Below are 55143 nucleotides of genomic sequence, written 5' to 3' on the forward strand. Positions count from 1 at the left end.
TGGAGGCGGCGGGATGAACCCGCGAAAGATGAAGCAGATGATGAAGCAGATGGGCATCGACGTGACGGAGCTCGATGCCGAGGAAGTCGTCATCAAGACGGCCGACGAGGAACTCGTCTTCAGCGACGCGCAGGTCACGCGCATGGACGCGCAGGGCCAGGAGACGTACCAGATCGTCGGCGAGCCCGAGACGCGCGAACTCGGTGCCGGCGACGACGGCAACGACGGCGGCGACGAGTCCGCTGAGGCCGCCGGGGCCGCCGACGCCATCCCGGCCGACGACGTGGCCATCGTGGCCCAGCGCGCCGGCGTCCCCGAGGACGAGGCCCGCGAAGCGCTGGAGGCCGAAGACGGCGACCTCGCCGCGGCCATCGCGCGACTGGAGTGATACTCCTCGTCCACGGCGACCGGGAGTACCTCCGGGCGCCCGGCGACGAGCTTCACACCGACCTCGGGATGCTCACCGTCCCCGAGGACGTGGAGGCCGGCCAGACTCTCGAAACCCACATCGGCGAGGAGTTCCTCGTCCGCGAGCCGCGCGGCCCGGACCTCTTCAACCACTTCGAGCGCACCGGCGCGCCGATGATGCCGCGAGACATCGGCCTCATCGTCGGCCACACGGGCATCGCGGCCGGCGAGCGCGTCCTCGACGCGGGGACCGGCACGGGCGTCCTCTCGGCGTACCTCGGTCGCCTCGGCGTCGACGTGACGACGTTCGAACGCGACGCCGAGTTCGCCGACGTGGCCCGCGAGAACATGCGACTCGCCGGCGTCGAAGAACGCGTCGACGTTCGCACCGGCGACATCACCGACGAGGTCGACGACCTCGCGGACTCGAAGTTCGACGCGCTCACCCTCGACACCGAGAACGCGCCCGAGGTCGTCCGGCACGCGCCCGACCTGCTCGTGACCGGCGGCTACGTCGCCGTCTACTCCCCGTTCGTGGAGGGCACGCGCGCGGCCGTCGAAGCCGCCAGAGAGGTCGGCCTCTCGGACGTGGAGACGTTCGAGACGATTCAGCGCCACATGGACTTCAACGACCGGGGGTCGCGCCCCTCGACCGCCGGCGTCGGCCACACCGGCTACCTCGTGTTCGCCCGCAACGAGTGAGCGAGTCCGACGCGAGCGGGCCACTCTCTTTCGGCCCGCCCGTGTCGCCTCACCCGACGCGGCGAATCACGCGAAACAGCTCTTCTCTGAAGCGTTCGGGGTCGATTGCCTCGCGGAGCGCCGCGGCCGTCTCCCCATCACCGCCGCGGACCTCGCGGGGGTACGCGCCGCCGGTCAGGAGGAACTCGCCGTCGACCGGCGTCACCGCGAGGTAGGCGTCGGCCGCGAGTTCGACCCCGGCGAGCTCGACGGTCGCGGCGTAGCGAACCACGTCGGCCTCGGCTTCGGTCGCGTCGTCGCGCTGGTCGCGGTCGCCACCGCCGCCGACCCGAACCCGGAGCGTCCGCGACTCGACGCGCCGAACGTCCGAGAAGCCGCGGGCTTCGAGGCGCGACCGGAAACCGGCGCTCGCGCGCTTGCCGACCAGTTTCGTCAGCGCCTTCGACGGCGGCGTGTGCGGCCGGATTTCGAGGCGGCTGGCGAACAGAAAACGCCACGGGCCGTCGGCGGCCGCCGGCACGCGCTCGCGGATGGCGGCGTCCTCGTAGACGACCGTCCGGGCGACGACGCTGACGGGGCCGAGTTCGAACGGGCGGTCGGTCGCGTCGTCGACGCGGACCCACCCCTCAAGCGACGGGAAGGTCGGCGGGGCGAGCGCGTCGGCCATACCCCGCGTTACGGACGGAGGGCTGAAAAAGGCGAGTCGCTCAGTGGTCGTCTTCGCGCCACTTGTGGTCGCACTCGACGCAGGTGAAGAAACGCGTCTCGGACTCGTCGGCCGAGCGAATCTGCTTCATCTCGTAGCGCGCCACGTCGTGGCCGCACTTCGGGCAGATGGCCTTCGTCGTCGGGCCGATGTCGGCGTTGTCCACGTCGGACATGTCGACGACCTCGCTGGACTCCTGGCCCTCGGTCGTGACCATCGATTTTTCCTTTTCGCTGTCGCGCGCTTTCTCGTGGCCGTTCGGACAGACCCAGACGCCGTCTTGCGGCGTCATCAGGGACCCGCAGTCGTCGCAAAACTCCATGATAGTACGTCCTACCGCTTGAAGGACTTAAGCGTCAGGATTGCGCCGCGCTCGCGGGGTGAGCGCTGAAAAAGGCCGGCGCGAAGCGAGCGACTGAACCGGGTCGAAACGGGCGACTCAGGCGTCGCCGTCGGACTGCCCCGGTTCGCCGAGCGCCTCGATGGGCATCGCGTTGTTCAGTTCGTAGTACAGGTCCTTCGCGTCGGCGAACTCGGCCGTGAGGCAGTTTCCGACCAACTCACCGAGGTCGGCGTTTCCGTCGGCCATGAGCACCGTCACACCGTCGAGGGAGGTCGCGGCGTCCCGACGAGAGACCGGGTACGAGAGGTCTTCGAGGAGGGATTCGACGCGGCCGAGCGTGATGGTTTCTGTCACGATTATTCATTATACATGCAACGCCTTAGCAGTTGCAGGAGCCGTGCTAGCACGGCTACGGCGGAGGGGAATCGGGGCTGAGTTACCAATTACGCCGTCGAAAAGGAGCTCCCCGCCCGTTTCCTATTCGAAGTCGGGGTCGCGCTTGTCGAGGAAGGCCTCCATCCCCTCGCGCTGGTCGTGGGTGCCGAACAGGCCGCTCCAGACGCGGGCCTCGAAGTCGAGCGCGGCGTCACGCGGCGCGTCGTGAGACATGTTGATGGCGGCTTTCGCGCCCGCGAGGGCGTGTCGCGGCTTCGACGCGAGCTCGGCGGCGAGGTCCTCGACGTGCGATTCGAGCTGGTCGTGGGCAACGACCTCGCCGACGATGCCGTACTCGTGGGCGTCGCTGGCGTCGACGCGCTCGCCGAAGAAGATGAGCCGTCGCGCGACCTCGTCGCCGACGAGCGCGGGCAGGCGGACGTTCCCGCCCCAGCCGGGCGTGATGCCGAGGTCGATTTCGGTCTGCCCGAGGAGCGCGCGCTCGGAGGCGACCCGGAGGTCACACGCCAGCGCGAGTTCCATGCCGCCGCCGAAGGCGTAGCCGTTGATGGCCGCGACGGTCGGCGCGGGGAACTCCTCCAGGCGCGTCGCGATGCGGTGGCCCTGCTCGGCGTAGTTCTGCGCGGCGGGTGTTCCGATGTCCTTCATGTAGCCGATGTCCGCGCCCGCGATGAACGACTTCTCGCCCGCGCCGGTGAGGACGACCACCCGCGCGCCCTCGGCTTCGACCTCGTCGAGCGCGTCTTCGAGCGCGTCGAGCGTGTCCGCGTTGAGCGCGTTCATCTGCTCGGGGCGGTCGATGGTGATGGTCGCCACGTCGCCGTCCCAGTCGAGTCGGAGGGTGTCCCAGCTCATACTCGGGGCGACGCGAGGGACAGGGATAATAATTAACGTTTCGCGGTCGCGCTGAAGAATCCAGAACAACGTTATACCCCCTCCGTCGAATCCACCGATATGACGCTCTCCGACGAGGCGAAAGAACGCCTCGCCGACATCGTCCGGCTCCAGCCGACGAAGAACAAGGAGTTACAGAACCGCTGGGACCTCGAAAGCGGGAGCGAGGTCCACCGCTACCTCGAATCCGAGCTGAAAGACTACTACTACCGCGACGACAACAGCCTCATCCGCGCGACGGCCGAGGCCGCCGAACTCGTCGGTGTCGAACCCGGCGTCGAGGGCGACGACGAGGCCGAATCCGTGCCGAGCGTCATCCGCGTCCCCTCGCTCGAAGCCCGCGTCTTCGAGGTCGTCGCCGGCCCCGACGAGCGCTCCGAGAGCGTCGTCAGCGTCCTCAACAAGCTCCGCGAGGAGTTCGACATCGACCCCGACGTTGACGACGTGCGCCGCGCGCTCCAGAGCCTCCGCCGCAAGGGCGTCATCGAGGTCGTCTACCGGACCGTCCCCACGTTCCGCCTCGCCGTCGAGCGCGACGAGGTCGACGTGGAAGTCGTCTAACCGCCCGCCGCCGTCTCTATTCGCGCCGCTCGAACACCAGCGCGTAGTGGTACGGCGGGATGTCGAGTTCCGCCGTCACCGCGAGGTCGGTCGCCTCTTCGACCATCGCCGCGGTCTCTTCCGGTCCGAGGCGCAGGTCGGTCGGCGGGCCGCGAGGCTCGCCCGCGACGGTCGTCTCCGCTCGGGGGAGCGGCCGCCAGTTGACGACGACGAACCGGCCGCCGTCGGCGAGGACCGACTCGACTTCCGTCAGGAACTCCTCGGGGTCGTCGACCCCGTGGAACGCGTTGGCGAACAGCGCCACGTCGACGAAGTCGGGGAGATGCGTCGATAGCTCGCGGGCGTCGCCGCGGACCGATACCACGTTGTCGATGCGTTGCTGGGCGGCGAGGTGGTCGAGTTCCGCGAGCAGTCCGTCGTCGAGGTCGACCGCGTACACCGCGGCCGGCGCGACGATTCGCGCCGCGGGGAGCGCGAAGTAGCCGTTTCCACAGCCGATTTCGACGACGGCGTCGCCCGCCGACAGGCCGAGGTCCCGAAGCGTCTCGCCCGGCGTCGGCCAGAGCTTGCCCCACCAGTCCCAGTCCGGCAGGCTCGTGTTCTGGAATCGTTCCATATCGCTCGGTCAGCGGGGCTCGAATTTAGGCGTTCTCACTGCCCCGTTCGGCGCGGTCTCTGGCGCGCTCGCGCCGCGCCTCCAGAATCCGGCGGACGCCCTTGCCGGGGCCGCCCTCGATGGGCCAGCCCTGCATCCGCCACGCCGGCGGCTCCGGTTCGAACGACGGACACGAGTGCGCGCACTCGCGCTGGCTCTGATAGCAGTCTTTCGCGGCGCACCGGGGGACGAGCGCCCGGCCGCGCCGGTCGAGTTCGAACTGCCGGCAGTCGGGCCGCATCGTGTCCACGTAGTTCCGCCAGCCGCGGTCGTAGGCGCGCTCGGCGAGGACGAGTCGCCGCCGGGCGTCCGCCGGGTCGGGCGAGAGCGAACTCGGGTGCCACAGCACCTCCGCGGCGTCGCCGTCGACGCCGAGGATGCCGACTTCGACCGGGAGGTCCTCCAGCAGGGCGGGTTCGACCCGCCGACCCGTCACCTCGGTGGCGACCCAGACCTCGTCGGCGAGCGCCCGCGACACGTCGTGGTCGAGTTGGTCGGCGAGCGCGCGGGCGGCGCTGGCGTCGAGGTCCGGCTTGTTCTCGATGGCGACGACGCGCTCGACCCAGTCGGGGTACGGCGCGGTCCGCCGGTACTCGACGCGGTTCCGCGAGCCGCGGCGTTTCTCGACCAGTCCGAGCCCCGCGGCGCGGTGGACCGCGGGCACGACGTGTCGCCACGGAAAGTCGGGTTCGGGGACGGCGTCTCTGTACCACGCCCACTCCGCGGGCGCGTGGCGGACGACGCGCAACAGGTCCGAGTCGAAGCCGTCGGTCGAGAGGGCGCGACGCGCGGCGAACGCCTCGGGGTCGACCTCGACGACGACGGTGTCCCAGCGGCGCTCGCGGGTGCCGAGCTGTCGGGCGACGAACGCGGGGCGCGGGCCGTCGGGGTGCCACGCGCGCTCGGCCCAGCGGCAGACCCGTAGCTCGAAGGCGAACTCGGGGTCGCGGTCGCGGTCGCGGTCGCGGTCACGGTCGGCGGCGTCGCTCACGACCGGGAGTTGCGGCGGGAAGCCGAAGGCGTTTCGGTCGGGTGGCTTCGGCGTCCGGCCCGACGACACAGACGATGCCGCGGGTGTCGCCGCCCGCAACGCCCGCGTCGCCCGCGCCGACTCGCGGCGCTGTCGCTCGCGGGTGTCGCGTCTCGGGCGTCGGCCGAACCGACCGACGCTACTTCAGGTACTTGTGTTCGCCCTCGTTTTTCGCGGCGAGGTCGTCGAGGAACTCGTGGGCGCGCTCGAATATCTCGCGGGGGCCGTCCTGCGTGATGGTGTTGATGGCCTGCTCGTAGTCGCGCCACTGGAGGTCGCGGTGCTCCGTCGAGAGCTCCGCGGACGCCTCGAACGAGCGCGCGATAAAGAGGTGGACCGTCTTGTGAATCGTCGTACCGTTCGCCTCGAAGACGTAGCTGTAGTCCTCGCGGAAGCCGTCGATGAGGCGGAAATCTTGGATTCCAGCCTCCTCTTTGACCTCCCTGATTGCCGTTTGCTGAAGCTCCTCGTCCCCTTCGACCCCGCCCTTCGGGAACTCCCAGTCCCCGGGACGGCTCTTCAGGAGTAAGTACTCCCTCCGGCCGCGGGTGTCGCGGAAGAGAATGGCTCCAGCGCTGACCGCTTCGACTGCCATTACCCGAAATAAACGTGCCACCCTTTAAGAGGGTATCGGAGCCTGTAGCGCGTTCGCACGGTTTTTCACTCGGGATTCGGGGCGTGGGGCCCCGAGTCACCGGTTCGTGTAGATGCGCTTTTACCGTCGGAGCGTGCAACAAGGAGTAGTACCCAGCTATGGCCTTCGTCACAAAACTCACCTTTCAAAGCGGTGATAAGGCGGTCCTCGACCGAGTGGTCGACGACCTCAAGCAGTTCATCGAGCGGAAGGGCGCGGAGTGCCGCGGCCCCCACTCCGACCAGCCGAAACAGGTGAGCGTCCCGCAGTACCGGACGCTCCAGCCCGGCGACCAGTTCTCGTCGTGGTCCTACCCCGTCTACACCCGTCGGCTCGAAATCCACGGCGCGGACCAGATCGCCCGCGAAGTCGGCCTCAAGGAGTTCCCCGACAGCGTCCACCTCGAAATCGAAGTCGAACAGAAAAAGCCGCTCGGCCACCGTCGCTGACGGCGGCCGCGGAACGCGAAAAACGACGCGGGTCCCCGCTTTTCCTCCGGTCTCTGCGGTCGCTCAGGCGTCCGGGCCGAGCAGTTCGACCACGTCGCCGGTGCCGACGTGGTTGGTCGCGTCGAACGACGTGACCTCCAGCCGAACCTTGTCTTCGACGGCCGCGTCGCCGCCGTCTTCGACCCGGATGACCGAGTCGCCGATGCGGACGGTGAGGCCGTCGCCGTTGCGCTCGCTGACGTAGGCCGTGATGACCTCGCCGGGTTCGAACGTCGGCGTCGCGGTGCGGAACGTCCAGCCGGCCAAGAGCTTGTCGAGGCGGCTCATACGCGGCTCACCTCCTCGCTCGTGCGGTCGGAGACGTACTCGCGGCCGTAGCCGGTCCACGCGGCGAACAGGAACACCGCCACGAGGAACCAGCCGTGGAACACGTACGGGAAGACCGACGCGGGGTTCACGAGCATCTCGGCCGTGAACCACGGCGTCGCCTCGCCGCCGACGAGCCCCTGCATGGCCCCGTAGCCGGCGAGCAGGCCGCCGCCCCACGGGAAGATGTAGCCGAGCGCCGAGGTGTTGGCGTCGAGGATGTTGGCGCGGCGGTAGCCGTTGATGTTGAAGCGCTTGCCGAGCGTGGCGATGTAGGGCGCGATGGCGATTTCGGCCGCCGTGTTGATGGTGACTGTCGCGTTGACGAGCGCCGTGCCGACGACCATCGTGGTCTCCGCGCGGCGGACCGTCGTGGCGACGCGGTCGATGACGAGTTCCTGAATCGCGTCGAAGCCGCCGCCGGCGCGCATGATTTCCGCGCCCGCGACGAGCAAGAGCGTCAGGACGATAAGCGGGAAGAAGCCGGCCGCGCCGGAGTAGACGCTCCCGCCGACGCCGACCTGTCCCGCGGGGACGGTCTCGACGACGGCCCCGAGGAGCGGAAGCGCCTCGACCGCCTGCGTGAGACCGTTCTGCGGCGCGCTGAACAGGAGCATGCTCCCGGCCGACACGTCCACGAGGTTCGCCGCGCCGAGCGCGACGTTGAACGCCGCCGCGAGGAGCAGACCCCACGAGACGGCCTCGATGATGTGCCGGCCGCGGACGGCGAGGACGATGACGAGGGCGATGTCGAGCAGGTGGACGAGCCCCCACGGCGACACCGACGCCGAGACCTCGCCGGCCACGTCGACGTGCGGCATCCCGCCCCAGACGCCGGGGATACCGAAGCCGGCGACGAGATACGCCGCGATTGCGAGCGCCGCCGCGACGACGGCGTACTTCACGCGGGACGCGACGACGCCGCCGATGTCGGCGTCCTGCGTGACCGCGGAGACGATGGTGGTGTCGCTGACGGGCGCGAGGTTGTCTCCGAACACCGCGCCGGAGAGAATCGCGCCGAACAGCAACACGGGGTTCGCGCCGAGGAGGAGCCCCGCCGGGAAGACGAGGCTCGTGAAGGCGATTGCGGTGCCGTACCCGGTACCGATACCGGTCGCCAACAGCGCCGCGAGCAGGAATGTCACCGCCGGGAACAGCCCCGGCCCGACGTTCAGGACCGTGGCCGCCCAGACGAGGCCGTCGACGAAGCCGCCGACCTGAATCGTCTCGGCGAACATGCCCGCCCAGAGCCACGCGACGACCGCGGTCGCGGCGACCCGGCGGGTCATGCCGGCGAAGATGACGTCCGCGTAGTCCTTCCAGTCTCCCCGGACGAACAGCAGTCCCACGATGAGTCCTGTCAGCATCCCCGCGACGAGGCCGGTCGTATCGCCGATACCGAGGATACCGCTCTGGAAAATCGCCCACGCGATGAACAGGGCGATGGGCAAGGCACTTACGAGGCGCCCGCCACGGAAACTGAGCTCGATGTCCGGTTCTTCTGGCATCGTTTGTCAGAGATTGACTGGGGGATATAATAGGCACGAATTTCCTCCAACTATTTCTTCCAAAGTTGCGTTTCTCGGCCACGACCTGTCGGGAGCGTTTATCATCGCCGGGAAAAAAGAGTCCAGACATGAGCAACCGAGCGACGATGGACGACCTCGTCTCGCTTCGCCGCGACCTGCACCGCCACCCCGAGCCCGCGTGGTGCGAGTTCTACACCACCGCCCGCCTCGTCGACGAGCTGGAGACGCGCGACCTCGACGCGCTCTACGTCGGCCCCGAGACGCTCGACGCCGACGAGCGCATGGCCGTCCCCGACGACGAAGACCTCGACGCGTGGTTCGAGCGGGCCCGCGAGGCCGGCGCGCGCGAGGACGTGCTCGACCGTCTCGCCGGCGGCTACACCGGCGCGGTCGCGGTCGTCGAACGCGGCGAGGGCCCGACCGTCGGCCTCCGCGTCGACATCGACGCGCTCCCCATCCCCGAGTCAGAGGCCGACGACCACCTCCCGGCCGCCGAGGGCTTCCGCTCCGAGAACGAGGGATTCATGCACGCCTGCGGGCACGACGCCCACGCGACCATCGGGCTCGGCGTCCTCGACGCCGTCATCGACTCCGACTTCGAGGGGACGTTCAAGGTGTTCTTCCAGCCGAGCGAAGAGCAGGTCGCCGGCGGCAAGGCCGTCGCCGAGGGCGGCCACCTCGACGACGTGGACTACCTGCTCGCGGTCCACGTCGGTCTCGACCACCCGACCGGCGAGGTCGTCTGCGGCATCGACGGCTTCCTCGCGGTCTCGCACTTCCGCGCCGAGTTCACCGGCGCGCCGGCCCACGCGGGCGCGAAACCCGAGGAGGGGAAGAACGCGAACCTCGCGGCCGCGACGGCCACCCAGAACCTCTACGGCATCTCCCGACACTCCGACGGGGCGACCCGCGTCAACGTCGGCCTGATGGGCGGCGGCACCGCCACGAACATCGTCGCCGAAGAGGCGTTCATCGAAGGCGAGGTGCGCGGCGCGACGACGGAACTCATGGAGTACGTCGAGGGCCGCGCCCACACTATCATCGAGTCCGCGGCCGCCATGCACGACTGCGAGGTCGAAATCAACGTCGAGGGCAAGGCCCCGAGCGCCCGGAGCGACGACGCGCTCGCGGCCATCGTCGGCGGCGTGAGCGAGGGCGTCGAGGGCGTCACCTCCATCCTCGACCGCGACGAACTCGGCGGGAGCGAGGACGCGACGTACCTCATGCAACGCGTGCAGGACCGCGGCGGCCTCGCGGCCTACGTCGGCGTCGGCACGGACCACCCCGGCGGCCACCACACCCGGACGTTCGACGTGGACGAAGAGACCATCCGCATCGCGGTCGACGTGCTCGCCGGGAGCGTCGAGCGAATCGCGGCCGAGCGTCCCTGAGCCGAGCGAAGGCCCCTGAGACGCGCCGAGCGCGTCGTTCGAGCCACCTCCGACCGCGTTACCGCGACGGAGACGGCACACTGTCGCCCGAATCGCCCCGACGAACCGCCAGCGGTTATTTGTCCCCCCCGTGCATAGCCGCCAGCGATGGGGTTCCTCGGCGGTGAATCGACCGAAGACACAGACCTGCGTCCGGGTCTCGCAGTCGTCGGCATCGCCGTCGGCGTCGCGGTCGTCCAAGTCGCCGTCTTCCCCCACAGCCCCGAGGTTCGCTGGCTCCGGTTCGCCGTGGAGTTGCTTCTGGTTCCGATTCCCCTCGCCGGCGCGTTCGTCGTCAGCGGCGTCCGCGACGTGCAGGCGGTCTGGCGGCCGCTGTACGCCGGGACCGCGCTGTTCGCCGTCTACGCCGTCACCGACGCGGTCGACGAGCTCGTCACCCAGCCCGAGGCGGTCACGCTCGTCTTCGAAGACGGGACGCTCCTCGTCGGCTCGGTCGCGCTCGTGGTCGGCGCAGTCCGGTGGTCGACCCACCGCGACGCCCGCGAGACGGACCTGCGCCGCCGCAACGAGCGGCTCGACCAGTTCGCGTCGGTCGTCACCCACGACCTCCGCAACCCGCTGAACGTCGCCCAGATGCGACTCGAACTCGCCCGCGAGGGCCACGGGACCGACCACCTCTCGACGGTCGCCGAGGCCCACGACCGGATGGAGGCGCTCATTCAGGACGTGCTCCAGCTCGCCCGCGTCGGCGAGTCGGTCGGCGACGTCGAGCCCGTCAGCCTCGCCACCGTGGCCGCCGACGCGGTGACGAACACCAGCCTCGGGGCGTCGGGACTCACCGTCGAGGCCGACGCGAGACTGCTCGCCGACCGGGGGCGACTCACCGCCGTCTTCGAGAACCTGTTTCGGAACTCCGTCGAACACGGCTCGACGGGCCGCCGGGATGCTCCCGGCGATGCTGTGGAACACGGTTCCACGGACCGTCGGGACTCCCCCGACGAGACCGCGGAGCGCGGCGACCGGAGCGACCAGTCGGCCGTCACCGCCGACACGGGACCGGCGGGCGCGGGCGGCCGCCGTGCGGTGGCCGACGCCGACGGGGGGACGCCGGGCGTCAACGTCCGCGTCGGCCCGCTCGAAGACGGCTTTTTCGTCGAAGACGACGGCCCCGGCATCCCGCCGGAAGAACAAGACCGAATCTTCGAGTCGGGCTACAGCACCGATACGAAGGGGACCGGTCTCGGCCTCGCCATCGTCGCCGGCGTCGCCGACGCTCACGGCTGGGAGGTGACGGCGACGACCGGCGAAAACGGTGGCGCGCGGTTCGAGTTCCGAGGCGTCTCGTTCGCGGCGGAGTCCGAGGTCAGTACTTCGGGTCCGCGCCGGTGAGTTCGTAGATGTCGTCCATGATGCGGTCCCGCTCGACCTTCCAGCCTTCGAGGGCGCTCGGCCGACTCGGATAGCGGCCGTAGTGAGCCAGCAGTTCGTCGGCGAGGCGCTTGACTTTGAAGAACTCGTAAATCTGGCTCCAGTGGCCGTAGCTCGACGCCGCGGTCTGCGCGAGGAGGACCGGGCCGAACGAGGTCGTCCCGGAGTAGAGCGCCTCCGCCAGCTTCTCGCCGGGGATGGAGGCGATGAGGCCCATCAGGTCGTCCACGTCGACGGCGGTCGAGAGGATGTTGTACACGTCGAGGCTGGCGTAGCGGCCGCCGAAGTGGTCCATGACGCGCTGGTTGTAGCGCCACAGCGTCTCCTCGCTCACGTCGCCGGCTTCGAGCGCGATTGCGGCCTGCTCGCCGGCGTACTTCCCGGCGTAGGCCGCGCCGGCGATGCCGCCGCCGGTCGTCGGGTTGACGTGGGCCGCGGCGTCGCCGACGGCCATGTAGCCCGGCGCGGTCGCCGAGTCGTAGGGCCGACGGGTCGGGAGCGCGGCACCGAGCTTGTCGATGACCTCCGCGCCCTCGAACTCGGGACGCTCCCGGAGGTCTTTCTTCAGGTCGTCGACGAGCTTCATCGGCTCTTCTGTCATCTGGAAGCCGAGACCGGCGTTGATGGTCGTCTCCGTCCGCGGGAAGTACCAGACGTAGCCCGCGGCGACCTCGGCGGGCTTGAACACGAGCGCGTCCGACCACTCGACGGGCTCGGGGACCTCGACGACCTCGCGGTACGCCGACGAGAAGTGCTGGTAGGAGACGTTCGTGTCGAAGGTGGTCCCGGCGAAGTCAACCTTGTCTTGGAGGAGCGACAGCGAGCCCGCGCCGTCGATGACGATGTCGGCGTCGTACTCGACGACCTCGCCGTCGTGTTTGCCGACGATGCCGGTGACGGTGCCGTCGTCGTCCTGTGTCACGTCTTGGACGACCGTGTCGTAGTGGAGTTCCGCGCCGGCTTCCTCCGCGCCCTCGATGATGAGCCGACCGTACTCCCAGCGGTCGATGACGGCGAGTTCGCCGGGGACCGGGATGTCGAGGACGGTGTCCTCCTGCGGAATCTCGAAGCGGCCGTGGTCCACCTCGGTGTTGGTGAACGCGGGCTCGATTTTCGACTTCGGAATCGCCTCGGGGAAGGCGTCAGCGCCCTTCAGGGCGTCGCCGCAGGCGATGTGGCCCGCTTCCTCCGCGGGCTTTCGCTCGACGATGGTCACGTCGTAGCCCGCGTTCGCGATGGTGGCGGCGGCGTAACAGCCGGAGGTTCCCGCGCCGACGACCACCACGTCCACGGACTGGGTCCGTGGGCTCGCCGAGGAGTCCCCGGCGGTGTCGTTCTCGTCTGTGGACATGGTATCACCTCCATATCGCGGGCTGAAAACTCTTTACTCCCGCACCGACCGCGCGGGGCGACTCCGGCGGAGAACCGGCCCAGCCGGGATGCGACGCTCGACGGGGAGAAACCGGGGAAGAGAGGCAAGAGAAAACGGAAACCCGAGGTTCCGAGTCGCTCAGCGGTTGTCGTCGCCGGTGTCGTAGTGCTCGCCCGAGGCGGCCGGGATGCGGGTGCGGCCGACGAGCGCGAGGACGACGAGGACCGTCACGTACGGAATCGTCTGGATGAGCGAGTCGGGAACGCCGTAGCCGGGGACCTGCTGGAGGCGAATCTGGGCGGCCTCCAGCCCCGCGAAGAGGAACGACGCGCCGAACGCGCCGACGGGGTTGTAGTTCCCGAAGAGGAACGCCACGATGGCGATAAAGCCCTTCCCGTTGACCATCGTCTGGTTGTTCCCGACGAACTGGCCGAGACCGAGCGACAGCGCGGAGCCGCCGATGCCGGCGAGGAAGCCCGAGAGGAGCACGCCCGCGTAGCGGACGCGGCTCACGTCGACGCCGACGGTGTCGAGCGCCTTGGGGTTCTCGCCGGACGCGCGGACGTGGCGGCCGAACGCCGTGCGGTTCAGGACGTACCACGACGCCGGGACCGCGACGAGCATCATGTACACCGCGGGGTCGGCGTCGAACAGCGCGCCGAAAAACGGGATGTCCGAGAGGACGGGAACCGTCCACGTCCCGAGGGTCGTCCCGAGGTTGTCGGTGTTGACGCCGCCGTAGTAGACGGTCGCCGCGAACGGCGCGAGGCCGAGCGCGATGAGCCAGACGGCGAGGCCGGCGATAATCTGGTCGGCCTTGAACCGGATGCAGACCACGGCGAACAGCGCCGAGAACAGCACCGACGAGAGGACGCCGGCGAAGAAGCCGATCCAGATGGCCGGCAGGCCGACGACGGTCATCTCCGGGCCGACGACGGCCGTCGTGATGACCGCGGTGAACGCCGAGATGATGAGCAGTCCCTCCAGCCCGATGTTCACCACGCCGGCCTTCTCGGAGAAGATACCGCCGAGCGCGGCGAAGGTGATGGGAACCGAGAGCCGGAGCGCCGACGAGAGCGTGCTCCGACTGGTGAGGATGGCGAGGAGGTTGCCCCAGATACTGCTCGGGAAGGCGAGGCCGAGCAGTGCGATGAGCAGAAAGACGCTCAGCGCCCCGCCGGCGAGCGTCGCTCTGTAAGACAGTTCGGTGTCGCGGAGTCGGTCGATGGTGGTCGTACTCATTCGTCGTCACCTCCGAGAGCGCCGCCGTCCGTGGCCACGGTCTCGCGGTCCGGTTCGAGGTCGATGGCGGAGCCGAGCATGCGGAAGAACTCGGGCATCGCGACGAACAGGATGATGAGACCGCGGAGGACGCCGACGAGCTGTTTCGGGACGCCGGTCCCGAACTGGACCGCGAGGGAGCCCGATTTGAGCGTCCCGAACAGGAGCGCCGCCGGGACGACGCCGAACGGGTTGTTCCCCGCGAGGATGGAGACGGTGATGCCGTCGAACCCGAGCGCGGGGACGCCGGCCTGCCACTTGCCCATGACCATGAGCACCCAGATGGCACCGCCCATGCCGCCGAGCGCGCCGGAGAGGAACATGCTCGTGACGGTCGTTCGCTTGGCGTCGACGCCGCCGTACTCGGCGGCTTCGGGCTGTTCGCCGCTCGTCCGGAGGTCGTACCCGAAGGAGGTCTGTTCGAGCAGGAACCAGACGCCGACGACGAGCGCGAGGCCGAACGCGAGCGCGAGAATCGAGAAGTCGCCCCCCTGCGGGAACGCCACCGGGAGGAGCGTCGCCCAACCGGGAAGCGGCGTCGTCTCGACGACCTGCGAGTCGGGGTTCGAGAAGAACTCGCTGACGAGGACGAACGCGATCTGCGCGGCGATGAAGTTCAGCATGATGGTCGTGATGACCTCGTTGGCGTCGGCGTACGCCTTGAGCGCGCCCGGAATCGCGCCGTAGAGGCCGCCGACGAGCGCGCCGACGATGACGGCGAGCGGAATCAGGACGAGGCCGCCGACGAGGCCGGACGGGAGCGCCGGCGCGACGAAGAAGGAAAACAGCGCCGTGGCGAGGCCGCCGAGGACGAGCTGTCCCTGCGTCCCGATGTTGAACAGGCCCGCGCGGAAGGAGACGGCGACCGAGAGGCCGGTGAAGATGAGGAGCGTCGTCTCCTTGAGCGTGAGCGCGAGCCCGAAGTTCAGCGGGTTCCAGCCGGGGTTGAACAGCGCGGGGTCGTTCAGGAGGAACGGCTCGCCGAGCGCCCCGTTGAACAGCACGAGGTACACCTCGACGGGGTCGTAACAGAAGCCGGTGCCGAACAGCGTCGTCGCCGCGGTCTGACACGTCGTGATGCGGCCGGAGACGAGGATGATGACCGCGCCGACGAGCACGGCCAAAACGAGCGCGGCGAAGCTGATGAGGATGCGCTCGGTCGCGGAGGCGGCCGTCAGCCGCCGGAGGACGGCCTTCGCGTTCTCGGTCGCGCTCATTTGGCGTCACCCACGGGCGGTTCCGCGTCGGTCGCGTCGGCGTCGGGGCGTTCGCCGGCCATGAGCAGGCCGATCTCTTCTTCGGTGGTGTTGCGTGGGTCTACGATGTCCATGAGTTCGCCGTCGTGCATGACGCCGAGGCGGTCCGAGAGGCCCTGCACCTCGTCGAGCTTCGAGGAGACGAGGAGAACCGCCTTCCCCTCCGCTCGGAGGTCCAAGAGCCGCTCGTGGATGAACTCCATCGCGCCGATGTCCACGCCGCGGGTCGGGTGGGTGGCGACGACGAGGTCCGGTTCGCGTTCGAACTCGCGGCCGACGATGAACTTCTGTTGGTTGCCGCCGGAGAAGGACTCCGCGTCGGCGTCGGCGTGCGGCGGTCGAACGTCGTACTCGTCGATGATTCGCTCCGCGTGGTCGCGCGCGTCGGACCAGTGTATCCGGCCGTCGGCGGCGAACGTCGGGCTGTGCTGGCTCCCGAGGATGCCGTTTTGGACGAGGTCGAAGTCCATCACGAGCCCGCGCTCGTGTCGGTCCTCGGGGATGTACGCCATCCCGTCGTCGATGCGGGAGCGACGCGAGGCGTCGGTGACGTCCCGGCCCTTGTAGGAAATCGAGCCCTCCGTCGGCGTCCGCAGGCCGGTGATGGCTTCGACCAACTGCGACTGGCCGTTGCCGTCGACGCCGGCGACGCCGAACACCTCGCCCTCGCGGATGTCGAACGACACGTCGGAGACGGCGGGGATGCCGCGGTTGTCCTCCGCCGAGAGGTTCCGCACCGCGAGCACCTCGTCGCCCGGCTCCTGCGGTTCGGCCTTCGGTTCGAGGAGGACCTCGCGGCCGACCATCAGCTCGGCGAGTTCCTCGTTGGAGGTCTCGTCAGCCTTGACGGTGCCGACGTTCTTCCCGTTTCGGAGGACGGTGATGTCGTCGGCGGCGTGCATCGCCTCCCCGAGCTTGTGGCTGATGAAGATAATCGTCTTCCCCTGTGCGGTCAGCTCCTCGAAGACGCGGAACAGCTCTTCGACCTCCTGCGGGGTGAGGACCGCGGTGGGCTCGTCCAGAATGAGGATGTCCGCCCCGCGGTAGAGTGCTTTCAGAATCTCGACGCGCTGTTGAACGCCGACGCTCACGTCCTCGATGGCGTCGTCGGGGTCCACGTCGAATCCGTATCGGTTCGAGAGGTCGATGACCTCTTGGCGCGCGCGCTCCCGGTCGACGGTCGTGCCGAACCACTTGCGCGGTTCGTTGCCGAGGACGATGTTCTCGGCGACCGTCATGGGGTCGACCAGCATGAAGTGCTGGTGAATCATACCGATTCCGGCGTCGATAGCGTCCGCGGGGGAGTCGAAGTCCCGCGCTCTCCCGTCCACGTGGACGGTCCCCTCAGTGGGTTCGTAGAGCCCGTAGAGGATGTTCATCAACGTCGTCTTGCCGGCCCCGTTCTCTCCCAGAAGTGCGTGCACCGTGCCGCGCTCGACGGTCAGGTCCACGTCGTCGTTCGCCACGACGCCGGGGAACCGTTTTGTGATTTCGTCGAGATGAACAGCGGTGCTCATCTTGACCCTTTTTTCGGGGGGGTTCGCTTAAACTCGTGGGATTCGAGTCGACGCGGGAGTGGTCCACACGGAGCGTCGCGGCGGTTATCGGGGAGTTCGAACTGTTCAACCCGCGGGCATGTTCGACTACGCGCGGTGCGGAACCGGCAATATTAACTCCCTCTTCTCGGATGTCGTCGCTCGGGACGCGGCGTCGAAAGAAATGCGAGTATCGGGTCGCGGGATTACTCGGGCGTCGTCGGCACGTCGATGTCGCCGGCGATGATGGCGTCGCGGGACTCCGAGAGGGCGTCCTTGACGTCCTGCGGGATTTCGGAGCCGAGCTCCGCGCCGTAGACGGCGGCGACGCCGTCCTCTTCGAGGCCGAGCGTCGTCGTGGTGCCGCCGTTGAACTCGTCGTTGACGACGTTCTCGACGGAGGTGTACACCGCCGACTCGACGCGCTTGACCATCGACGCGAGGATGACGTCGGCGTAGTTCGGCTCGGTCTGCGACTGGTCGGAGTCGACGCCGATGGCGAACTTCCCCTGCTCGCTCGCCGCCTGGAAGACGCCGAGACCGCTACCGCCGGCCGCGTGGTAGACGATGTCCGCGCCGTTGTCGTACATCGACGTGGCGATTTCCTTCCCCTGCGCGGAGTCGGAGAACGACCCGACGTAGGCCGCGTCGACGGTGATGCTCTCGTCCGCGTGGTGGACGCCCGCCTCGAAGCCGGCTTGGAACTTGCGGATGAGTTCGGTCTCGGTGCCGCCGACGAAGCCGACGTTGCTCGAATCCGGCGTCGTCGAGCCGGCTCCGGCCGAGAACTCCTGCGTCGTGAGCAGACCGGCGAGGTAGCCGACCTGGAACGAACCCTGTTCCTCGCGGAACAGGTAGCTCGCCACGTTGTCCTCGTCGACGACGTCGTCGACGAGCATGAAGTTCTGGTCCGAGAAGTTCGGCGCCGTCTCCTCCAGCGCGGAGCGCTGTGCGTAGCCGATACACGACACGAGGTCGTAGTCCGGGTTCGACGACTGTGCGAACCGGCGCTGGAACTGCGGGAACTCCTCCGCCGCCGAGGGCTGAGCCTCGTCGTAGGCGATACCGAGTTCGGACTCCGCCTGCTCGATGCCGCGCTTCGCGGCGTCGTTGAACGACTTGTCACCGAGACCGCCGAGCGCGTAGACCATGCCGACGTTGGCCGACGGGCCGGACGACTCGGTCGTCTGCTCGGCCGCCGTGGTCTCCTCGCCGCCGGACGACTCGGTCGTCGTCGCCGTCGTGTCTTCGCTCCCCTCGGACGGACCGCCCGTACAACCTGCGAGGCCCGCGATACCCGCGACCCCTGCCGCTTTGACAAAAGAACGTCTGTCCATATCTATGAACTCCTATTGAGACAGGGGCCGCGAAAATTGCATAAAGGTGTCGTTTCGCGGTTTCAGCGGCGTCGCATCACCACGTTTGCAAATCGACGGGGACGGGACCGCGGTTCACCTCTGCGGACGTCGAACTCGCGCCGCGACGGGTCGCGCGCGCGACGGGTCGAACCCGCCTCGGTACCCGCTCAGGCGTCCTCGATTACCTGCCCCGGTGCCCCCTCAGGCGTCCTCGATTTCGCCCTCGACGACGGCCGTCACCTCGTCGACGAGCGCGTCCACGTCGTCGGCCTCAGCGTACACCCGGATGTAGGGCTCGGTCCCCGACGGGCGGACCAGCGTCCACGACGCGTCGGCGAACTCCAGTCGGACGCCGTACTCGGTGTCGACCGACTCGGGGTCCATCGCGTCCGGGAGCGAGCTTTCGAGCGCCGCCATCGCCGCCCGTTTTTTCTCGTCGGGGCAGGGGACGCTCACCTTGCGGTACGGGCGCTCCGTGACCGGCTCGCGCAGGCCGGCCATGCCGGACTCGGCGGCGAGACGGGCGATGAGCGCCGCCGAGGCGATGCCGTCTATCCACCCGCCGAACGACGGGTGGATGTGCTTCCACGGCTCGGCCGCGAACACCACGTCGCCGCCGCCGGCGCGGGCGCTGGCGATGCCCTCGTGGAGCGCGCCGAGGCGGACGCGCTCGACGCGCCCCCCGGCCTCGCGGACCCGCTCGTCGATGCGGCCCGAGGCGTTCGGCGTCGTGACCACGACCGGGTCGTCGGCGTCGGAGACGCGGACGTAGTGCTCGGCGACGATGGCGATGACGGTGTCCTCGTGGACGACTTCGCCGTTTCCGTCGATGATGACGATGCGGTCGGCGTCGCCGTCGTGGCCGATGCCGAAGTCGAAGTCGCCGTCGGCGACGAACGCGATGAGGTCCGCGAGCGTCTCGGGCGTCGGCTTCGACTCGCGGCCGGGGAAGTGGCCGTCTATCTGCCCGTTGAGCGTGACGACGCGCGCGCCGAGGTCGCGGAGGACCTGCGGCGTGCCGAGCGCGGACATGCCGTTGCCGCAGTCGACGGCGACGGAGAGGCCGTCGAGGTCGGCTCCGTGCCGGCCGGCGAACTCGACGATTGCGTCGCGGTAGGCGTCGAGGACGCCGCTCGTCCCGGCCGCGCCCCAGTCGTCCCAGTCGGCCGGGGTCGCGCCCGCTTCGACCCGCGTCTCGATGTCGCGTTCGAGGTCGCGGTCGTACTCCTGTCCGTCGACGAACATCTTGATGCCGTTGTCCGTCGGGGGGTTGTGCGAGGCCGTGAGCATGACGCCGCGGCGGCCCCGCGAAGCGAACGCGAGCGCCGGCGTCGGGACGACGCCCACGCGGGTCACGTCAGCGCCCGCGGAGAGCAGACCGGCCTCGACGGCGGCGACGAGGCCCTGTCCGGTCGTGCGTCCGTCGCGGCCGACGACGAACTCGGCGGACCCGTCCGATTCGAGCGCGGCGAGGCCGGCGGCGCGGCCGACGCTGAGGGCGAGTTCCGGCGTCACTCGCTCCGTCGCGCTCCCGCGGATGCCGGCGGTGCCGAAAAGTTCCATAGTCCAGCGTTGGCGGGGTCGTACTTAGATGCTGACGGTTCGGGAGATGCGTGCGAGGCGGGCGCACGGGTCGGTGGCGGCGACGACCGCGGAGACGGTCGCTCGGGGAGCCGGCTCCCCGAGGAACCGACCGCCCGAGACAGCACGCCTTTGACGCCGGGGGACGAAGCGGGAGCCATGAGCGAACACGGTCGAACTCGCGCGCACGTCTACGTCTCGGGCCACGTCCAAGGCGTCTACTACCGGGCGACGACCCGCGACACCGCCCGCGACCGCGGCGTCGACGGGTGGGTGAAAAACCTCGCCGACGGCCGCGTCGAGGCCGTCTTCGAGGGCCCCCGCGACGACGTGGAGGCGATGGTCGAGTGGTGCCACGAGGGGAGTCCGATGGCGACCGTCGAGGACGTGGACGTCACCTACGAGGAGCCGGACGGCGAGACCGGCTTCCGCGTCGAGCGCTGACGGGAACCCGACAACCGACCGATAACATCAACGAGACGGCCAAATCGTTCAAGCGGGGTTCGGGGGACCTGTCCCCATGCGCTTTCGGAACGACACGCGGGGAATCGGCGTCGCCAGACTGTTTTTTTCGCTCGTGACGAGCGTCGGACTCGGCCTCGCGGCGGGCACCGCGTTTCTCATCGTCCGCGGGCCGTTTTTCGCCGGGCCGTCGCTCGCCCCGTTTCCGATGATGGCGGCGCTCGCGGTCTTCATCGTCGGCATCGTCGTGCTCATGTGGGGGTCGACGCGGCTGTTCGGCGTCGGAACCGGCGCGTGAACGCGGGCGCGACTCACGCGGGTCGGTCGACGCCGAGTTCGGCCATCGCCCAGACCACGACGTGAGCCTCCACGAGGTCGCGTTCCTCGACCATGGGGTCGTCAGAGTCGTCGATGACGGCGCGGGCCTCGGCGAGCATGCGGTCTTCCTGTTCGGTCTGGTCGGGCTCGTCGCGGGTGCTGTTCAGAAGCGCCTCGAAGTCCTCGCGGATGCTGAAGTCCGCGCGGGCGACGTTACACCGCGAGAGCGGGTGCATGCCGAGGTCCAAGACCAACTCGGCGACGAGCTCCCAGTCGCTCTCGCAGAACTGGAGCGTCACGTCGCCGACGATGTCGCGCCACGCGATGGGCGCGGCGTTCTCCATGAGCGTCACCGCCCGCGGGGGGACCGCGATTCGGGCGACGGTCTTCGGGTCGTCGCAGAGACAGCAGGGCTGGTCCGTCCTGCCGGTGTACATACGCGGGGTTAGGATGGGTCGCAGATGTAGCTTCGGGCCGGAGACCCGGCGCTCGAAATCGGGCGAGAACAGAGCGAAGCGCCGACCGAGGCGGACGCTCGGGGCGTGGAAACGGTCGGGTTCGAGCCCGGGGCGGGGTCGTCGAACCCGAGTAGAGGCAGCGGGAGGCGCGGCCGACTGCGTGCTGGCACTGAATCACGCATTGGGCTGGGCTGGGTATTCTGTGGTGGCGACAGTGGCCACGCCATCTATTCGATTGAACACCGTGCATAAATATCTTCTCCCCTGAGAATACCACACACTATTGTTGACTATATACTAGTGTGTTTCAATATTCTGGAGTTAGTTATGCATGATTGTCAATCAGGGAGTGTCCGGCGGGAGAAAGCGACCACCGGGACGCGAATCGCCATCTCCAGTCCGACGGCGTCCGTCGGCGGGTCGCTCGGGAGCGACGCGAGGGGCCGTCGGGCCGCGGCGGCGAGAACGAGCGCGTCAAGCACGTCGTCGCGGGCCACGTCGCGGCGGAGCGTTCGGTCCAGCGTCTCGCGGTAGGCGCGCTCGGCGTCGAACTCTGACTGGTCGGTCGCGTCGGCTTCCGAACTGTCGCCGCCGTCCCCGGAGACCTCGTTTCCAGCGAACGCCGTCCTGAGTACGTCGAGGCGGCGGTCACGGCCCTCGGGCGTCGATTTCGGTTCCGAGAGGGGTTCGCCGGCGAACGCGGCGAACGCGAGTTCGGGATGGGACTCGAACACGCGCTGTCGGGCGCGCGACGATTCCCGGAGGACGGCGTCGACCTCGCGGATTTTGGGCACGAGGTGCCACGCCTGAATCGAGAGTCCCGACCCGGTCCGCTCGCGGTTCGCCGCGCTGGCCGCCTCGTGGGAGTCGGCGTCGAGGGCGGCCCTGACGGGCGCGAAAAGACGGTGGCGGCGCGGGAGCCGAGTCGCTCGCGGGCCTCGCGGTCGCACGCCCGGCGGGCGGCGTCGGGCAAGCCGATAGGGATGTCGACGAGCACTCGCGCGGCGTCGCGCTCGCGGGCGAGGTCCCAGACGGCGGCGAAGTCGGCGACGAGTCGGACCGAGAGGCCGTCGGCGGCGGCGACGGCGACGGCGCACACCCAGCCAGACCGACAGCCGTCGACGCCGACGACGGGCGAAAAGCGTCGCTGTGACACGAGTCGAGCTACGTCGTCGAGCGAGAGAAAACCCAGGGGCTAGGAGTCGAGGACCACGGCCGTCAGCCGTCGACAGGAGTCGCGGAGTTCGCCGAGCGTCACGTCGATACTCGCGTCGAGCGAGACGAGCAGTTTCACGCCGTCGTCGAGCGGCACCCTGACGATGAGCACGTCGTCGATGGCGAACGCGACGAGTTCCGGCGTCCCCACCGGCAGGTCTTCGAGCGGCTGGTCGATGGCCTCCTCGTTCGTGAGCGTCGCAACGAGCGTCTTGACGGTGTCCTCGTCGTAGCGGTCGAGAAGCGACTGCCCGAAGAACCGAATCCGCGTCTGAACCGGCTCGCACCACGCAATCGCCCGGAGCGCGTCCCCGTACGCGTCCTGTAACTCGGAAGACAGTTCCGGCGCGGGGAACTCGCCCGCTTCGACGACGGTAACGTCCGCCTCCCGGTCGAGCGCGACGCGTTCGTAGGCGAGTTCGCCGAGGTCCGTCAGCCCGTAGAGCCTCCCTTTCTGCTGTGACTCCGGCACCAACAGTTCGACGATGCCCCGCTCCCGAAGTTCGGAGAGCGCCCGGGACACGTGCGGCTGTGCGAGGTCGGTCTCGGCGGCGATTCGGGAGGGAAGTCCCGAACCGTGTTCCGAGAGATACCGACAGACGGCCAGCCGGTACCGTGAACTCGCAATGTACCCCGCGGAATCCCACGTCTCGGTCATAAATGAGACTCTCCGCTGGTCGTTTTCATCATGATTGACACGTCCCGTGATGATATGCAGTGCCAAGCGGGGTATATCTTTCGAGGGTCGGACAATACTACCATATACGTACCATATATGCGTTGAGAACGAAACGACTGGGCACCCTATCGCCTCAGATGAGACGAAGTCGGCACCGGTTGAATGTACTTGTCCAGACGTGTGAATCCCCGAGTGACGCCCGTGTAACCGGATACCCGAACGGTTACCCGGTAACACTCATATCAGCAAACGTATATATCGGTTCGGCCTCGTACCAGGTAACGCAATGTTAGTAGTACTCCGGACGACGGACCGCCACACGACCACCGCCGCGACGGAGGTGCCGAGATGAGCGTCGCGCTCCAGTTCGCCTCCCCGGGCGCGGACGTCGCGTTCCTCCTCGCGCGCGTCCTCTTCGGCGCGGTGCTCGCGTTCATGGGGCTCAACCACTTCCTGAACCTCGACCACATGACCGGCTACGCGGAGATGAAGGGCCTGCCGGCACCCCGCCTCGGCGTCGTCGTCTCCGGCGGGATGCTCGTCTTCGGCGGGCTCGGTATCGTCCTCGGCGTCTTCCCCGCGCTCGCCGCCGGTGCCGTCGCCGTCTTCCTCGTGGTCGGGACGCCGGTGTTCCACAACTTCTGGGCGGTCCCCGAGGACCAACAGGAGTCCGAGATGACCGGCTTCCTGAAGAACGTCGTCATGCTCGGCGGCGCGCTCGTCTTCCTCGCGCTCAGCGGGACGACGTGGTCCTACGCCATCGGCCTGACGCTGTTCTAACCCCGCCGACGGGGCCGCGGCGCGAGTTCCGACACGAACCCGACAGAACACCCGAACCGACGCCGACACCGAACCGACACCAACACCCGAGCCGACGCTCTCCCACAGATTCATCGGCCTCCGAACCCACCACACATCCATTCGTGACCGACGCAATACCGGATTCGACACGCCCTCGTCGCCTGCCGAGTAGCCGACCGCGCCCGCCCGCGGAGGCGAGTCGCTGATGGACGGCGCGCCCGACGCCTTCGGCTCGCCGTACCGCCTGCTTTCCGGGGCTGTGGTGCCCCGCCCCATCGCGTGGGTGAGCACCCGCGGCGACGACGCCGACAACCTCGCGCCGTACAGTTTCTCCACCGTCGCCAGCGTCGACCCACCGGTCGTCGTCTTCGCGCCGGTCGGCCGCGGACCGTCGCTGAAGGACACGCCGCGAAACGCCATCTCGCGCGGCGAGTTCGTCGTCAACGTGGTCACCCGCGACCTCGTGGAAGCGATGAACGAGACCGCCGCGACGGTCCCCTCGGGCGTCGACGAGTTCGACCACGCCGGCATCGAGAAAGCCGAGGCCGTCCGCGTCGACGCCCCGCGCGTCGCCGACGCCAAAGTCGCCTTCGAGTGCACCCTCTACGACAGCATGGAAGTCGGCTCCTCGACGCTCGTCCTCGGCGAGGTCGTCCACGCACACGTCGCCGACGAGGTGCTGACCGACGGCAAACTCGACACGCGGAAACTCGACGCGGTCGGCCGACTCGCGGGCAACGAGTACGCGACGACCGACGACCGGTTCGAGCTCGTCCGCCCGGACTAGCCCGTTCCGACGAAACAGCTCTCGCGCCCCCAGTTATCATAAACTGATAATGGGGCGCGAAGGTTTATCACGGGATACGCGGTCTGTCTGAACAATGAGCGACGTGTCGTTGTCGAGCGTGCTCTCGTTTCTCGATACTGACGACGCGGCGACCGTCGTCGAGCGGGTCCGCGCGGCCCGCGGGGAGCGGACGAAACGGAGCGTCCGCGACGGGCGGACGTTCCTGTTTGCGGCCCCGGACGGGGAGTCACAGCCGGCCGAAGTCGTCTGGATAGACGTTGAAGCCGCGTTCGACGCCCGGAGCGTCGAGGCGTTCGCCGAGCGCTGTGACGGCCGCGGCGTCGACGGGACGCTCCTGACGACCGGCGACGAAGAGCGGGCCGCGGAGACGCTCGCGCTCGCGTTCGCCACCGACGAACAGCTCGACGAGCCCGACGAGGACGGCGACCGCGCCCTTCTCGTCGACCCCGACGAGGTCGAACGCCCCATCGACCTCGTGGCGCTTCCCGACCTCGTGGACGCGCTCGAAGACGCCGGCCTCGACGAGGACATCATCGACGAGTATCACGAGCCGCACGAACCGGAGTTCGAGGAGATTCTCGACGAGATAGACGCCGAAGAAGCCCGCGCCGCGGCCGAGGCTGACGAAGCCGAGGACGCCGGTTCCGGTCGGGGACTCGCGTTCCTCGTCGCCGCCGTCGTCGTGGTGGCGGTCGTCGCCGCGCTCGTCCTGTTCGGGCCGCTCTGAACGGCGTTCGGGGTCAGTCACTCACTCTGTCTCGCCCGCGACCAATCTCGCCCGCGAGCGCGCCGCTCTGCGAGTCGCTCGATTCTGCGAAGCGCGACCGCACAGACGGCGGCGTACGGCCCCGCGAGCACGGGGACTTCGAACGCCACCGCACACCGGTCGGGTCCGACCGGCTCCACGCGATGCCCCGTCGCGGGAACGCCGGCCACGCGCCACGTCCACCGACGGGTCTCGTCGTCGCACGTCTCGATACCGAACGGGACCCAGACGCCGGCGACGCGGACCTCGCCGCGGTCCCCCGCCACGATTCGCCCGTCGACGCCGCGGACGCCCGACACGCTCGGTCCCCAGTCTGGCCAGTCGGCGACCGACACCAACACGTCCCACGCCGCCGTCGCGGGAGCCGAAACCCGCCGCGAGACGACCAGACGCCGCCCGTCAGGCGTTCGCTCCACCCGCGTTCGGGTCCGATTCGACGCGCCCCTCATACGACCTAGTATGCTAATAAGTCGTAATATAACATCGCCGAAATCTTTATCCTCGGACCGTGGTAGCAACTACCAAGGCAACACATGAGCAACACAAGTGACCGCCCGAAGACGATGCGAGACGTCAGCCACACGCCGCCGACAGGCGAGAGCGTCACGAACGTCTGGGAGCGAGGACACGAATCCGAGTCCACAGAGTAGGCGGCCGGACTCGGCCGACGCGACGAACAGCAAACGAACCACCCGCATCGAATTCGACCGACCAATCGAACCGTAACGAACCACCCGCACCGTAACGAACCACCCGCACCGTAACGAACCACCCGCATCGAACCCGACCACCAGCCAACTACTCGACGCCAACCCAACAACGCAATCACGATACAGCAACACACGAGACGGTTACCCGCGTAACCGAATTACCCGCGTAACCCAACGACCGACTGCATCGAACTCGACTGTCTCCCGCTGGAGAGGGAGAACGTGCCACCTTCCTGCGCACCGATTGCGACCGACCCGCGCCGGCCGTCCCGCCGGCGCGCACTCGATTTCCGACCGATTCTTTCCGTGAGCCGCCGGAGCCGACGCCTATCGGGACGTTTAACCCCGAGTCCGACGGGCGTTCGAACATGAAGGCCACCGCCAAGGCCCACCCGATTCAGGGCCTCGTGAAGTATCACGGGATGCGAGACACGGAGCGCCGAATGCCGTATCACGACAGCATCAGCGTCTGTACGGCACCGAGCCACACGAAGACGACCGTCGAGTTCCTCCCCGACGCCGACGAGGACGTCTACGTCATCGGCGGCGAGGAAGTCGAGGGCCGCGGCGCGGAGCGCATCCGAGCCGTCGTCGACCGGGTCCGCGAGCTGGCCGACTTCGACCACCGCGTCCGACTGGAGAGCGAGAACTCCTTCCCCTCGAACATCGGCTTCGGCTCGTCGGCGTCCGGGTTCGCCGCGGCCGCGATGGCGCTTTCCGAGGCGGCCGGCCTCGACATGACGCGCCCCGAGATATCGACTATCGCCCGCCGCGGGTCGGCGTCCGCCGCCCGCGCCGTCACGGGCGCGGTCTCGCACCTCTACTCGGGCATGAACGACACCGACTGCCGCTCCGAGCGCATCGAGACCGACCTCGAAGACGACCTGCGCATCGTCGCCGCGCACGTCCCCGCCTACAAGGAGACCGAGCAGGCCCACGCCGAGGCCGAAGACAGCCACATGTTCCAGGCGCGGATGGCCCACATCCACGCCCAGATAGACGACATGCGCGACGCGCTGTACGACGCCGACTTCGACGCCGCCTTCGAACTCGCCGAACACGACTCGCTGTCGCTCGCGGCGACGACGATGACCGGCCCCGCCGGCTGGGTCTACTGGCAACCGCGCACCATCGCCGTCTTCAACGCCGTCCGCAAGCTCCGGAGCGAGGAGGACCTCCCGGTCTACTTCTCGACCGACACCGGCGCGAGCGTCTACGTCAACACGACCGAGGAACACGTCGACCGCGTCGAAGAGGTCGTCTCCGACTGCGGCGTCGAGACCGACGTGTGGGGCGTCGGCGGCCCCGCCGAGGTGCTCGACGAGTCCGAAGCGCTGTTCTGAGTCCTCTCGCGCGGGCAACCGGCGCGCGCCGGCGACCGGTACCCGCCGTCACCCTCTTTTCTCTCGCGCCCTACCCGTCAGTCATGCGTGTTCTGGTTCTCGGTGCCGGGTACGCGGGCCTCACGCTCGCCCGCGACCTCGAACGCCGACTCCCCGCCGACGCCGACCTGACCGTGGTGAACGACTCGCCGCACCACCTCGTCCAACACGAGGTCCACCGCGCGATTCGGCGGCCGGCGGTCGCCGACGCGATTCAGGTCCCCCTCGACGAGGCGCTCGACCGCGCCGAGGTCGTCGTCGACCGCGTGACCGGCGTCGACCGCGACGCGCGGACCGTCGAACTGGCCGACGGCGACGCCCTCGACTACGACTACTGCGCGGTCTGTCTGGGCGCTGAGACCGCCTACTACGGCATCCCCGGCCTCGAATCGCAGTCGGTCCCGCTGAAGCGCGTCGCCGACGCCGAGACCGTCCGCAGGCGCTTCTTCGACGACTGCGACGAGGGCGGCACCGTCGTCGTCGGCGGCGCGGGGCTGTCGGGCGTGCAGGTCGCGGGCGAACTCGCCGCCCTCCGCGACGAGGAGGGCGCGCACGCCGATATCGTCCTCGTCGAGCAGTTGGACGCCGTCGCGCCGTCGTTCGACGAGTCGTTCCAGCGGGCGGTCCGCGACGAACTCCTCGACAGGGGCGTCGAGATTCGGACCGAGACGACCGTCGAGTCGGTGACCGACGCGACCGTCCAGACCGACACCGGCGACGTCGACTACGACCTGCTCGTCTGGACCGGCGGCATCGCCGGCGACGACGCGATGGGCGGCGAGCGACCCGCCGTCAGGGCGGACCTCCGACTCGACCGCCGGACGTTCGTCGTCGGCGACGCGGCCCGCGCCGTCGACGCCGACGGCGAGCCCGTGCCGGCGAGCGCCTCCGCGGCGCTCCGCGAGGCGAAGACCGTCGCCGGCAACATCGCCGCGCAGGTCGAGTTCGAGACCGGCGGCGGCGAGAACGAGTTCGCCCCGCGGCCCGACCCCTATCGCTTCGAGGTGCCCGGCTGGATCGTCTCGGTCGGCGACGGCGCGGTCGCGCAGGTCGGCCCGAGCATCTTCCGCGGGAAGGCCGCGAAGGCGATGAAAGCCACCGTCGGGGCGGGCCATCTCACCTCCGTCGGGGCGATTTCGCGCGCGGTCGACCTCGTCGACGAGGAACTGCACGCCTGAGGTGTCGGCGGCGGGCGAACTGCTCCCGCAGTCCGCCGGCCCGACCCGGAGAAGTTCTTTATCGGATGCCGGAGTATCACCAGTATCATCGACGATACCGGGCACGACCGCCGAGACTTCACGTCCGTGGGCGGTCCGCGAAACGTGACCGCCGAGCGAGGCGCTCGATGAACTGGCAGCACACGGCCTACGCCTACCCGATGGTCTTCGCGGCGGTCGTCGCCGCCGTCCTCTCGGCGTACGCGGTCCGGTTCGTCCGCCGCCGCGGGCGAAACCCGACTGTCGTCTCGTTCGCCGTGCTGACGGCCGCCGTCTCCTTCTGGACCGCGACGACGGCGGTCAAACTGCTCCTCGTCGACCCCGGCGCGAAACTGTTCGCGTACAAGCTCCTCCACGTCGGCGCGATGACGGCCGCGCCGACGTTCTTCGTCTTCGCCCTCGCGTACACCGGCCGCCGGGAACTGCTCGACCGCTACGTCGTCGCGTCGCTGTACGTCGTCCCGGCGGTGTTCCTCGTCGTCCTCTTTACCAACCCGCTGGAGCTGGGCTACACCGGCTGGCAGTTGTCGACCGTCGACGGCGTGACGACGCTCTCCGTCACCGACGGCCCGGTGAGCGTGTTCGGCCTCGTCTACGGCTTCGTGCTTCTGTTCCTCGGGCTCGGCGTCATCGGCCAGTACGCCCTCGAACTCGACCGCCCCTACCGGACACAGGCGACGCTCCTCCTCGTCGGGATGGTCGTGCCGTCGGTCGTCGCCGCGCTCGAACTCACCGACACCGCGCCGCTCGCCGGCGGCGTCAACCTCATCCCCGCCTCGCTCGCGGTCCCCGCGGTGACGTTCGGTATCGCCGTCTACCGCTACAAGCTCCTCGACATCCTCCCGCTCGCCTACGCGACCGCCGGCGCGCACTCGGCCGACGGGCTCGTCGTCCTCGACGCCGACGAAGTCGTCGTCCACGTCAACGACCACGTCCGCCCGCTTTTGGGAACCGACGGCTCGCTTCTCGGCCGCCCGGCGAGCGAGGCCGTCCCGAACTACGACGACCTCACCGGCGACCTCGCCGGCGACCCCCCGTCGTGCGACGTGCTCGTCGGGGGCGAGCGCTACGTCGAACTGACGCGCATCCCGCTCGACCGGGCGGGCGACCCGCTCGGCTGGGTCGTCTCCGTCCGGGACGTGACGCCGCGGAAACGCTACGAACTCGCCTTGGAGTCGAGAAACGACGAACTGGAGGTGCTCAACCGAATCGTCCGCCACGACATCAGAAACGACATGCAACTCGTGACGGCGTACATCGACATCGTTCTCGAACACGAACCGCTGTCAGACGAGGCGCGGACCCAGTTGGAGACCGCGCTTCGGCGGGCGCTCAACACCGTGGACCTCACCGACGTGCTCGGACAGCTGATGCGCGCGACGAACGACGACGAGCGCCGCAGAGCTCTCGACGTCGGCGACGCCCTCCGCGAGGCCGTCGAAGACGTGCGCGAGGGCTATCCGAACGCGGCGTTCGCGGTCGATGGCCTCCCGCCGGCGACGGTGTTCGCCAACGACCTGCTCGACTCCGTGTTCGTGAACGTCCTGAAGAACGCGGTCGTCCACAGCGACCGCGACCACCCGTCGATTTCCGTCTCGGGCGCGGCGGACGGCGAGCGCGTCACCGTCCGCATCGCCGACGACGGCCCCGGCATCGCCGACGAACAGAAGTCGGTCGTGTTCGGGAAAGGCGCGAAGGGACTGGAAAGCCCCGGCACCGGGACCGGCCTGTATCTCGTCGACACCATCGTCTCGAACTTCGGCGGCGCCGTCCACATCGAGGACAACGAACCGCGGGGGAGCGTCTTCGTCATCGAACTCCCGCTCGCGGTCGTCGAGGCCGCCGACTGAGGCGACCCGTTTGACCCGTTCGGCCCGCCCGACCCGCCGAATCCCCGCCCGCCGAGTCAACTCGACGCACGTTTTTCTCGGTGTCACAACCGTTATCGCCCGCGTGTGTTACTAACAATCATGGACTATTCGCTCTCGGACGAACAGCGGGCCATCCGCGAGGAGGTTCGACGGTTCGCCGAAAACGAAATCGCGCCCGTCGCGGGCGAGTACGACGAGGCGGAGACGTACCCCGCAGACGTCGTCCGCGAGGCGTCGAAGATGGGACTGACGGGGGCGCACTTCCCCGTCGAGTACGGCGGCGTCGGCTACACGTCGCTGGAGAACGCCATCGTCACCGAGGAGTTGTTCTCGGTCGACCCCGGTATCGGACTCTGCATCACGAGCGCCGGCTTCGGCGCGGAGGCCATCATCAGCTTCGGCACCGACGACCAGAAAGAGCGCTACCTGCCGCCGATTACGGACGGCGAATCGGTCATGGGCGCGGCCATCAGCGAGCCGCAGGCGGGGTCCGACGTGACCTCGGTGCGCACCCGCGCCGAGAAGGACGGCGACGAGTGGGTCATAAACGGCAGTAAGATGTGGATAACGAACGGGAGCGTCGGCGACTACTTCGTCGTCATGTGCCGGACCGACCCCGACGCGGACGACCGCTACGCGGGCTTCTCGCAGATTATCGTCGAGGCCGACCGCGACGGGTTCTCCGCGGACAAGATAACCGGGAAGATGGGCATCCGCGCCAGCGACACGGCCGAACTCGTCTTCGACGACGTGCGCGTGCCCGCGGAGAACCTCGTCGGCACCGAGGGGATGGGCTTCCTCCAGCTCATGGAGTTTTTCGACGAGACGCGGACCGCGGTGGCCGCACAAGCGGTCGGCATCGCCAAGGGAGCCTGCGAGCGGGCGCTCGACTACGCCAGAGAGCGCGAGCAGTTCGGCCGCTCCATCGGCGACTTCCAGGCGATTCAGCACAAGCTCGCGGAGATGCACACCGCGACCGAGGCCGCCCGGCAGTTGACCTACAAGTCGGCGTGGAGCGTCGACAACGACGAGGGCCAACTGACCACGCTCGCGTCGATGGCGAAGGAGTTCGCCTCGAACGTCGCCACCGACGTGGCCGACGAGGCCGTCCAGATTCACGGCGGGGCCGGCTTCGTCAACGACCACGACGTCGAACGGCTCTACCGCGACGCGAAAATCACGCAGATTTACGAGGGGACCTCGGAGATTCAGAAGAACATCATCGCCCGCGAACTGCTCGGGAAGGGCTTCTGAGGCGGGGCTGAGACTTCCCACGGCTCGCGAGACTTCGCCGCCATAGTCGGCGTCGACCGTGGACGAGGTTTTACCGCCGCCGCGCCAAGAGCGAGCGTGGCACCGTTCGACGCGATTCTCTTCGACCTCGACAACACCCTCTGTACGAACGACCAGAGCGGCGAAACCATCTACGCCGGCGCGTTCGCCGCCGCCGGTCTCGACCGCTTCGGCGAGCCGTCGGACCTCTGGGCCGCGCTCGACGGCCCGCCGGACCACGACGACCACGAGGGTTACCTCGCCGACGGCTTCGGGCGCGTCGCCGCGAAACACGACCGCGAGGGGGTCGACGTCCGGGCGCTGGCCCGCGGGTTCGTCGAGACGGTCGACCACTCGGCCGTCTCGTTCAGACCGGGAGCCGAGGCCGCGCTCGCCGCCGCCCGCGACCACGCGTCGGTCGGCCTCGTCACCAACGGCCCCGAGCGCCGGCAGTCTATCAAACTCGACGCGCTCGGCATCGCCGACGCGTTCGACGCGGTCGTCTTCGCGGGCGACATGCCGCGGCGAAAGCCCCATCCCGACCCGTTCGACCGGGCGCTTTCCGACCTCGACGCCGAGGCGAACGCGAGCCTCCACGTCGGCGACTCGCTCGAGTTCGACGTGGACGGTGCCCACCGCGCCGGCCTCGACGCCGCGTGGTGCCCGGTCGAAACGGATGGTGAAGGCGACCCGGACCCGACCTCGTACGCCCCGGCGTACGTCCTCCGGTCGCTCGCCGACTTCCCGGCGATTCTCGACGGCGGGCCGTGACTCGGCTCCCGCGTCGTCGGCGTCGGCGTCGCCACCGACCGCCCGTGAACCGTCCGCTGGACCTTTGTTGGCGTCGCCCCTAGAGTGGCTCCATGGACCCCGTCGCGACCGTACTCGCCCGCGAGTTCCCCGAGCGACGCGTCGCGGCGACGGCCCGCGTCCCGAAGGGTAACCACAAGCGGACCGCGGTCGCGACGTTCGCCGACGGCGGGGAAGTCGTCGTCCAGACGGCGGGCGACGCCGCGGCGCTGGCCCTCGAAGCCGCCCTCTCGCGGGCGGTCCGCGAGCGCACGTCGATTCCGGTCCCCCGCGTCCTCGCGTCGGGCGCGCTCGACGGGGTCGGCTACGTCGTCGCCGAGCGCGCAGACGGCGACGAACTCCACGAGCGGTTCGTCTCGCTCGATTCGGTGGCTCAGCGACGCGTCGCCCGGTCGTTCGGCGTCGGCCTCGGCCAGCTCCACGAACAGTTCTCCTTCGACGGCTACGGTCGGCTCGTGGGCTCTGCTCGCGACGGACAGAGAGCCGACGGGGGCGAAGCGGCCGCCGGAGGAGCCGCGTTCGAATCGGAAACGGCGACCGACCGCGAGTTCGACGCCGCCATCGACGCCGCGAGCGCAGACGACGGCGACTGGGAGCCGTGGTTCTCCGCCTACGCCCGCGAGGGAATCGCCGCGCTCCCGCCCGCGTTCGACGGGCTTCGAGAGCGGTTGGAAGACGCCGTCGCGACCGCGTCGCTTCCCGCGAACCCGCCGGCGCGACTCTACCCGTGGGACTTCAGACCGGGGAACGCGCTCGTCGCCGACGGCCGCGTGACCGCCGTGCTCGACTGGGGACAGCCGATGGCCGCCGCGCCCGGCCTCGCCGTCGCCAAGGTCGAACACCTCGTCGCCGACTGGTACGTCGAAGACGGCGCGCCGCTCCGCCGGGCGTTCCGCGCGGGCTACGAGTCGGTCCGGCCGCTTCCGGCGGTCCCGCGCGCCTATCGGGTCGCCGCAGTCGTCCGCTCGGCCGTCGATTCGGCGGGCGAAGTGACCCGCCCCGGCTACCCCGAACGGACCGGGTCGGCCGCGGTCGACTTCCACCGAGCGCGACTCGACGCGCTGTTGTGACCTCGCGTGGAGTCGCTCGGGGCGTCGCCGCCCGGCCGAAGCCGTGCGGTGACGCTCGGCGACACCAACTACTAATTCGGAGTGCGTGGTATAGTCACGCATGGTACGAGAAGACGGCAAGCGAAACTTCGTCCTCGTCGAAGACGGCGAGGAGACGAGCGTGTTCAGCGGAACGTATCCCCGGCAGGCGGCGCTGAAGGCCGCCCGACGGCTCCACCCCGCCCCCAGCCCCGACGATATCGACGGGAAGGCGACGCTCAGGCTCCGCGAGCGCGGGACCGACCGCGTCCACATCTACGAGGGGTGGGCGTGGACCGAAGAGAAAGACGACGACGCCCCCGAGTGGATGGACGACCACGTCACCCGGGCGAACGTCTCGAAGCAGGGCATCGAGCACCTCGAAGCGTAAGCCGGGGGTTCAGCGGGTCCGTGGGGACCCAGCGTCGGCCTTCGGTTTTTCGGGTCGCGTGTCGCGCGCGTCGCACGTCGAGCGTCGAGCCGACGGCTCAGTCACCGGCTCAGTCGCCGGCCTGCGCCGCCTCGCCGTGACCGCCGTGGCCCTCGTTTCCGACCGACTCCGAGCGGTGGAGCCAGTAGAGGACGCCGAACAACACGGTGGCGAGCACGTTCAACACGAGCTTGTAGTCGGCCTCGATGCTCACCTCGGCGATTTGGACGCTCTCGGGCGACGGGATGAGCCCCGCGCCGAGGAAGACGAAGTGGATGACGACGCCCGTCAGGATCGCCGACACGAATATCATCCCCGAGAGGACGGCCGCGAACGTCGTCCCGTAGTACTCGCGGTAGGCGTCCATGATTGGCGGGACGATGAGGTCGGCGTAGATGTAGCTCAGGACGCTCCCGAACGGCAGGCCGTTCGAAAAGAGGACCGCCCCGAACGGGACGTTCCCGACCGAGCAGACGAAGGTGGCGACGCCGATGACGGCCCCGAGGACCGCGGTCCAGAAGACGTACACCGGGAGCCCGAACGTCGGCCCCGAGAACACCGAGGTCCACACCGCATCGGGGATGAAACCGGCGATGAGGCCGGCGAAGACGAAGCCGATGGCGATTTCGTCCCAGAGCATCCCCCACTCCTTCCACTGCTTGTCGGCGAGCGCCTTCCACCCCGACAGCGACGTGGCCCGCTCGCGGACCGTCGTGTTCGCCGCCTCGGGGTCGAAGCTCTCCTTGCACGACTTCGAGCAGAAGTAGAACGTCCGCCCGTCGTGTTCGACGCTGTACTCCGTCTCGTCGGGGTCGACTTCCATCCCGCAGACGGGGTCACGGACGGTTTCCGAACCCTCGTCTTGGACGTTCCGTCGAGCCTGTTCGACCACCTCGTCGGGCACGACGTAGACGAGGCCGAACGCCATCAGCCCGATGAGGATGAACCCGCCGATGACGTCGGCCACGAGGAACTGCCAGCCGAGCAGAATCCAGATGACCGCGCCGATTTCGATGACGAGGTTGGTCGAGGCGAACATGAACGCCCCGAGGGTCGCCGCCGCGGAGCCGCCCTTCTTGAACAGGTTCTTCGCGGTGGCGATGGCGCTGTAGGAACACGACGAGGAGACGAAGCCGAAAAGCGAGCCGTAGCCGATTTCCCGCGGGCCGTGGCCCGCCAGTAGCTCCGAGACCTCCTCGCCGGAGGTCCACGCCTCCACGCCGCCGGCGATGGCGAAGCCGACGACGAGCGCCCACCACGTCACCCACGCCATGGCCGCGGTGGTCGAAACCGCCTCTCGGGCGCTCTCGACGAGGAACGTCCCGAGTGGTTGTGTGGTCGTGAACACGCCGAGTCCGACCGTCACGAGTGCGATGACCGTGAGTATCGCGTATTCGGTCCGGTCCATGTGGGTGTGTATGAGGGGAGCCGTACCTAACTCGGTTGTGCCTAGCAGAATCGGGGTTTCGACGGGGCGCGAGTTCGGATTGTAAAACCCCAAGGGGGAGTGAGCTCAGAACGTGAGCCGGTGCGTTCGGTTTGAGCCGTCGCTCGTCGCGAAGTTCCTCGCAAAATCATGGGCGCTGCAGGGGTTCCGTGAACGGGGTATATAAACCACCTCTCGCGTTCGGATATGTCGAACACTCATTGTTCTACCACGGGAGGTGATTCCGCCGCTGTTCGGCCCGCTCACGCTCTCCACGGCGGTCATAGTGCTTATCGAGCACGAGGTCACTCGCGTCGAGGCGGTCAGACACCACCCGACGCGGCACCTCCTCCCGCCGATAGAGCGTAACCACACCCTTCCGAACGTCGTGCGGAGACCGCGAAGACGGACACGTACTGACGTGGTTCAGCTCCACCGCCTCGCACGTCTCGATGTCGCGGTTGTGCGGGCAACCCTGATTCAGCCAGCAGGGGCGAGTGACCACGTACACGTCCTGCCGAATCGTACTCGCCGACACCCGTCCGTGAGAAGTCGTCAGTAGCGGCTTCCGGCCGAACTCGTCGGTCGCGTCGACTCGCGGGCCGTCGATGTACGCCTGTAGCATCGTGCCCACCCGGTCAGACACCGAGTTGAACCGCTCTCCCTTCTCGCCGTTCTTGATGGGCGTGCCCTGGTCGGGCCGGTGCTTGTACTGGACGACCGGCGTCCGGCCGTCGAGGTCGAGGTCACGCAGGTCGAGGCCGCGAATCGCGCCCATCCGCGCACCCGTCTCCCACAGCAACGCGAATTCGACGTGCCGCCGGGAAGCGTAGTGGTAGCGGTGGAGGTATTCGAGGATGTCAGTCGCCCGGTCCGGTTCGAGCGTCGAATCACTCACGTCGTCCGTCCCGGATAGCTTCGGTAGCGGCACCCGCTCGTAGAAGTCCTCGGGAACCGCGTGGATGTTCGCCGCGAACCGGAGGAACGCCCGAAGCGTAGTGAGCTGTGATTTGAGCGTGACCGGCGCGATCTCCTCCGGCGTCTCGCCGTCCTCCGCGCCGAAGTTCCCTTCGCGTCTCCAGACGCGGAACTCGTAGAGGTCCCGGCCGTCGAGCTCGGTCAGGTCGTCGACGCCCGCTTCTTCGCACCACTCGACGAACGCGCGGAGTCGGTACTTGTGGGACTTCAACGTCCAGTCCGCGAGTTCGTCCTGGCGGGCCTCCAAGTACATTCGGACCGCGCGAGCAGGTTCGAGCGATTCGAGTTTGCTCATCGAATCACCTCCAAACCGGATTCACTTCCGGCCCATTCGCTACGCTTACAACCGCGGTCTGGTAACTGATTCATGGCTTCCATTGTGAGGCCGCGGTCCGGGTCGGGGGTGCTGGCTTTGGTAGGTTGAGCACCCTCGAAAGGGACCGTCAGCCGGGTAATCCATTCGATACCCCTACTTAAAGTCCTGAGCCATAGCCGCGGAGTGAAAGTGTACGTTTGAGCGAAAGTGAATCGACTTTCAGTCACTTCGTCAACGGCCGTCTGTCGTGGGGCTTCAATAGCCCGAGTCGTGTAGGTGAACATGCTTCCGTACCTCGGTTACGGGAGCCACCGCGGGCCGGTGTTGGAGCACCGGGTCCGCTTTCTGACGCCAACTGAACAACAGTCAGCGTCGCGTGTAGCTTCCGTATGAAGTAGCGGAGACAGTCAGGGACCTTAGTATTAACCCAACAATTCGTGTTCTACTCAATTGTGATTCGTGTTTATTTGACCACGTCTCGGTATCGCTTATATGTCAAAGACTGACGGTGAGATATGCGCCCCCGCGTCGATTGGATGAATCAGACCGACGACCGGGTACTGGAGCTTTTAGACGAATCTGATCTGATTCTCAGCCCAGCTGTTGTTGCGATGAATCTCGACTACACTCGAAATTGGGTTTCCAGGCGAATGAGTAAACTCAGCAAAGCAGAGCTAATCGAAGAAGTCGAGCGCGGGTACTACCGGATTTCTTCGAAAGGCCGTGCCTATCTCTCCGGGGAGATCGACGCCGCCGAGTTAGAGAACAGCGAGTGAGCAAGCACCCACCACCCTTACCCGTAAAGGGGGCGGGTGGATGGGTGGAAATGAGACTGGTTTTAAATAACAATATATGTGTCTGATAATTATGAGTAGTGACGAACAGACGTGGGTCAAAGTGTTATTGCTAATATTTCAAAGAAATATGTCTGGAGACTCTTTTACTGGACTTGGTTACCACATTCAATTACAGAAAAGGTCGATTGCGTTAGAGTTAGACGCACCCGAATCTGAAGTATATGCCGCTATTAAAGAGTTGAAAGACCGAAATTTAATCAAAGAGCCACCAGCCGGAAACCGGAAAGTAGGGTACCAAGTCACAAAAGAAGGACTAGATTTAGCTACAAGAATTGAGCAGAGAAAGAAAGAAGCCGACCTGAATAAGTCGGTGGTATTACTGACTGTGGCTTTAGTTGTGGTAGGCATTGTTCAATTTGTAGTAACTGGACTTGTAGGCCATGATGCACCTGTAATGGAGACTAACCTATCTATGGGGACAGGAATAGTGTTCTTAGTCGTCATACTGGTTGTCTCTCTAGATTATCTGTGACTCGCGCATGCCCTGAAATTTCTTCTACATCAGCTAGAAGTTAGAAACTACTCATCATCAGCAAACTCCAGATTTGAGTGCTTGTACGTGTAGAGCCGGATATTCTGGTCGTAGCAGTACGACGCATACAGCGCCGGGTGAATCGTTTCCCAGTTCCCCGGACCTTCGTCGAGGCTAGACGGGAACGCAACGCTGACCGCTTCGCCTTCCATCTCCACACCGTACGCACCGGTATTCTGTTCCGGGGGAAGCACCTCCACGACAATCGCAACTGAAGCGTCCTTGTCACCCTTCTTTTTCACTCGGTCGCCGGGCGAGAACGGATTCTTCGGCTTCTGGTTCATGTAGGCCGTGTTCGGTCCGAGGTCGATGAGTTCGTTCATCGGCCGGGCCGCGAGGTGATCCAGTTTCTCGGGTTCTTCGCCGGAGTACTTCTCCTGCGAGGCCGCTTTCGATTTCAGCGTCTCGGTGCGCTCCCAGCCGAGCAGGATGAGGCTGTCTTCGTTGTCTCGATGCCAGACCATCACGATGATATCGTCATCCGGGTCGTTGTCGAGGAGGGTTTCGGGCAGGAACGCAGACACGTCGCGCGAGGTCTTCACGTCGACCTCGTAGCCGAACACTTCGAAGTCGTACGACGAGAAACTTTCAGGGTTGCATCGCCGCATCGCTTCTTCGTTCTTCCACTCCCACAGCTCGACGGGAAGGTATTCGCGACAGAACTGTTCGAACGCGAGCTCTCCGAGGTTCCCGATTCGCTTTACGTCGAGGTTCTTTCGGTCTTGAACTTTCGCTTGGTGGTTGGCGCGTTCGTAGTCGATTTCGTCCGGAGTATAGCGGTACACTATCTACGAGAGGACATGGTGGGAAATTGAATCTTTCTCAGAGCTCAATTACCGCTATTCATCGATGAGTAGATCATTGATGTCTTCAATAGTGAGTCCGTCAAGACCCATCGAAATCTCTGCTTCATTCGGCCCAGGTTGTTCATAGTTCCAGATATTGAGCAGATGAGGACGAACATCATCTCTCGATTCGTATTCTTTTTTCTCATTCTTCGCTTCTTCAAGCGTATCGAACAGGCCTAGTCTCGCTCGGCTATAGGTGAGTTCGTACACAGGCGAATATGGTCTTTCGATAACATAAATCCCAACCCGTTTAATTTGAGGGTGTTCGATTAGAAAGCAACCCGTGAAACTCCTCCCAGTCTTCGAACTGCTCCTGAAACAGATCACTCGGTAGGTTCCACGCCCACGGCGCGGCGTCGTCGGGGTCGTACTTCTCCAGCGTCGGTTCGAGGTTCACGAGCGAGCCGCCGAACAACTCACCATCGGGCGAGTCTGAATCGGCGTCCCAGTCGCGGTAGAACGTCACTTCGTCCTGCGCCTCTTTGTAGAACGACAGCGTCGAGAGCCGTTTCTGTTCAGGATGCACGTCTTTCCCGGTGTGGCTCACCACGCCGACGGATTCGACGCCGAGCTTCGAGAACCGCTTAATCGCGGGCGTCCACTGGGACGCCACTTCGCGGCTGAACGTCCGGGCGTCGAAGTGCGTCGAGCCTTCGTCGATAGTGACGGTCTTCGGTCGTTCGCGGTGGGTCAGCAGCACGTCCATCAGGTCGTACATCGACCGCACCACGATGTCCGCGCCGTCCCACGTCCCCACGTTCGAGATGACCAGCAGGTCATCTCCGAAGTGCGCCCGCGCGAGGTCGCCGTTCAAGAGGAACATCGTGTTCGTCTTGCCCGTGTTTGGGTTCCCCGCGCCGGTGATGGTCGTGAGACCACCGCCGTTTTCGAGCTCGTCGACGAGCCGAAGCGGGAGCGTCAGCGAACTGGCGTCGAGGTCCTGCTGGGTCACGCCGACGAGGTACGAAAGCGCGGTCGCGTGCGACGACTGCACCGCGCGGGTCGCGGCTTGAGTCCGAAGCGACGAATCGACGAGCCTCCCCAGCGAGGTCTCGGCGAACGAGTCGGCCAGTTCGTCGTCGTCCGCGAGGTCGAGCGAGTTCAGGAACGACAGGTTCGCGTGGTCGCCCTGCGAGACCGGCAGTCCCGCGTGGTCGAGCAGTCTGTGGTCGCCGTCGATGCGCCCGCGCACCTGTTCGTACAGCTTCGCCGCCGTCAGCAGTCGTTCGTCGGTCACGCGGAGTCACCTCCGTCGAGGGGATGCGGGCCGAACTCGGGGGTCGAACTGCCGTCGAGGTCGTGAGCGCAGTCGCGCCCGTCTCCGTCACCGTCGGAGCGGTCAGGCGTGAGTTCGTCCGAGTCGTCCCGCGCGTGGTTCCGCACGAGGTACGCGGTCGCCAGCGGCAGGGCCGCCGAGACGAACAGATGCGTGTTCGTCACCGGGTAGTACGACGCCGCCACCGCGCCGTCGTCAAGGAAGCGCATCGGCACGTCGAGCGCCCGCGGCGGTATCATCAGGATACCGAACCACAGGCCAGCGACGATGCCGACCGACAGCGAGAGGGCGATTATGTACTGTTCGCGCGTCGAGAGTTCGAGTTCGAGTTTCATTCTGCTTCACCGTTGGCCGCGTGTTGTTTCCGTCGCTGGTCGAGGTCCGCCAGCGGGTCTGGTGCCGGGTCGCCGTCACCTGGTGCCCACTCGGTCGGGTCTTCGTCGAAGATGGAATCCGAGCCGTCGAGGTCGAAGTCTTCGAGCACGCTATCAATCTCCGAGTGAAGCGCCTCGCCGTCGTCCGGGAGCGCGCCTTTCTCGAACGTCCGCACGACGTGTTTCACGGTCTTGACAGCCGCCGCCCGGACGATAGCGAAGGAGTTGATTTCGAGTGATTCGCCTTTCCGGGCCTTCGGTTCCAGCTGTTGCCGATTGTACCGGAGGTATTCGAGCGCCCGCGCCAGCACCGGGTCCGGCAGTGAGCCGACCCACGTCCCGGCGACTTCTCGGGCGTCGAGGTCGACGCCGCGGCCGAACGCGAGGTTCGGCGTCGCCCACCACAGCTGTCCATCGACAACTGTCCACTCGGACCACCGCGGCGTCGGGCAGGTGTAGACACCCGCGCCGTCGCGGTCGAGCAGGTCGACGTCGACGAGCCACATCATCTGCGGGCCGCCCATCAGGTCAACGGCCTGTCCGCCGACCCAGCGCCCGGCGATGACCGCCGAGAGGCCAGCCGTCAGGCCGATGATTTGGAGCGAGCGAGGCACGCGCACGTCGAAGACGAGCACGAGGCCGACGAGCAACAGCGAGCCAGCGACAGCGAGGTGAACGCCGTAGCGCATCACCCACACGAACGCTGTGACGAGCCGTCCCGCGTCGCGGTCCGGCGCGACCGTCGTCGAGGCCGCGCCCATTTCTGGTTCTTCCGGGGTTTCGCGCTGAGCCTCAGCTGAGCTTTCGGCGTCGTCGCTCATGCGACACGCTCCATGCCCCGGTGGAGGCCGAAGCGCCGCCGGACGATTATCAGGAGCGCACCGAACGACGTGCCGAGCGCGCCGCCGATAGCCGCGTCTCGCACGTCCGTTCCGGTGAACGGGCCGGCGATGAGCGCCGAGCCGTCCTCGAACCGGATTTCCGTGTATTGGCCGTTCTCGATGGAGTAGGACGTAACGATAGTCACCCGCGGTTCGGGCGAGTCGATTCGAATCGTCGTCCGTCCGGGCGGAATCGGTCGGTTGACCAGATTCCCGGCCGCGGCACCGGTCGAGGTCGAGCCGGTCGGCGCGGTCACCGTGACCGTCCGCGGTAGGTCCGATTCGAGCGTGATGATGGCAGTCCCATCGCGGTACTCAGCGGAGACGATTCGAACCGCGCGGTCGCCGGCCACGTCGCCGAAGTACGCCGTTTCGTTCGACGACTCCGAAGCCGTGGGCGGAGCCGCGGCTGTCGTCGTCTCTGTCGGAGCAGACGCGGTCGCGGTCTCTTGGGCGGCGACTGTGCCCGGCACAGCGAACAGCAGAGCGATACAACTGACGAGTATGATGGTGTGTATTCGAGTCATACGAAGGGGTGGGGCAGGAGGTGAGCGAGCGTTACAACAGCGACCCGAACCAGTCGCCCGACCAGTCGGGCACGCCGAGCAGGTCGAGCAGTAGGTCCGAACCCATGCCGACGAGGTCGACCCCAGCAAGTTGCAGGGCACCAGCGATGATGACCACGCCAGCGATGGTTCCGATTGGGAGTCGCTTCAGCAGGAAGACGAACATCCTACTCGTTGCCCTCCCGCTGGATGAGAAGCACCGCGGCCGCGCCGACCAGCAGGGCAATCCCGAGCGCCTGCGAGTCGAGGCCACCGGAGCCACCGGAACCGCCGACCGACTGTTGTCGGCTCTCAACTTCCTCCCGAAGTTGATTGATCTCTTCTTGCATCGCAAGCAGTTCAGACGTGTTGGCGCTCTTGTAGACGTACGTCGTGGTGTTTTGGGTCTGGACCTGACTGCCGTCGCGGGCAGTCATCTCCTGAATCGTGAACTCGCCCGCAAAGTCGACTTTGCGACCGTCAGCAGACGCGAGGAACACCGGACCAGTGATGTTGGATGCGTTGTACGTCGTGTTCGCCGCCCACGAACCACCGGGCGCTTCCCGAGCGAGGACCAGACCTTGGTAGGTCTGCCCACCGTAGCTGACGTTCATCATGCCCGACGTAGACATGTTCGGAGTAGCGAAGCCCATCGTCGATAGGGCCGCCACGGACCGGTAGAAGCCTTGACTGTCGTTCTCACTGACAGAGCCGTACTCGAACATCGCCGTGTTCGCGGAAATCACGTCGGACGAGTTGATTTGCCCCGAGGCGAAATCATCGTACGTCGCGTTCACGAAGTTGTCAGACTCGGCCTGCAAGTTCGAGTTCAGAGTGTTGATTTTGTCCAGCCGATTCGCGTAGTCAAGCGGGTCAGCGTACTCGATTCGCTCGTAGTTCGAGTTCGGCGCATTCACTTCGAGCGCCCGGATGTGGTCGAACGTCGTGTCATCGCGGGGATTAACAGGGGACAGCCCGTGAGCGTTGGAGCCTTCCGGGTCGAACCGAAGGGCGATAGTATCCTCCGTAGACCCGTTGACCAGCGAGTAGGTATGACTCGACGTACCGAGGTACGTGAACGGACCCGTACTATCGGAACCGTCCTGCCAGTCCCAATGCACGAAGTCTGCCGAAACGTTCGTTTCGTTCTCAGCGATACCGCGCAGAGTGTCCCAACTTGAAGCGGTGACGTTCCACTTCTCCAAGAGGTTGACCTGTTTCACAGCGTAGTAATCCGCGATAGCTTGCCGCGCTCGGGAGCGAGCAACAGCCTCAGACGAACCGTTTTCATACGCTTCTGCGACAGCAACCTGCGCTTTCATCCACGCGACCGACTCGGTGTCGTTAACGTAGTTGTCGTAGGTCGTCGACCAGACTTCAGTCTCCGACCGCTGTTGAAGCGCCGCATTGTAGATATCCAACTCCTCTTGCTCACCGTCGAGTTCCTGAAGCTCCTCGACGGCACTCGATGTTTCGAAGCGACAGTAGTCGGGGTTCTCAACGGTCCCGATGAAACCACCGATGAAGTTGACCAGTAGCCCGGTCGGGTCGCAATCACCTTGGATAGTCTGGGCACTAACCGGCGCGGTCGCGCCGGAGGTGACCACGAGCACGACTAGAAGCACCGAGAGCAATCGACGACTCATAGCGCCTCCACGATGATGAAACTGGACGCGCCGAAGCAAGCCACGAGGTAGCCGAGCGTCGCAGTCGCTTCGAGTCTAGTGAGGCCGAAAGGAAGGGTCATGGGCTGGTTACCTCACGGCGACCGCCCAGCCGACGACCGTAATCAGGAACGCGACTTGCGCGCCCAGCGGGTCGCCCAGTCCGAGCAGGAGGTCCTTGATTTCGGTCACGTACTGCCAGCCGAGGATGACAGCAGGCGACGCGACGATGAACGCCATCTCCCAGTACTCGTAGTGTTCGAGCGACTTCGTCTCGCTCGACATGAACGCCAGCGCGTACACGAGAATACCGCCGAGCGTCGCGTGCTCGCTCGTCAGCGTGTAGGACGACAGCCACGTGATGGTGATGTCGGAGATGCCGCCGAAGGCGTACAGCCCGGTCGCAACGAACACGACCGACAGGAGCGCCGGGATGGTCCGAAGCATCGCGTAGTCCGACGCGAGGCCGCTCAGCCCGTTCGAGTAGCGCGACGCCATTACTCGCCCCTCACGTCGAAGACGTGGTACTCACGCTCCTCGGTCGAGCCGTCGTCCTTTTCGAGTTCGTACGTCCGCGTCTCGGCGGTCTTCTTGACCGCGAGCCAGCTCCCGTTGCCAAGGCCCTTCTTGTCGATGGTCCGGCGAATCTGGCCGTTCGACCAGAACTTCACCCGGTCGCCGAGGTCTCCGCCGCGGGCGAGGTGAATCACGTCGTTTTCGTTCGGTCCCACGTCGCGGTCGATGTCGACGATAACGCCGATGACCGGCTCGTCTACTTCGAACTTGATTTCCTCTACACCGTCGTCGTAGTCGTCTTCGACTTGCGTTTCTTCGAAGTCGTCGAACGACATTGGTTCGGATGCCATTGCAACTAGATATTAGCAATTTTAATATTAAACCTAAAACTGACTCAAGTGAAAGTAGTCCGAAACACGGTTACTCATCCTCTCTTGCCGGGTGTCGCATACACTCGCGGTCTTTGTCGAAATAGTCCTCAACATGCAGTACGTGGTCGGCACTCTCCGGTCGGTCGAGGCCGTGGCCTTCGACCAAGTGCCGAGCCATCTGGTGTTTGTTGTAGATACCGAAGTTACACTCCGTGCAGCGCCACATTTCGCCCTTCTGTAGGTCGTGCTGGAGCCGTGTCTCTTGCAACACCCGACGGAGTGGTAACTTCAGTGGAGCCATGTCGACGCCGCCGCCTCCGGGCAGGTGCTCCTCGCCGTCACGGTCGATAATCGCTTCCAGTCGCCACTCAGACGAGAGCGATGCGCGGCGGAACGATTCTGGTTCGGAGTCATCCTCCCCATTCATCACCGATTCGACGAACTCAGCGTGCTTCGGGTCAATCATGTTCCGGCCGAGTATCGACGCCACCGAAGGCGTCTCGTCGCTGTACTTCAGCTCTGTTTCTACGCGCTTCCGTATCCGCGTCTTTGTCGGCGATTCACCGACACTCGCCGCCGCTTTGGCGCTCGGCCAGCGTTCAGCCAGCGAGAGTTCCGAATCCGGGGCGTCCGACTCGCCACCATCCGCGAGGGCTTCAGAGAGATCGTCGTCAGGTATCGGTTCGTCGAGCCGTTCCTGGTCGATAGCCCAGCCGGAGTTACAGCACGCGCACACTACGTCGGGGCCGCGCCCGTCGTTCCACACGACAGCCTCGCCGTGCGCGTCGGTCTGGTTCGACTCGCTAGACTCGGCGCGCTGTTCGCACGCGTCGGCTTTGATGGCTTCTGTGACGATTTTCGACCGCGAGGTTCGGCGTCGAGCAGCCGACCAGTAGATTGCGCCCCACGCGAGGTATTCAACCGGCTTGTCCAGCAGTTCCTCTGTGTAGCCGCCCATGTACGCCGCGAGGTACGAGCCCATGTTTTCGACGCCGGCGTTCAGCGAGATACAGCCGTCCGAGTCGTTCAGGTAGTCCGTGGTTCTGTAGTCGTGAGCGCTGAACGAGGCGTATTCGCACTCCTCGACGTGTTTGTCTATTACTCGTTCGAACTCCGGGCCGACCACTTCGAGGTCGAGGTCGGCCGCGTCGAAGTATACGCCCACGTGCAAGTGCGAGTAGCACGCGTTCATCCCGCTACCGTCGCCGCCCATTCCGTGCGGTTCTGCTTGGAGCCAGTAGCCCCACTCGTCGGCCTCGAGGCCGAGATGGTACTCCATCGTGTTGCGGAGCGTGTCGCGCACGCCGTCGTACGAAAACGCGTCGTGGAGCGCGTCGGTGTGTTCGACCGGCGGCAGGCGCTCCCCGTTCGGTACGGACGAAGCGGTGAACGTGAGCATCGCGGTCGCGGGCGAGCCCCACGCCGCGACTGCTTCGCCGCCGGACGGCCGTTCGCCGCCGCCCATCTGTCGCTGGAGCGCGAGCGCGCGAGCGTACTGCTTGCGCGAGTACGTCTCGCCCCATGCGTCGGTCAGCGGAAGTTCGAACTCGTCGCCATCGTCGTTTGCGAAGCGCGCAAGCAATCCTTTGTAATCGACGTGCGAGGTGAGAAACGCGCTCAGCGCGTCCGCCCACGTCGCGGCCCGGCGTTTCTCCAACTCCGTCACGTAGAACCCGTTTTCCATCGGGTCCTCTGCTTCTACGTACGTATCGCGCCAGTCCGCTTCAGTTACGATGCGCCGGAGTTTTCGACCGTGTGTTTCGCACACCGGCGTTTCGGCCAGTTCGGGGTATTTCTCGGTGAACTCCAGTACGCGTTCGTGGACTCGTGCGTCGTAGTTGTCCTCTGCTGGAGAACCGGCGGGAGAGGGCTCTACAGAGTTAGTCTCCTTGGAAGGCCGAGAGGCCACACCGTCGGCTGGTGAGTCGCGCCCGCCGGATGTGGGGGTGCCCTCGCTACTCACCGCTACCCCCGTCTGTGCGGATGAAATCGCTCAGACGGCACTGGGCCTTACCGCCGCTCGTTTTCGGCCGACGGCCGTCGGCCTCATGCGGACCGGCTTCCGGGTCAGGGGCAAGCCCCTGCTTCCGGCCGCTCCGGGCGGACTGGGACCCGCCCTCCGCTGTTCCGGTCCTTGCGGTGGTTTCCTCGGCCAGCTGGTGCGCCCACAGGAGCGAGGTGAGACGATGGTCTCGCGTCTCGTCCTCGATGGCGGGGATGCGCGCGCAGTCCTTGCACTCGCGCATCTTCGCCGCGCGCTCGACGTGATCTACGAGACACCACTCGTGGCAGCTCCGGCAGCGGTACTCGACGAACCGCCATAGATGCCTCTCGCGACGAACGTGAGACATCTATCATGCACCCCTCTTGGCTTCTAATCCCGCCCGACGGCGGCGACCCGTTGCATGGGAACTGAGGGAATAATTTTCTCGGTGATTTTGAGAAAACGCCGATTTAGCCGATATCGACGGCGTAGAGCCGTCTCTCGGCCTTTTAATTCTGGCCCCGAAGGACCTAAATTTTGGATGGGCGCTGCAGGATTTGAACCCACGGCAACTTGGTCCGAAGCCAAGCACTCTGTCCAGACTGAGCTAAGCGCCCTACATCACTTCGTCTGTTGTGGACTGCTTTAAATGGATTGATTCGAGGCGGCGACTCCGCGCGTTTTATACCCGACCTCGGAACAATACGGGGTATGTCTCTCGGAGCGCGGGCGCGCGGGTTCGCCGAACTCACCCGACCGGGAAACGCGGTCGCCGCGGGCGTGCTCACGTTCACCGGGGCGTTCGTCGCCGGGGCGTCCCCGAGCGACGCGCTCGTCGTCGTCGCGGCGGTGCTCGCCACCGTGTTCGCCACGGGCGCGGGCAACGCCATCAACGACTACTTCGACCGCGACATCGACCGCATCAACCGACCGGACCGGCCGATTCCCCGCGGCGCGGTGAGCGCCGCCGAGGCCAAGTGGTTCAGCGTCGCGCTGTTCGGCGGCGCGGTCGTCTCGGCGCTCGTCCTCCCGGTCGTCGCCATCGCCATCGCCGTGGTCAACCTCGTCGCGCTCCTCGCGTACACGGAGTTCTTCAAGGGGCTCCCCGGCGTCGGCAACGTCGTCGTCGCCGCGCTCACCGGCTCGACGTTCCTGTTCGGCGGCGCGGCCATCGGCGAGCCGTTGGGCGCGGCCGTCCTCTGCGTGCTCGCCGCGCTGGCGACGCTGACCCGCGAAATCGTCAAGGACGTCGAAGACATCGGCGGCGACAGAGCCGAGGGGCTTCGGACGCTCCCCATCGTCGTCGGCGAGGCGGCGTCGCTGTGGCTCGGTGCGGCCGTCCTCGTGGTCGCGGTCGGCGCGAGCGCGGTGCCGTTCGTCCGGGGGGAGTTCGGACTGGCGTACCTCGCCGTGGTCGTCCCCGCCGACGCGCTCATGCTCGTCGCCGCCGCCCGGTCGTTCAGTGACCCGGCCGCGGCCCAGCGTCGGCTCAAACACGGAATGTTCCTCGCGGCGTTCGCGTTCATCCTCGGACGGGCGGCGGCACCGGCGGGAGGACTCATATAAACGGTGGGGACGAGCGACCGGTCAGTTCCCGGCGAACGCCCCGACGAAACGGAACTGTTCGATCCTCCAATCAAAAAGAATATTACCGGCTCACTGTATGGTCGTACTATCCGATGACCCCCGGCGAGCGGAAGCGTCAGGCGAGTGCATTCCTCGGAGTCGACGACATCGAGCCGAGGTACCTGCATGTATAACCTGGGCGCTGATCTCGACGTCGAGGTCGAACCGGGCACGAACCTCCTCCTCGTCGGACCGCCGCTGACCGGCAAGCGCTCGCTGGCGCTCGACATCCTCGCGGCGGGGACTCGAAACGGCGAGGGGTCAATCATCGTCACGACCAAAGACGGCGCGGACCGCATCCTCTCGGACTTCGGCAAGCGACTCGACTACGAGGGAAAACCCGTCGCGGTCGTCGACTGCGTCACGAAACAGCAGGGCGTCGGCGAAGTCCGCGACGACGAGCGAATCCGCTACACGTCGTCGCCGGTCGACATGACCGGCATCGGAATCAAGCTCTCGGAGATTCTGCAGGAGTACTACCAGGACCGCGGGCTCTCGGAGAACCGCATCATGCTCCACTCGCTGTCGACGCTCCTGATGTACGCCGACCTCCAGACCGTCTTCCGGTTCCTCCACGTGTTCACCGGCCGCATCCAGAGCGTGGGCGGCCTCGGCCTGTTCACCATCGACGCCGACGCCCACGACGACCGGACGATGAACACCATCAAACAGCTTTTCGACGGCATCATCACGACCCACGAGGACGCGCCGCCGGACATCCGCATCGCGGACCACTAGACGAGACTTCGCGCCGTCTGCGACTGTGAGACGACGATTCCAGAGACCAGAGACCGCGGACCGCCGGGCGGGAGTGGGACGGCGGCCGCGCCGCACAGCCGCCTGACGTTTTTATCCGAAGCCGGCCACGTCGTAGGTATGCCCATCACCAGCGACGACGACATCCGCGCGCTGTTCGACGCCGAGACCGTCGCGGTCGTCGGCTGTTCGGCCACGCCCGGCAAGCCCGCCCACGATGTCCCGGCGTACATACAGAGACAGGGCTACCGCGTCGTCCCCGTCAACCCGTTCCACGACGAGATTCTCGGCGAGACGGCGTACGACTCGCTCGCCGACGTGGACGAGGACGTCGATATCGTCGACGTGTTCCGACCGTCCGAGGAGGCGGGCGACATCGTCGACGCCGCAATCGAGCGCGCCGACGTCCGCGGCGACGTGGCCGCCGTCTGGCTCCAACTCGGCATCCGCGACGACGACGCGGCCGCCCGCGCCGAGGAGGCGGGGCTCTCGTTCGTTCAGGACCGGTGCTTCAAGGTCGAGCACTCGCGGCTCGCCTGAGGGCCCGCCGAACCGGCGGTTCGACCCGGGTCGGCTTCCGGCCGGCCTTTGCTACCCTTCCCACGACTCGAAGTCGCCGTAGACGCCCTTCGAGAGGTATCGCTCCGAGGAGTCGGGGAACACCGTGACCACGGCGTCGTACGGGAGGTCGAGGTCGCCGGCGGCGGCCCGTTCGGCCACGTCGATGGCGGCCAGCGAGTTGGCGGCGGCGCTCGACGCGACGAGGTGGCCCTCCTCCGCGGCGAGGCGTTGCATCTCGGCGTGGGTGTCGCGGTCGCCGATTTGGACGATTTCGTCCACCAGTTCGGGGTCGAACAGCTCGTTGGTCGCGGGGTCGTGGGTGCCGATGCCCTCGGTCTTGTACGACGCCTCCGCCACGTCGCGGCCGTGGAGCCGGGCGTAGAGCGACCCCTCGGGTTCGACGGCGGTGACGAACGTGTCTTCGTGGCGTTCGCGGCCGTAGCGCGCCAGCCCCATGAGCGTGCCCGCGGTGCCACAGCCGGCGACGAGCGCGCCGACCCCGCCGTCGAGCGCGTCGTACACCTCGGGCGCGGTCGTCTCGTAGTGCGCCTCGGGGTTGAGCGGGTTGGAGAACTGCTGGGGGACGACGGCGTCGTCGAGTTCGTCGGCGAGCTTGTGGGCGCGGTCGATAGCGCCGCCCATCCCGTCGGCGGTGGGCGTGTTCACCACGTCGGCTCCGAGCGCGCGCATGAGCGTCTGTTTCTCCACGCTGAACCGCTCGGGGACGACGAACACCGCGCGGATGCCGAGCTGGCCGGCCGCGACGGCGAAGCCGATACCGGTGTTGCCGGCGGTCGGCTCGACGATGGTGCCGCCCTCGGGGAGGTCGCCAGATTCGAGCATCCGTTCGAGCATGTACTTCCCGATGCGGTCCTTGACGCTCGCGCCCGGATTGAACGATTCGAGCTTCGCGTAGACGGGCACCTCGTCGGGCGACGCGTGGACCCTGACGAGCGGCGTCTCGCCGACGGTGTCGAGCACCGAGTCGAAGGGGTCGCGGTGCGTGGTCATACGCGGGCAAAAGTTGCCCCAGACCCTGAACGTTTTCATCCCGTTGTCACCCTCGTCGGAAGCTGGCACGTGTGAGAACGAGTCGAACGACGCCACTCTGGGGTTCGAGTCGGGGCGGCGACGGGAGCGTGGTGCCGAAAGAGAACGAGAGAGACGGAGGGGCTAGTCGGCTTACGCTTCGTCGGTGGCGTCACTCGACGCGTCGGCGTCAGATGCGTCGGCGTCGGCGGTCTCGTCGTCGGCCGCGTCCTCCTCGGCCTCGGCGATGTGTGCGTCGGCGATGACGGCGTCGAGGTCGATACCCTGCTCTTCGGCGATGGCTTCGAGAATCGCCCGCTGTTCGGCGTTCTCGGCTTCGAGTCGGTCGACGCGCGACTTCGTCTCGTTGACCGTCTCGCGGACCTCGACGACCTGCTCGCGCAGTTCGTTGAGCTTCTTGTACACGTCTTCGGCCATCTCTGCGACCTTCTGGAGCTTTTTCGCGGTTCCTCCGAGTGCCATGTGTCGCCTCTCGGACTCGGGGCTTGTACGACTTCCGGTGCGGCGTCGGCGGGGACCGACACGGGCCAACGCGCGAGCACCGAACCCGGGGCCGACACCCGAGCACCTCAGCCGAGTTCGTTCGGGTCAACCCGGTCGACGAGGAATCGGAGGCCCACGAGCGCGACGACGCCGACGAAGACCAGCCCCGCGACGGCGGCCTTCGCGCCGACGCCCGCGGTCCCGAGCGCCAGTCGCGCGGCCGTGTTCGCGGGGTTCAGAGGCAGAAGCGACGTGCCCGCGAAGACGAGGAGCACGCCGATGGAGTACAGCAGTTGTGCCACCCGGCGGTCGGGCGACGTAATCGCCACCGCCGCGCCGAGGGTGACGACGACGGCCGAAAGCCCGGCGACCATGCCGAACAGCCACGGCACGCTCTCGATGGCCGTCCCGTTCAGTTCGAGGAGGAGCATCCACGCGATGGCCTGCACCGGGGCCAGTCCGCCGGCCGCGAGGAGCTTCCCGTCCACGACGGCCGCGAAGCTCACGGGCGCGACCCGGAGGAGTTCGAGCGTGCCGCGGGCGACCTCCTCGGCGAGCGAATCGACCACCAGCGACCCGGAGATGAACACGGGCAGGAACAGCAGAAGCGGGACGAGCACCGTGTAGGTGAAGCCGAAGTACGGGCTCGACTCGGTCGCCGGCGGGAGGGAAAGCGGGTCCGTGGCGAGGGACGCGCTCCGCTCCGCGCGCTCGTTGCGCTCCAGTTCGCGGAGCGCGTCGCGGAGGCGGACGACGACCGCCGTCGTCTCTACCCCCGAGTCGGGCGCGACCGCCGCGACTCGTATCCTGCCGTCTTCGCCCGTCGACGCCTCTAAGACGGCATCGACCTCCCGCCCGTGGAACGCCGTCAGCGCGTCCGACGAGGAGGCGTACGGCCGCCCGCTGAGCCCGTCTTCGGTCCCGACGGCGCGGAGCAGGTCCTCGACGGCCTCCTCGTCGCCCGTGACGGCCACGTCGACCTGATAGCTCGCCGCGCCGGGGTCGTACAGCGAGACGAGGCCGACGACGAGGAACGACGAGAACGCCGCGACGAACAGCTGGATGGCCAGCGCCAGCACGATTGTCTTCTCCTTGCGGAGACTGCCGAGTTCGCGCCGGGCGATGGCGAATCGCGGGTTACCCAAGGGCGCTCACCACCTGGAGGTTGTAGACGAGGTGAATGGCGATTGCGCCCACGAGCGCGACGCCGTAGGCCGAGCGCCCCCGACTCGCTCCGAAGGCGGTCACGCTGGCGGTCACCGCGTGGAGCACGAGCGGCGCGAGGAACAGGCCGAGGACGACGAGGACGCTCACGCCGGTGCCGTCGGCGATGCCGACGCCGGAGGGCGCGAAGGCGGTCTGCCCGAGCGTGAGCGACTGCAACCCGGCGAGTTGGGCGATGGCGGTGAACTTCTCGCCGACGAAGAAGCCGAGGCCGGAGAGCCCGCCGAGGACGAGCGACGACCGGAGCGTCCGGGAAAACCGCGCCTTCTCGAAGGCGGCGAGGACGTGGAGGCTCTTTGCCAGCTCCTCGACGACCGCGACCGCGACGAGAATCATCGGGACGGTCAGGTCGATGGGGAGGACGAAAAGCACCGCGATGGCCAGCAGTTCGGCGATGAAGACGAACGGAATCGACAGCGCCGACAGGGTCGCCACGGAGCGCGCCCGCGAGATGCGGCTGTCGAGCGCGTCGAGGAACTTCAGCGGGACCGGGCGCTGGGTGAACATGTCCTCTTCGCGGTAGACGCCGACGCCGAGCAGGAACAACACGGCCGCGGCGAGGAGAATCGGCCCGACCGAAAACAGGAACTCGCCGAGCGGAATCGACTCGCCCGCGAGGTCGCGGACGACGAGCGTCAGCGGCGAGATGAGCGCGATGGGCGTGATGTTCGTGAAGATGGCCGGGACGAACGTGTACGTCGTCAGGAACACCGACACCGTCACCGTGACGAACGTGAGCTCCTTGAACGACCGGGCGAACATCGCGCCGACGAACGTCGACGCGAGAAACAGCAGGCCGACGGGGACGACCGCGGCCACCGAGACGACGCCCCCGCCGACCGCCGCCGCGATGGCGACGGTGATAGCGACCGTGCCGAGCAGGTACGGGAGCGTCTTGCCGGCGACGATGTCGCCCGGCGAGATGGGCGCGACGAGGAGCAGTTCGCCGCGGCGGTTGATGCGCTCGTTGAGGACGCTCGACCCGTAGGCCTGAATCACGAAGTTCATCGGCACGAGGAAGGCAAACGCGAGGACGAGCGAGGCGAACGGGAACGGCGGGCTGATGCTCGCCGGCGACCCGCTGGTGTCGCCGCCGAACAGACCAGCCATCCCGCCGAGCGACGGGGCGTCGACACTGCCGTCGTCGGCCGCCGCGGCGTCGGACGCGCTCGGGCCGCCGCCGGCTGTCCCGCTCGCGCCGTCGTCGGTTCCACCGCCGCCCCCTGTTCCGGCGTCGGTTCCGCCGCCGCCAGCAGTCCCGGCGTCGCCGCCGCCACCGCCCGCGCCGCCGTCGACGCGGCTTCCGGTCGGGGCCAGCGCGTCGCGCTCGCGGTATTCGAGGTCAACGACGACCGGGAACGCCGCGGACTGGTTCTCCTCGCGGGCCATCTGCCGCTCGTTGTACGACTGGACCGCGTCGCGGAACGCGCTGTAGGCGGCCCGGCCGGTCTGCGTGTCCGCGACCGAGATGTGCGTCTCGCTGACGACGAGTTCGACGTTCGGGTCCGAGACGGGGCGCGGGTCGAGCGCCGACGACTGGTCGACCGCGTCGTAGTAGGGGTTGTCGCCGGCGATGCCGACGCGGTAGAGGTCGCGGTCGAGCGCGACGCCACCGCCGGCCGCGCCCGCCGCGCCCGCCGCGATACCGCCCGCGACGAGGACGGCGACGAGGCCGATGACGGCGGTTCGGCGGTCGAGCGTCCCCGCCGAGCGCGACACCTCCCAGCGGGCGATGCGGAGGACGGTCCGGGCGTGCGCGACGAGTCGGGTTCGGCGGTCGGTCACGAGTGCTCGTTACCTCCGACGACGCGCTGTTCGGACTCGTCGACGGCGGTGGTCCCGCCGGTGCCCCCGCCGCGTCCGCCCTCGGCTTCGCTCGTCGTCGGTGCCTCGCGGGCGAGGCGGAGGAAGATGTCCTCCAGCGACGCCTCGTCGGTTCGGATGTCGGCGACGCGGCCGCCGGCAGCCTCGGCGCGCTCGCGGAGCGACTCGACGGCCGCCATCTCGTCGACGACGGCGACGTGGCGCTCCTCGCCGTCGGCCCCGTCGTCCGCGGGGAGCGTCTCCGCGAGCGGGACGGTCGTGAAGACGCGGTAGGTCGTCTCGCCGTGTTCCGCGCGAATCTCGGGGACCGTCCCGCGGGCGATGATTTCCCCGCGGTTCATGATGACCACGCGGTCGCAGATGGACTCGACGTGAAAGAGGTTGTGCGCGCTGAAGACGACGGTCTTGTCCTCGTCGCGGAGTTCGCGGACGAACTCCAAGACGACGTTCGTCGTCAGCGGGTCGAGGCCGCTGGCCGGTTCGTCGTAGATGAGGAGGTCGGGGTCGTTGACGAGCGACCGGGCGATGGCGACCTTGCGCTTCATCCCCTTCGACATGTCGCCGAGTCGGCGGTCGCGGTATTCGAGGTCGAGGCGGTCGAGCACCGCGCCGGTGCGCTCGTCGGCCACGTCTCGGGGCACGTCGTAGAGGTCGGCGAAGAATCGGAGGTACGACCGCGCCGTCATGTCCTCGTACAGCGGCGACTCCTCGGGGAGAAAGCCGAGTTTGCGCCGCATCGCCGGCTCCTCGGGGTCGTATCCGAGCACCGACGCCGACCCGCCGGTCGGCTCGACGAGTCCGGCGAGCATCTTCAGCGTCGTCGTCTTCCCCGCGCCGTTGGGGCCGACGATGCCGAACACCTCGCCCGACTCGACCGAGAAGTCGCTTC

At 67.1% G+C, this 55143-nt stretch carries 59 protein-coding genes, 1 tRNA gene and 1 pseudogene (1 of these 61 only partly in view); 23 read left to right on the top strand and 38 right to left on the bottom strand.

Going from position 1 to position 55143, the window contains the following annotated elements; translation table 11 throughout:
- Positions 1-388 (top strand): nascent polypeptide-associated complex protein (locus C438_RS12885; protein WP_004969899.1); only part of this gene is annotated, 388 nt, incomplete at its 5' end.
- Positions 385-1110, top strand: coding sequence for a tRNA (adenine-N1)-methyltransferase (locus C438_RS12890; protein WP_004969900.1), 726 nt, complete (start codon positions 385-387; stop codon positions 1108-1110). The genes C438_RS12885 and C438_RS12890, both read left to right, overlap by 4 nt.
- A 49-nt stretch (positions 1111-1159) precedes the next feature.
- Here C438_RS12890 and C438_RS12895 read toward each other — a convergent pair whose 3' ends face one another.
- The 4 genes from C438_RS12895 to C438_RS12910 form a co-directional block, all read right to left on the bottom strand.
- Positions 1160-1777, bottom strand: coding sequence for a DUF6517 family protein (locus C438_RS12895; protein WP_004969901.1), 618 nt, complete (start codon positions 1775-1777; stop codon positions 1160-1162).
- Positions 1778-1817: 40 nt separating this feature from the next.
- Positions 1818-2138 (bottom strand): transcription factor S, encoded by a 321-nt coding sequence (locus C438_RS12900; protein ID WP_008574128.1) that lies wholly within the window; start codon positions 2136-2138, stop codon positions 1818-1820.
- Between the two features lie 117 nt (positions 2139-2255).
- Positions 2256-2513 carry a hypothetical protein gene (locus C438_RS12905; protein WP_004969902.1) on the bottom strand — a complete coding sequence of 86 codons (258 nt, stop codon included), beginning with the start codon at positions 2511-2513 and terminating at the stop codon, positions 2256-2258.
- Positions 2514-2636: 123 nt separating this feature from the next.
- On the bottom strand, positions 2637-3410 hold the full coding sequence (locus C438_RS12910) for an enoyl-CoA hydratase/isomerase family protein (protein WP_004969903.1): 774 nt from the start codon (positions 3408-3410) through the stop codon (positions 2637-2639).
- Positions 3411-3509: 99 nt separating this feature from the next.
- On the opposite strand from C438_RS12910, the gene C438_RS12915 reads away from it, so the two are divergent.
- On the top strand, positions 3510-4010 hold the full coding sequence (locus C438_RS12915; protein WP_004969904.1) for a DUF5797 family protein: 501 nt from the start codon (positions 3510-3512) through the stop codon (positions 4008-4010).
- A 16-nt stretch (positions 4011-4026) separates the two neighbouring features.
- On the opposite strand, the gene C438_RS12920 is transcribed toward C438_RS12915, so the two are convergent.
- The 3 genes from C438_RS12920 to C438_RS12930 all read right to left on the bottom strand — a co-directional run bounded on the left by C438_RS12920 (position 4027) and on the right by C438_RS12930 (position 6290).
- Complete coding sequence (locus C438_RS12920) at positions 4027-4626, bottom strand: class I SAM-dependent methyltransferase (protein ID WP_004969905.1); 600 nt, start codon at positions 4624-4626, stop codon at positions 4027-4029.
- Between the two features lie 25 nt (positions 4627-4651).
- Positions 4652-5656 (bottom strand): DUF5787 family protein, encoded by a 1005-nt coding sequence (locus C438_RS12925; protein WP_049918054.1) that lies wholly within the window; start codon positions 5654-5656, stop codon positions 4652-4654.
- Between the two features lie 178 nt (positions 5657-5834).
- A complete protein-coding gene (locus tag C438_RS12930) occupies positions 5835-6290 on the bottom strand; it encodes a bis(5'-nucleosyl)-tetraphosphatase (RefSeq protein ID WP_004043548.1) in 456 nt (151 codons plus the stop codon).
- A gap of 158 nt (positions 6291-6448) precedes the next feature.
- On the opposite strand from C438_RS12930, the gene C438_RS12935 reads away from it, so the two are divergent.
- Positions 6449-6778, top strand: a complete 330-nt coding sequence (locus tag C438_RS12935) for an uS10/mL48 family ribosomal protein (RefSeq protein WP_004969907.1) — start codon at positions 6449-6451, stop codon at positions 6776-6778.
- A 63-nt stretch (positions 6779-6841) separates the two neighbouring features.
- Here the strand turns inward: C438_RS12935 and C438_RS12940 are convergent, their stop codons facing one another.
- Positions 6842-7105 carry a DUF7513 family protein gene (locus C438_RS12940; protein ID WP_004969908.1) on the bottom strand — a complete coding sequence of 88 codons (264 nt, stop codon included), beginning with the start codon at positions 7103-7105 and terminating at the stop codon, positions 6842-6844.
- Positions 7102-8652 carry a Na+/H+ antiporter NhaC family protein gene (locus C438_RS12945; RefSeq protein ID WP_004969909.1) on the bottom strand — a complete coding sequence of 517 codons (1551 nt, stop codon included), beginning with the start codon at positions 8650-8652 and terminating at the stop codon, positions 7102-7104. Before C438_RS12945 ends, C438_RS12940 begins: the two co-directional genes overlap by 4 nt.
- 128 nt (positions 8653-8780) lie before the next feature.
- Here C438_RS12945 and C438_RS12950 point away from each other — a divergent pair, with 128 nt between their 5' ends.
- Both C438_RS12950 and C438_RS12955 read left to right on the top strand, forming a co-directional pair.
- The gene (locus C438_RS12950) at positions 8781-10064 is read left to right on the top strand and encodes an amidohydrolase (RefSeq protein ID WP_049918041.1); all 1284 of its coding nucleotides are present in this window, start codon (positions 8781-8783) and stop codon (positions 10062-10064) included.
- A 147-nt stretch (positions 10065-10211) separates the two neighbouring features.
- A complete protein-coding gene (locus C438_RS12955; RefSeq protein WP_004969911.1) occupies positions 10212-11453 on the top strand; it encodes a sensor histidine kinase in 1242 nt (413 codons plus the stop codon).
- Here the strand turns inward: C438_RS12955 and C438_RS12960 are convergent.
- The 6 genes from C438_RS12960 to C438_RS12985 form a co-directional block, all read right to left on the bottom strand.
- The gene (locus C438_RS12960) at positions 11428-12843 is read right to left on the bottom strand and encodes a geranylgeranyl reductase family protein (protein ID WP_004969912.1); all 1416 of its coding nucleotides are present in this window, start codon (positions 12841-12843) and stop codon (positions 11428-11430) included. The genes C438_RS12955 and C438_RS12960 overlap by 26 nt on opposite strands.
- A gap of 159 nt (positions 12844-13002) precedes the next feature.
- Positions 13003-14106, bottom strand: a complete 1104-nt coding sequence (locus C438_RS12965; protein WP_004969913.1) for an ABC transporter permease — start codon at positions 14104-14106, stop codon at positions 13003-13005.
- On the bottom strand, positions 14103-15362 hold the full coding sequence (locus C438_RS12970) for an ABC transporter permease (RefSeq protein ID WP_004969914.1): 1260 nt from the start codon (positions 15360-15362) through the stop codon (positions 14103-14105). The genes C438_RS12965 and C438_RS12970 overlap by 4 nt, the downstream gene beginning before the upstream one ends.
- The gene (locus tag C438_RS12975) at positions 15359-16918 is read right to left on the bottom strand and encodes an ABC transporter ATP-binding protein (protein ID WP_004969915.1); all 1560 of its coding nucleotides are present in this window, start codon (positions 16916-16918) and stop codon (positions 15359-15361) included. Before C438_RS12975 ends, C438_RS12970 begins: the two co-directional genes overlap by 4 nt.
- A 224-nt stretch (positions 16919-17142) precedes the next feature.
- Positions 17143-18273, bottom strand: a complete 1131-nt coding sequence (locus C438_RS12980; protein WP_004969916.1) for a BMP family lipoprotein — start codon at positions 18271-18273, stop codon at positions 17143-17145.
- A 222-nt stretch (positions 18274-18495) separates the two neighbouring features.
- A complete protein-coding gene (locus C438_RS12985; protein ID WP_004969917.1) occupies positions 18496-19857 on the bottom strand; it encodes a phosphopentomutase/phosphoglucosamine mutase in 1362 nt (453 codons plus the stop codon).
- Positions 19858-20034: 177 nt separating this feature from the next.
- Here C438_RS12985 and C438_RS12990 point away from each other — a divergent pair, with 177 nt between their 5' ends.
- Both C438_RS12990 and C438_RS12995 read left to right on the top strand, forming a co-directional pair.
- A complete protein-coding gene (locus C438_RS12990) occupies positions 20035-20319 on the top strand; it encodes an acylphosphatase (protein ID WP_004969918.1) in 285 nt (94 codons plus the stop codon).
- Positions 20320-20395: 76 nt separating this feature from the next.
- Positions 20396-20635, top strand: a complete 240-nt coding sequence (locus C438_RS12995) for a hypothetical protein (protein ID WP_004969919.1) — start codon at positions 20396-20398, stop codon at positions 20633-20635.
- Between the two features lie 13 nt (positions 20636-20648).
- On the opposite strand, the gene C438_RS13000 is transcribed toward C438_RS12995, so the two are convergent.
- From C438_RS13000 to C438_RS13010, 3 genes and pseudogenes are all read right to left on the bottom strand, one after another.
- Positions 20649-21092, bottom strand: coding sequence for a hypothetical protein (locus C438_RS13000; RefSeq protein WP_004969920.1), 444 nt, complete (start codon positions 21090-21092; stop codon positions 20649-20651).
- A 359-nt stretch (positions 21093-21451) separates the two neighbouring features.
- Positions 21452-22269 (bottom strand): annotated as a pseudogene (locus C438_RS13005) (DUF429 domain-containing protein).
- Positions 22270-22308: 39 nt separating this feature from the next.
- Complete coding sequence (locus C438_RS13010; protein WP_004969922.1) at positions 22309-22986, bottom strand: winged helix-turn-helix domain-containing protein; 678 nt, start codon at positions 22984-22986, stop codon at positions 22309-22311.
- A 369-nt stretch (positions 22987-23355) separates the two neighbouring features.
- On the opposite strand from C438_RS13010, the gene C438_RS13015 reads away from it, so the two are divergent.
- The 3 genes from C438_RS13015 (at position 23356) to C438_RS13025 (ending at position 25343) form a co-directional block, all read left to right on the top strand.
- Complete coding sequence (locus C438_RS13015; RefSeq protein ID WP_004969923.1) at positions 23356-23787, top strand: DoxX family protein; 432 nt, start codon at positions 23356-23358, stop codon at positions 23785-23787.
- A 226-nt stretch (positions 23788-24013) separates the two neighbouring features.
- Positions 24014-24595 carry a flavin reductase family protein gene (locus C438_RS13020; RefSeq protein ID WP_004969924.1) on the top strand — a complete coding sequence of 194 codons (582 nt, stop codon included), beginning with the start codon at positions 24014-24016 and terminating at the stop codon, positions 24593-24595.
- A 94-nt stretch (positions 24596-24689) separates the two neighbouring features.
- Positions 24690-25343: a hypothetical protein gene (locus tag C438_RS13025; RefSeq protein WP_004969925.1), complete on the top strand. Its 654-nt coding sequence runs from the start codon at positions 24690-24692 to the stop codon at positions 25341-25343.
- 17 nt (positions 25344-25360) lie between these two features.
- Here C438_RS13025 and C438_RS13030 read toward each other — a convergent pair whose 3' ends face one another.
- Positions 25361-25831, bottom strand: coding sequence for an SRPBCC family protein (locus C438_RS13030; protein WP_083900007.1), 471 nt, complete (start codon positions 25829-25831; stop codon positions 25361-25363).
- Between the two features lie 629 nt (positions 25832-26460).
- On the opposite strand from C438_RS13030, the gene mvaD reads away from it, so the two are divergent.
- The 7 genes from mvaD to C438_RS13065 all read left to right on the top strand — a co-directional run bounded on the left by mvaD (position 26461) and on the right by C438_RS13065 (position 34123).
- Positions 26461-27435, top strand: coding sequence for a phosphomevalonate decarboxylase MvaD (gene mvaD, locus C438_RS13035; RefSeq protein ID WP_004969927.1), 975 nt, complete (start codon positions 26461-26463; stop codon positions 27433-27435).
- An 83-nt stretch (positions 27436-27518) separates the two neighbouring features.
- On the top strand, positions 27519-28652 hold the full coding sequence (locus tag C438_RS13040; RefSeq protein ID WP_004969928.1) for an NAD(P)/FAD-dependent oxidoreductase: 1134 nt from the start codon (positions 27519-27521) through the stop codon (positions 28650-28652).
- A gap of 167 nt (positions 28653-28819) precedes the next feature.
- On the top strand, positions 28820-30541 hold the full coding sequence (locus C438_RS13045) for a histidine kinase N-terminal 7TM domain-containing protein (protein WP_004969929.1): 1722 nt from the start codon (positions 28820-28822) through the stop codon (positions 30539-30541).
- 120 nt (positions 30542-30661) lie between these two features.
- On the top strand, positions 30662-31816 hold the full coding sequence (locus C438_RS13050) for an acyl-CoA dehydrogenase family protein (protein ID WP_004969930.1): 1155 nt from the start codon (positions 30662-30664) through the stop codon (positions 31814-31816).
- Between the two features lie 96 nt (positions 31817-31912).
- On the top strand, positions 31913-32605 hold the full coding sequence (locus tag C438_RS13055) for an HAD family hydrolase (RefSeq protein ID WP_004969931.1): 693 nt from the start codon (positions 31913-31915) through the stop codon (positions 32603-32605).
- 92 nt (positions 32606-32697) lie between these two features.
- Positions 32698-33714 carry a phosphotransferase family protein gene (locus tag C438_RS13060; RefSeq protein ID WP_004969932.1) on the top strand — a complete coding sequence of 339 codons (1017 nt, stop codon included), beginning with the start codon at positions 32698-32700 and terminating at the stop codon, positions 33712-33714.
- Positions 33715-33814: 100 nt separating this feature from the next.
- Positions 33815-34123: a non-histone chromosomal MC1 family protein gene (locus C438_RS13065; protein WP_004063400.1), complete on the top strand. Its 309-nt coding sequence runs from the start codon at positions 33815-33817 to the stop codon at positions 34121-34123.
- 109 nt (positions 34124-34232) lie between these two features.
- On the opposite strand, the gene C438_RS13070 is transcribed toward C438_RS13065, so the two are convergent.
- Positions 34233-35570: a permease gene (locus tag C438_RS13070; RefSeq protein WP_004969933.1), complete on the bottom strand. Its 1338-nt coding sequence runs from the start codon at positions 35568-35570 to the stop codon at positions 34233-34235.
- Between the two features lie 244 nt (positions 35571-35814).
- Positions 35815-36861 (bottom strand): tyrosine-type recombinase/integrase, encoded by a 1047-nt coding sequence (locus C438_RS13075; protein ID WP_004969934.1) that lies wholly within the window; start codon positions 36859-36861, stop codon positions 35815-35817.
- 536 nt (positions 36862-37397) lie between these two features.
- Between C438_RS13075 and C438_RS13080 the strand changes: the two genes are divergently transcribed.
- Positions 37398-37658 carry a hypothetical protein gene (locus tag C438_RS13080; protein WP_004969935.1) on the top strand — a complete coding sequence of 87 codons (261 nt, stop codon included), beginning with the start codon at positions 37398-37400 and terminating at the stop codon, positions 37656-37658.
- A 91-nt stretch (positions 37659-37749) separates the two neighbouring features.
- Complete coding sequence (locus C438_RS19390) at positions 37750-38211, top strand: hypothetical protein (protein ID WP_152421774.1); 462 nt, start codon at positions 37750-37752, stop codon at positions 38209-38211.
- Between the two features lie 47 nt (positions 38212-38258).
- Here the strand turns inward: C438_RS19390 and C438_RS13085 are convergent, their stop codons facing one another.
- From C438_RS13085 to C438_RS13135, 12 genes are all read right to left on the bottom strand, one after another.
- Positions 38259-39056 (bottom strand): hypothetical protein, encoded by a 798-nt coding sequence (locus tag C438_RS13085; RefSeq protein ID WP_004969936.1) that lies wholly within the window; start codon positions 39054-39056, stop codon positions 38259-38261.
- A 54-nt stretch (positions 39057-39110) separates the two neighbouring features.
- Entirely contained in the window at positions 39111-39329 is a 219-nt protein-coding gene (locus tag C438_RS19395; RefSeq protein ID WP_152421775.1) for a hypothetical protein, read from the bottom strand.
- A gap of 40 nt (positions 39330-39369) precedes the next feature.
- A complete protein-coding gene (locus C438_RS13090; RefSeq protein WP_004969937.1) occupies positions 39370-40356 on the bottom strand; it encodes a hypothetical protein in 987 nt (328 codons plus the stop codon).
- Positions 40353-40730 carry a hypothetical protein gene (locus C438_RS13095; RefSeq protein WP_004969938.1) on the bottom strand — a complete coding sequence of 126 codons (378 nt, stop codon included), beginning with the start codon at positions 40728-40730 and terminating at the stop codon, positions 40353-40355. The genes C438_RS13090 and C438_RS13095 overlap by 4 nt, the downstream gene beginning before the upstream one ends.
- Positions 40727-41590, bottom strand: coding sequence for a hypothetical protein (locus C438_RS13100; RefSeq protein ID WP_239640678.1), 864 nt, complete (start codon positions 41588-41590; stop codon positions 40727-40729). The genes C438_RS13095 and C438_RS13100 overlap by 4 nt, the downstream gene beginning before the upstream one ends.
- Positions 41587-42123: a hypothetical protein gene (locus C438_RS13105; protein WP_239640679.1), complete on the bottom strand. Its 537-nt coding sequence runs from the start codon at positions 42121-42123 to the stop codon at positions 41587-41589. The genes C438_RS13100 and C438_RS13105 overlap by 4 nt, the downstream gene beginning before the upstream one ends.
- Positions 42124-42208: 85 nt before the next feature.
- Entirely contained in the window at positions 42209-42382 is a 174-nt protein-coding gene (locus tag C438_RS19735; RefSeq protein ID WP_004969941.1) for a hypothetical protein, read from the bottom strand.
- A gap of 1 nt (position 42383) precedes the next feature.
- On the bottom strand, positions 42384-43808 hold the full coding sequence (locus C438_RS13110) for a hypothetical protein (protein WP_239640680.1): 1425 nt from the start codon (positions 43806-43808) through the stop codon (positions 42384-42386).
- 141 nt (positions 43809-43949) lie between these two features.
- The gene (locus C438_RS13115) at positions 43950-44357 is read right to left on the bottom strand and encodes a hypothetical protein (protein ID WP_004969943.1); all 408 of its coding nucleotides are present in this window, start codon (positions 44355-44357) and stop codon (positions 43950-43952) included.
- The gene (locus C438_RS13120; protein WP_239640681.1) at positions 44357-44725 is read right to left on the bottom strand and encodes a hypothetical protein; all 369 of its coding nucleotides are present in this window, start codon (positions 44723-44725) and stop codon (positions 44357-44359) included. Before C438_RS13120 ends, C438_RS13115 begins: the two co-directional genes overlap by 1 nt.
- A 70-nt stretch (positions 44726-44795) precedes the next feature.
- A complete protein-coding gene (locus tag C438_RS19120) occupies positions 44796-46430 on the bottom strand; it encodes a hypothetical protein (protein WP_004969945.1) in 1635 nt (544 codons plus the stop codon).
- An 842-nt stretch (positions 46431-47272) separates the two neighbouring features.
- A tRNA-Arg gene (locus C438_RS13135) sits at positions 47273-47347 on the bottom strand.
- 94 nt (positions 47348-47441) lie between these two features.
- On the opposite strand from C438_RS13135, the gene C438_RS13140 reads away from it, so the two are divergent.
- From C438_RS13140 to C438_RS13150, 3 genes are all read left to right on the top strand, one after another.
- Complete coding sequence (locus C438_RS13140; RefSeq protein WP_004969948.1) at positions 47442-48296, top strand: geranylgeranylglycerol-phosphate geranylgeranyltransferase; 855 nt, start codon at positions 47442-47444, stop codon at positions 48294-48296.
- Between the two features lie 186 nt (positions 48297-48482).
- Positions 48483-49094, top strand: a complete 612-nt coding sequence (locus C438_RS13145) for an RAD55 family ATPase (protein ID WP_004969949.1) — start codon at positions 48483-48485, stop codon at positions 49092-49094.
- Between the two features lie 138 nt (positions 49095-49232).
- Entirely contained in the window at positions 49233-49652 is a 420-nt protein-coding gene (locus C438_RS13150; RefSeq protein ID WP_004969950.1) for a CoA-binding protein, read from the top strand.
- Between the two features lie 51 nt (positions 49653-49703).
- Here C438_RS13150 and C438_RS13155 read toward each other — a convergent pair whose 3' ends face one another.
- The 5 genes from C438_RS13155 to C438_RS13175 all read right to left on the bottom strand — a co-directional run.
- Complete coding sequence (locus tag C438_RS13155) at positions 49704-50684, bottom strand: PLP-dependent cysteine synthase family protein (RefSeq protein ID WP_004969951.1); 981 nt, start codon at positions 50682-50684, stop codon at positions 49704-49706.
- A gap of 171 nt (positions 50685-50855) precedes the next feature.
- A complete protein-coding gene (locus C438_RS13160) occupies positions 50856-51185 on the bottom strand; it encodes a DUF5798 family protein (protein WP_004969952.1) in 330 nt (109 codons plus the stop codon).
- Between the two features lie 107 nt (positions 51186-51292).
- Positions 51293-52351, bottom strand: coding sequence for an ABC transporter permease (locus C438_RS13165; RefSeq protein WP_004969953.1), 1059 nt, complete (start codon positions 52349-52351; stop codon positions 51293-51295).
- A complete protein-coding gene (locus C438_RS13170) occupies positions 52344-54215 on the bottom strand; it encodes an ABC transporter permease (RefSeq protein WP_004969954.1) in 1872 nt (623 codons plus the stop codon). The genes C438_RS13165 and C438_RS13170 overlap by 8 nt, the downstream gene beginning before the upstream one ends.
- Positions 54212-55143 carry the 3' portion of an ABC transporter ATP-binding protein gene (locus C438_RS13175; RefSeq protein ID WP_004969955.1) on the bottom strand. The gene runs 55 nt beyond the window's last position, so 932 of the gene's 987 nt are visible here — the last part of the coding sequence; its start codon lies beyond the right edge, outside the window; its stop codon occupies positions 54212-54214. Before C438_RS13175 ends, C438_RS13170 begins: the two co-directional genes overlap by 4 nt.

Origin of the sequence: Haloferax denitrificans ATCC 35960 (genome assembly GCF_000337795.1) — an archaeon.
In the GTDB taxonomy this organism is placed as follows: Archaea; Halobacteriota; Halobacteria; order Halobacteriales; family Haloferacaceae; genus Haloferax; species Haloferax denitrificans.

Bases quoted from the DNA above. Each gene is read 5' to 3' on its own strand.
- C438_RS12895 (WP_004969901.1), bottom strand. From the start codon at position 1,777: ATGGCCGACGCGCTCGCCCCGCCGACCTTCCCGTCGCTTGAGGGGTGG.
- C438_RS12900 (WP_008574128.1), bottom strand. From the start codon at position 2,138: ATGGAGTTTTGCGACGACTGCGGGTCCCTGATGACGCCGCAAGACGGC.
- C438_RS12910 (WP_004969903.1), bottom strand. From the start codon at position 3,410: ATGAGCTGGGACACCCTCCGACTCGACTGGGACGGCGACGTGGCGACC.
- C438_RS12915 (WP_004969904.1), top strand. From the start codon at position 3,510: ATGACGCTCTCCGACGAGGCGAAAGAACGCCTCGCCGACATCGTCCGG.
- C438_RS12920 (WP_004969905.1), bottom strand. From the start codon at position 4,626: ATGGAACGATTCCAGAACACGAGCCTGCCGGACTGGGACTGGTGGGGC.
- C438_RS12930 (WP_004043548.1), bottom strand. From the start codon at position 6,290: ATGGCAGTCGAAGCGGTCAGCGCTGGAGCCATTCTCTTCCGCGACACC.
- C438_RS12935 (WP_004969907.1), top strand. From the start codon at position 6,449: ATGGCCTTCGTCACAAAACTCACCTTTCAAAGCGGTGATAAGGCGGTC.
- C438_RS12940 (WP_004969908.1), bottom strand. From the start codon at position 7,105: ATGAGCCGCCTCGACAAGCTCTTGGCCGGCTGGACGTTCCGCACCGCG.
- C438_RS12945 (WP_004969909.1), bottom strand. From the start codon at position 8,652: ATGCCAGAAGAACCGGACATCGAGCTCAGTTTCCGTGGCGGGCGCCTC.
- C438_RS12950 (WP_049918041.1), top strand. From the start codon at position 8,781: ATGAGCAACCGAGCGACGATGGACGACCTCGTCTCGCTTCGCCGCGAC.
- C438_RS12955 (WP_004969911.1), top strand. From the start codon at position 10,212: ATGGGGTTCCTCGGCGGTGAATCGACCGAAGACACAGACCTGCGTCCG.
- C438_RS12960 (WP_004969912.1), bottom strand. From the start codon at position 12,843: ATGTCCACAGACGAGAACGACACCGCCGGGGACTCCTCGGCGAGCCCA.
- C438_RS12965 (WP_004969913.1), bottom strand. From the start codon at position 14,106: ATGAGTACGACCACCATCGACCGACTCCGCGACACCGAACTGTCTTAC.
- C438_RS12970 (WP_004969914.1), bottom strand. From the start codon at position 15,362: ATGAGCGCGACCGAGAACGCGAAGGCCGTCCTCCGGCGGCTGACGGCC.
- C438_RS12975 (WP_004969915.1), bottom strand. From the start codon at position 16,918: ATGAGCACCGCTGTTCATCTCGACGAAATCACAAAACGGTTCCCCGGC.
- C438_RS12980 (WP_004969916.1), bottom strand. From the start codon at position 18,273: ATGGACAGACGTTCTTTTGTCAAAGCGGCAGGGGTCGCGGGTATCGCG.
- C438_RS12985 (WP_004969917.1), bottom strand. From the start codon at position 19,857: ATGGAACTTTTCGGCACCGCCGGCATCCGCGGGAGCGCGACGGAGCGA.
- C438_RS12990 (WP_004969918.1), top strand. From the start codon at position 20,035: ATGAGCGAACACGGTCGAACTCGCGCGCACGTCTACGTCTCGGGCCAC.
- C438_RS12995 (WP_004969919.1), top strand. From the start codon at position 20,396: ATGCGCTTTCGGAACGACACGCGGGGAATCGGCGTCGCCAGACTGTTT.
- C438_RS13000 (WP_004969920.1), bottom strand. From the start codon at position 21,092: ATGTACACCGGCAGGACGGACCAGCCCTGCTGTCTCTGCGACGACCCG.
- C438_RS13010 (WP_004969922.1), bottom strand. From the start codon at position 22,986: ATGACCGAGACGTGGGATTCCGCGGGGTACATTGCGAGTTCACGGTAC.
- C438_RS13015 (WP_004969923.1), top strand. From the start codon at position 23,356: ATGAGCGTCGCGCTCCAGTTCGCCTCCCCGGGCGCGGACGTCGCGTTC.
- C438_RS13020 (WP_004969924.1), top strand. From the start codon at position 24,014: ATGGACGGCGCGCCCGACGCCTTCGGCTCGCCGTACCGCCTGCTTTCC.
- C438_RS13025 (WP_004969925.1), top strand. From the start codon at position 24,690: ATGAGCGACGTGTCGTTGTCGAGCGTGCTCTCGTTTCTCGATACTGAC.
- C438_RS13030 (WP_083900007.1), bottom strand. From the start codon at position 25,831: ATGAGGGGCGCGTCGAATCGGACCCGAACGCGGGTGGAGCGAACGCCT.
- mvaD (WP_004969927.1), top strand. From the start codon at position 26,461: ATGAAGGCCACCGCCAAGGCCCACCCGATTCAGGGCCTCGTGAAGTAT.
- C438_RS13040 (WP_004969928.1), top strand. From the start codon at position 27,519: ATGCGTGTTCTGGTTCTCGGTGCCGGGTACGCGGGCCTCACGCTCGCC.
- C438_RS13045 (WP_004969929.1), top strand. From the start codon at position 28,820: ATGAACTGGCAGCACACGGCCTACGCCTACCCGATGGTCTTCGCGGCG.
- C438_RS13050 (WP_004969930.1), top strand. From the start codon at position 30,662: ATGGACTATTCGCTCTCGGACGAACAGCGGGCCATCCGCGAGGAGGTT.
- C438_RS13060 (WP_004969932.1), top strand. From the start codon at position 32,698: ATGGACCCCGTCGCGACCGTACTCGCCCGCGAGTTCCCCGAGCGACGC.
- C438_RS13065 (WP_004063400.1), top strand. From the start codon at position 33,815: ATGGTACGAGAAGACGGCAAGCGAAACTTCGTCCTCGTCGAAGACGGC.
- C438_RS13070 (WP_004969933.1), bottom strand. From the start codon at position 35,570: ATGGACCGGACCGAATACGCGATACTCACGGTCATCGCACTCGTGACG.
- C438_RS13075 (WP_004969934.1), bottom strand. From the start codon at position 36,861: ATGAGCAAACTCGAATCGCTCGAACCTGCTCGCGCGGTCCGAATGTAC.
- C438_RS13080 (WP_004969935.1), top strand. From the start codon at position 37,398: ATGCGCCCCCGCGTCGATTGGATGAATCAGACCGACGACCGGGTACTG.
- C438_RS19390 (WP_152421774.1), top strand. From the start codon at position 37,750: ATGAGTAGTGACGAACAGACGTGGGTCAAAGTGTTATTGCTAATATTT.
- C438_RS13095 (WP_004969938.1), bottom strand. From the start codon at position 40,730: ATGAAACTCGAACTCGAACTCTCGACGCGCGAACAGTACATAATCGCC.
- C438_RS13100 (WP_239640678.1), bottom strand. From the start codon at position 41,590: ATGAGCGACGACGCCGAAAGCTCAGCTGAGGCTCAGCGCGAAACCCCG.
- C438_RS19735 (WP_004969941.1), bottom strand. From the start codon at position 42,382: ATGTTCGTCTTCCTGCTGAAGCGACTCCCAATCGGAACCATCGCTGGC.
- C438_RS13115 (WP_004969943.1), bottom strand. From the start codon at position 44,357: ATGGCGTCGCGCTACTCGAACGGGCTGAGCGGCCTCGCGTCGGACTAC.
- C438_RS13120 (WP_239640681.1), bottom strand. From the start codon at position 44,725: ATGGCATCCGAACCAATGTCGTTCGACGACTTCGAAGAAACGCAAGTC.
- C438_RS19120 (WP_004969945.1), bottom strand. From the start codon at position 46,430: ATGGAAAACGGGTTCTACGTGACGGAGTTGGAGAAACGCCGGGCCGCG.
- C438_RS13140 (WP_004969948.1), top strand. From the start codon at position 47,442: ATGTCTCTCGGAGCGCGGGCGCGCGGGTTCGCCGAACTCACCCGACCG.
- C438_RS13145 (WP_004969949.1), top strand. From the start codon at position 48,483: ATGTATAACCTGGGCGCTGATCTCGACGTCGAGGTCGAACCGGGCACG.
- C438_RS13150 (WP_004969950.1), top strand. From the start codon at position 49,233: ATGCCCATCACCAGCGACGACGACATCCGCGCGCTGTTCGACGCCGAG.
- C438_RS13155 (WP_004969951.1), bottom strand. From the start codon at position 50,684: ATGACCACGCACCGCGACCCCTTCGACTCGGTGCTCGACACCGTCGGC.
- C438_RS13160 (WP_004969952.1), bottom strand. From the start codon at position 51,185: ATGGCACTCGGAGGAACCGCGAAAAAGCTCCAGAAGGTCGCAGAGATG.